Source organism: Deferribacter desulfuricans SSM1 (assembly GCF_000010985.1).
In the GTDB taxonomy this organism is placed as follows: domain Bacteria; phylum Chrysiogenota; class Deferribacteres; order Deferribacterales; family Deferribacteraceae; genus Deferribacter; species Deferribacter desulfuricans.
Map to the genome: position 1 here is coordinate 230686 of NC_013940.1, position 57671 is coordinate 288356.

At 22.6% G+C, this 57671-nt stretch carries 51 protein-coding genes (2 of these 51 only partly in view); 15 read left to right on the forward strand and 36 right to left on the reverse strand.

Annotation, left to right across the window (positions count from 1 at the left end; translation table 11 throughout):
• On the forward strand, window positions 1-508 hold the 3' portion of the coding sequence (locus tag DEFDS_RS12190; protein ID WP_013009040.1) for a hypothetical protein. It extends 452 nt beyond the left edge of the window; 508 of the gene's 960 nt are visible here — the last part of the coding sequence; its start codon lies beyond the left edge, outside the window; the stop codon is at window positions 506-508.
• Here DEFDS_RS12190 and DEFDS_RS12195 read toward each other — a convergent pair.
• Window positions 501-1676 carry an EAL domain-containing protein gene (locus DEFDS_RS12195; protein ID WP_013009041.1) on the reverse strand — a complete coding sequence of 392 codons (1176 nt, stop codon included), beginning with the start codon at window positions 1674-1676 and terminating at the stop codon, window positions 501-503. The two genes, DEFDS_RS12190 and DEFDS_RS12195, sit on opposite strands and share 8 nt — an antisense overlap.
• Window positions 1677-1997: 321 nt before the next feature.
• On the reverse strand, window positions 1998-2666 hold the full coding sequence (locus DEFDS_RS12200) for a replication initiation protein (protein WP_041224039.1): 669 nt from the start codon (window positions 2664-2666) through the stop codon (window positions 1998-2000).
• 1285 nt (window positions 2667-3951) lie between these two features.
• Here DEFDS_RS12200 and DEFDS_RS12205 point away from each other — a divergent pair.
• From DEFDS_RS12205 to DEFDS_RS12815, 3 genes are read left to right on the forward strand one after another with little or no spacing between them, the layout of a single operon-like run.
• On the forward strand, window positions 3952-5559 hold the full coding sequence (locus DEFDS_RS12205; protein ID WP_013009043.1) for a DnaA ATPase domain-containing protein: 1608 nt from the start codon (window positions 3952-3954) through the stop codon (window positions 5557-5559).
• Between the two features lie 19 nt (window positions 5560-5578).
• Complete coding sequence (locus tag DEFDS_RS12210; protein WP_013009044.1) at window positions 5579-6436, forward strand: ParA family protein; 858 nt, start codon at window positions 5579-5581, stop codon at window positions 6434-6436.
• 1 nt (window position 6437) lies between these two features.
• Window positions 6438-7424, forward strand: coding sequence for a ParB/RepB/Spo0J family partition protein (locus DEFDS_RS12815; protein ID WP_013009045.1), 987 nt, complete (start codon window positions 6438-6440; stop codon window positions 7422-7424).
• A gap of 656 nt (window positions 7425-8080) precedes the next feature.
• On the opposite strand, the gene DEFDS_RS12220 is transcribed toward DEFDS_RS12815, so the two are convergent.
• The 12 genes from DEFDS_RS12220 to DEFDS_RS12275 all read right to left on the reverse strand — a co-directional run bounded on the left by DEFDS_RS12220 (window position 8081) and on the right by DEFDS_RS12275 (window position 21382).
• On the reverse strand, window positions 8081-10687 hold the full coding sequence (locus tag DEFDS_RS12220; protein WP_013009046.1) for an adenosylcobalamin-dependent ribonucleoside-diphosphate reductase: 2607 nt from the start codon (window positions 10685-10687) through the stop codon (window positions 8081-8083).
• Between the two features lie 37 nt (window positions 10688-10724).
• The gene (locus DEFDS_RS12225) at window positions 10725-11171 is read right to left on the reverse strand and encodes a hypothetical protein (RefSeq protein ID WP_013009047.1); all 447 of its coding nucleotides are present in this window, start codon (window positions 11169-11171) and stop codon (window positions 10725-10727) included.
• Between the two features lie 94 nt (window positions 11172-11265).
• Entirely contained in the window at window positions 11266-13143 is a 1878-nt protein-coding gene (locus DEFDS_RS12230) for a DnaB-like helicase C-terminal domain-containing protein (RefSeq protein WP_013009048.1), read from the reverse strand.
• 102 nt (window positions 13144-13245) lie between these two features.
• Window positions 13246-13788 (reverse strand): hypothetical protein, encoded by a 543-nt coding sequence (locus DEFDS_RS12235; protein ID WP_013009049.1) that lies wholly within the window; start codon window positions 13786-13788, stop codon window positions 13246-13248.
• 17 nt (window positions 13789-13805) lie between these two features.
• Window positions 13806-14726, reverse strand: a complete 921-nt coding sequence (locus tag DEFDS_RS12240; RefSeq protein ID WP_013009050.1) for a hypothetical protein — start codon at window positions 14724-14726, stop codon at window positions 13806-13808.
• Window positions 14727-14797: 71 nt separating this feature from the next.
• A complete protein-coding gene (locus DEFDS_RS12245) occupies window positions 14798-15412 on the reverse strand; it encodes a hypothetical protein (protein WP_013009051.1) in 615 nt (204 codons plus the stop codon).
• Between the two features lie 44 nt (window positions 15413-15456).
• A complete protein-coding gene (locus DEFDS_RS12250; RefSeq protein ID WP_013009052.1) occupies window positions 15457-17181 on the reverse strand; it encodes a hypothetical protein in 1725 nt (574 codons plus the stop codon).
• 35 nt (window positions 17182-17216) lie between these two features.
• Window positions 17217-17546, reverse strand: a complete 330-nt coding sequence (locus DEFDS_RS12255; protein ID WP_013009053.1) for a hypothetical protein — start codon at window positions 17544-17546, stop codon at window positions 17217-17219.
• Window positions 17547-17632: 86 nt separating this feature from the next.
• Window positions 17633-18523: a hypothetical protein gene (locus DEFDS_RS12260; protein ID WP_013009054.1), complete on the reverse strand. Its 891-nt coding sequence runs from the start codon at window positions 18521-18523 to the stop codon at window positions 17633-17635.
• A gap of 49 nt (window positions 18524-18572) precedes the next feature.
• Window positions 18573-20471, reverse strand: coding sequence for a single-stranded-DNA-specific exonuclease RecJ (locus DEFDS_RS12265; RefSeq protein WP_013009055.1), 1899 nt, complete (start codon window positions 20469-20471; stop codon window positions 18573-18575).
• Window positions 20452-20847 carry a hypothetical protein gene (locus DEFDS_RS12270; RefSeq protein ID WP_153801549.1) on the reverse strand — a complete coding sequence of 132 codons (396 nt, stop codon included), beginning with the start codon at window positions 20845-20847 and terminating at the stop codon, window positions 20452-20454. Before DEFDS_RS12270 ends, DEFDS_RS12265 begins: the two co-directional genes overlap by 20 nt.
• A gap of 52 nt (window positions 20848-20899) precedes the next feature.
• Entirely contained in the window at window positions 20900-21382 is a 483-nt protein-coding gene (locus tag DEFDS_RS12275; RefSeq protein ID WP_013009057.1) for a hypothetical protein, read from the reverse strand.
• A gap of 345 nt (window positions 21383-21727) precedes the next feature.
• Here DEFDS_RS12275 and DEFDS_RS12280 point away from each other — a divergent pair, with 345 nt between their 5' ends.
• Entirely contained in the window at window positions 21728-22498 is a 771-nt protein-coding gene (locus tag DEFDS_RS12280; RefSeq protein ID WP_013009058.1) for a hypothetical protein, read from the forward strand.
• A gap of 68 nt (window positions 22499-22566) precedes the next feature.
• A complete protein-coding gene (locus tag DEFDS_RS12285) occupies window positions 22567-22848 on the forward strand; it encodes a hypothetical protein (protein WP_013009059.1) in 282 nt (93 codons plus the stop codon).
• Between the two features lie 11 nt (window positions 22849-22859).
• On the opposite strand, the gene DEFDS_RS12290 is transcribed toward DEFDS_RS12285, so the two are convergent.
• The 17 genes from DEFDS_RS12290 to DEFDS_RS12370 all read right to left on the reverse strand — a co-directional run bounded on the left by DEFDS_RS12290 (window position 22860) and on the right by DEFDS_RS12370 (window position 44577).
• Window positions 22860-23132 carry an HU family DNA-binding protein gene (locus DEFDS_RS12290; protein WP_013009060.1) on the reverse strand — a complete coding sequence of 91 codons (273 nt, stop codon included), beginning with the start codon at window positions 23130-23132 and terminating at the stop codon, window positions 22860-22862.
• A gap of 116 nt (window positions 23133-23248) precedes the next feature.
• The gene (locus DEFDS_RS12295; RefSeq protein ID WP_013009061.1) at window positions 23249-23998 is read right to left on the reverse strand and encodes a hypothetical protein; all 750 of its coding nucleotides are present in this window, start codon (window positions 23996-23998) and stop codon (window positions 23249-23251) included.
• A 32-nt stretch (window positions 23999-24030) separates the two neighbouring features.
• On the reverse strand, window positions 24031-25179 hold the full coding sequence (locus DEFDS_RS12300; protein ID WP_013009062.1) for a hypothetical protein: 1149 nt from the start codon (window positions 25177-25179) through the stop codon (window positions 24031-24033).
• A 21-nt stretch (window positions 25180-25200) separates the two neighbouring features.
• A complete protein-coding gene (locus DEFDS_RS12305) occupies window positions 25201-25902 on the reverse strand; it encodes a hypothetical protein (RefSeq protein WP_013009063.1) in 702 nt (233 codons plus the stop codon).
• A 31-nt stretch (window positions 25903-25933) separates the two neighbouring features.
• On the reverse strand, window positions 25934-26956 hold the full coding sequence (locus DEFDS_RS12310; RefSeq protein ID WP_013009064.1) for a ParM/StbA family protein: 1023 nt from the start codon (window positions 26954-26956) through the stop codon (window positions 25934-25936).
• A 30-nt stretch (window positions 26957-26986) separates the two neighbouring features.
• Complete coding sequence (locus DEFDS_RS12315) at window positions 26987-27355, reverse strand: hypothetical protein (protein WP_013009065.1); 369 nt, start codon at window positions 27353-27355, stop codon at window positions 26987-26989.
• 97 nt (window positions 27356-27452) lie between these two features.
• Window positions 27453-28739 carry a hypothetical protein gene (locus DEFDS_RS12320; protein WP_013009066.1) on the reverse strand — a complete coding sequence of 429 codons (1287 nt, stop codon included), beginning with the start codon at window positions 28737-28739 and terminating at the stop codon, window positions 27453-27455.
• 1445 nt (window positions 28740-30184) lie between these two features.
• On the reverse strand, window positions 30185-30658 hold the full coding sequence (locus DEFDS_RS12325; protein ID WP_013009067.1) for a hypothetical protein: 474 nt from the start codon (window positions 30656-30658) through the stop codon (window positions 30185-30187).
• A gap of 264 nt (window positions 30659-30922) precedes the next feature.
• Entirely contained in the window at window positions 30923-31642 is a 720-nt protein-coding gene (locus DEFDS_RS12330; protein ID WP_013009068.1) for a hypothetical protein, read from the reverse strand.
• 332 nt (window positions 31643-31974) lie between these two features.
• The gene (locus tag DEFDS_RS12335) at window positions 31975-33555 is read right to left on the reverse strand and encodes a hypothetical protein (protein ID WP_013009069.1); all 1581 of its coding nucleotides are present in this window, start codon (window positions 33553-33555) and stop codon (window positions 31975-31977) included.
• Window positions 33556-33580: 25 nt separating this feature from the next.
• Complete coding sequence (locus DEFDS_RS12340; protein ID WP_013009070.1) at window positions 33581-34021, reverse strand: hypothetical protein; 441 nt, start codon at window positions 34019-34021, stop codon at window positions 33581-33583.
• A gap of 72 nt (window positions 34022-34093) precedes the next feature.
• Window positions 34094-35776: a hypothetical protein gene (locus tag DEFDS_RS12345; protein WP_161595897.1), complete on the reverse strand. Its 1683-nt coding sequence runs from the start codon at window positions 35774-35776 to the stop codon at window positions 34094-34096.
• A gap of 87 nt (window positions 35777-35863) precedes the next feature.
• Window positions 35864-37477: a hypothetical protein gene (locus DEFDS_RS12350; protein WP_013009072.1), complete on the reverse strand. Its 1614-nt coding sequence runs from the start codon at window positions 37475-37477 to the stop codon at window positions 35864-35866.
• A 10-nt stretch (window positions 37478-37487) separates the two neighbouring features.
• Entirely contained in the window at window positions 37488-39065 is a 1578-nt protein-coding gene (locus DEFDS_RS12355; protein WP_013009073.1) for a hypothetical protein, read from the reverse strand.
• A 230-nt stretch (window positions 39066-39295) separates the two neighbouring features.
• Window positions 39296-40054 (reverse strand): hypothetical protein, encoded by a 759-nt coding sequence (locus DEFDS_RS12360; protein WP_013009074.1) that lies wholly within the window; start codon window positions 40052-40054, stop codon window positions 39296-39298.
• 182 nt (window positions 40055-40236) lie between these two features.
• Window positions 40237-42102 carry a hypothetical protein gene (locus DEFDS_RS12365; protein WP_013009075.1) on the reverse strand — a complete coding sequence of 622 codons (1866 nt, stop codon included), beginning with the start codon at window positions 42100-42102 and terminating at the stop codon, window positions 40237-40239.
• Between the two features lie 15 nt (window positions 42103-42117).
• Window positions 42118-44577, reverse strand: coding sequence for a hypothetical protein (locus tag DEFDS_RS12370; protein ID WP_013009076.1), 2460 nt, complete (start codon window positions 44575-44577; stop codon window positions 42118-42120).
• A gap of 252 nt (window positions 44578-44829) precedes the next feature.
• On the opposite strand from DEFDS_RS12370, the gene DEFDS_RS12375 reads away from it, so the two are divergent.
• The 8 genes from DEFDS_RS12375 to DEFDS_RS12410 are packed head-to-tail and all read left to right on the forward strand — an operon-like array spanning window position 44830 to window position 51357.
• The gene (locus DEFDS_RS12375; RefSeq protein ID WP_013009077.1) at window positions 44830-45207 is read left to right on the forward strand and encodes a hypothetical protein; all 378 of its coding nucleotides are present in this window, start codon (window positions 44830-44832) and stop codon (window positions 45205-45207) included.
• Between the two features lie 43 nt (window positions 45208-45250).
• On the forward strand, window positions 45251-46228 hold the full coding sequence (locus DEFDS_RS12380) for a hypothetical protein (RefSeq protein WP_013009078.1): 978 nt from the start codon (window positions 45251-45253) through the stop codon (window positions 46226-46228).
• Window positions 46209-46562 carry a hypothetical protein gene (locus tag DEFDS_RS12385; RefSeq protein WP_013009079.1) on the forward strand — a complete coding sequence of 118 codons (354 nt, stop codon included), beginning with the start codon at window positions 46209-46211 and terminating at the stop codon, window positions 46560-46562. The genes DEFDS_RS12380 and DEFDS_RS12385 overlap by 20 nt, the downstream gene beginning before the upstream one ends.
• Before the next feature lie 33 nt (window positions 46563-46595).
• Window positions 46596-47297 carry a hypothetical protein gene (locus DEFDS_RS12390; protein WP_041224041.1) on the forward strand — a complete coding sequence of 234 codons (702 nt, stop codon included), beginning with the start codon at window positions 46596-46598 and terminating at the stop codon, window positions 47295-47297.
• Window positions 47298-47321: 24 nt separating this feature from the next.
• Window positions 47322-48551 carry a radical SAM protein gene (locus DEFDS_RS12395; protein ID WP_013009081.1) on the forward strand — a complete coding sequence of 410 codons (1230 nt, stop codon included), beginning with the start codon at window positions 47322-47324 and terminating at the stop codon, window positions 48549-48551.
• Window positions 48548-49939, forward strand: coding sequence for a radical SAM protein (locus DEFDS_RS12400; protein WP_013009082.1), 1392 nt, complete (start codon window positions 48548-48550; stop codon window positions 49937-49939). Before DEFDS_RS12395 ends, DEFDS_RS12400 begins: the two co-directional genes overlap by 4 nt.
• Before the next feature lie 30 nt (window positions 49940-49969).
• The gene (locus DEFDS_RS12405; protein ID WP_013009083.1) at window positions 49970-50815 is read left to right on the forward strand and encodes a hypothetical protein; all 846 of its coding nucleotides are present in this window, start codon (window positions 49970-49972) and stop codon (window positions 50813-50815) included.
• Window positions 50816-50856: 41 nt separating this feature from the next.
• Window positions 50857-51357: a hypothetical protein gene (locus DEFDS_RS12410; protein WP_013009084.1), complete on the forward strand. Its 501-nt coding sequence runs from the start codon at window positions 50857-50859 to the stop codon at window positions 51355-51357.
• A 32-nt stretch (window positions 51358-51389) separates the two neighbouring features.
• Here the strand turns inward: DEFDS_RS12410 and DEFDS_RS12415 are convergent, their stop codons facing one another.
• The 3 genes from DEFDS_RS12415 to DEFDS_RS12425 all read right to left on the reverse strand — a co-directional run bounded on the left by DEFDS_RS12415 (window position 51390) and on the right by DEFDS_RS12425 (window position 54496).
• On the reverse strand, window positions 51390-52175 hold the full coding sequence (locus DEFDS_RS12415; protein ID WP_013009085.1) for a hypothetical protein: 786 nt from the start codon (window positions 52173-52175) through the stop codon (window positions 51390-51392).
• Between the two features lie 95 nt (window positions 52176-52270).
• Window positions 52271-53899 carry a type II secretion system protein gene (locus tag DEFDS_RS12420; protein ID WP_013009086.1) on the reverse strand — a complete coding sequence of 543 codons (1629 nt, stop codon included), beginning with the start codon at window positions 53897-53899 and terminating at the stop codon, window positions 52271-52273.
• Window positions 53900-54079: 180 nt separating this feature from the next.
• Entirely contained in the window at window positions 54080-54496 is a 417-nt protein-coding gene (locus DEFDS_RS12425) for a hypothetical protein (protein ID WP_013009087.1), read from the reverse strand.
• Between the two features lie 103 nt (window positions 54497-54599).
• On the opposite strand from DEFDS_RS12425, the gene DEFDS_RS13045 reads away from it, so the two are divergent.
• A complete protein-coding gene (locus DEFDS_RS13045; RefSeq protein ID WP_153801550.1) occupies window positions 54600-54929 on the forward strand; it encodes a hypothetical protein in 330 nt (109 codons plus the stop codon).
• On the opposite strand, the gene DEFDS_RS12430 is transcribed toward DEFDS_RS13045, so the two are convergent.
• On the reverse strand, window positions 54869-57376 hold the full coding sequence (locus DEFDS_RS12430) for a hypothetical protein (RefSeq protein ID WP_013009088.1): 2508 nt from the start codon (window positions 57374-57376) through the stop codon (window positions 54869-54871). The two genes, DEFDS_RS13045 and DEFDS_RS12430, sit on opposite strands and share 61 nt — an antisense overlap.
• Window positions 57377-57384: 8 nt before the next feature.
• On the reverse strand, window positions 57385-57671 hold the final stretch of the coding sequence (locus DEFDS_RS12435; protein ID WP_013009089.1) for a hypothetical protein. It continues 2872 nt past the right edge of the window; the window shows 287 of its 3159 coding nt (coding positions 2873-3159); its start codon lies beyond the right edge, outside the window; it ends in the stop codon at window positions 57385-57387.

Consider the following 57671-nt stretch of genomic DNA (forward strand, 5'->3'; position numbering starts at 1 on the left):
AGTAATAATAACAATTAAACATAAAAACGCTTTCTTTGAACTGCCTTTTATAGATAAACAAACCAAAGATTTTTTAAGTAAAATATATTCAGATATATTTCAAAAAGTTTTATTGAATAATCAATTAGTTGAACAACTAAAAAGTACATTAGATTTTATTAATGAATCTTATAATTTACAAGTTCTTTTACCTAATTTAAACAATATAAATTATTTTGATTTTAAAGATAATAAAATAATTTACTATATAAATGACCAAGAAGCATTTTTAATTTCAGATAATAAAATAACAATATCAGAAACTTTTGCAAAAATCAGACCTACTCTAACATATTTGGATTTTTTAAATGCCAGTCTAGCATTACAAAACAACAAACAAATTATTTATTTTTGTACGAATATACTTATATATGAAAAACTAAAATATATCTTTGAAAAAGAAACTATTTCCTTGGAACAAATATCACATAATTATTTCATATCAATTTTAGATAAAATTTTTATTTAATATATTTTTGAAATATTTTTTCTGGATAATGGTAATAATATCCTTGAAAATAAGTATCAATATTATAGTTTTTATTAATCAAAAGTAAATTATCCATCATTTCTTGATTTTCTATACCTTCAAAAATTAATTTGGCTTTAGTAGACTGTGCTAATTGACAAAAATGATTAAAAAGACTTTTTAAATATAAATTATTATGATCTAAAGTTAAAGATTGAACTAAATGCTTATCTATTTTAATTATATCAGGTTTAAGATCATTTATAATATTATAATTAAAAAAACCATTTCCAAAATCATCTAAAGCAATTAAGAAATCCAAATCTTTTCTTAGATTTGACACTTCTTTAATTATTTGATTATTAATTGTTTCGTATTCAACAAATTCTAAAACCAATTTTAAATTAGATTTTTTCCGTTCTATAAAATCTATAACATAAGCTAACAAATTAGAAATAATGTTTATATTTTTTGCTAAAAAATTTCTAGGAAATATATTAATATGCAAATACTTAAGACCAGGACATTGATTAATCAAGTTATCTAAATTCTCAAAAAGATAGCTCGCAACTAACTTAGTTACTTTTCTATCAAAATCAAATAGAATTGAGTTACCTATTTCACGTATATCTTTGAAAAATTGACCTTTGTAATTATTAGGAATATCTAAAGATGATAAAAATTCTATACCTATTACATCTAAGTTTTTTAACAACATATCTTCTGAAAAATTTAATTTATAAATATATTGTTTGTTTAAAATCATATCTTTTGTCATATACAACGAACGTATTAAATTATATTGTAATATACTTCTAATGTAATGCCAATTATTAGATGCTTGTACATTATTAAGTAAATTTAAATAATAGTCAGTATTATTTATAACTACTGGAGTTAAAAATATACTATAATTTTTTGTTTCTAATAAAACTTTATCAAATATTTCGTTAAAATGAACAAAATAATCATAATTGTTTTGATATTTTAAAACACATAAACTGTTATAGTTCGTAGCAGTATTCTTAATAGGATAAATTTCATAAACAAAATTTTTAAATAAATTATAATTTTCTATTAAATAGAAATAAGGAATATCAGAAATAAAATTAAAATATATATGATCTAAATCAGTAATAGGTTTATCCACAGTTGTATTTATAACCATATAACCTCTTTAAAAATTATATTTTTGTTATACACTAACCTATAATATTATATAACTAATCGTATCAAAAAATGATAATTTTTTTTATAATTTTTATAAAAATAATCTTTATTTATTGATTGATAATTTAATTGTTATTATTATAACTTTATTTAGTTTGTGATTAATAATTAACATTCTAAAAATAATAACATATAGGTTTATATAGAAATACAAAATCTCTCACTTAATTTATATTTATAATAATTTAACCTACAAAATATAACACTGTTTCACGTGAAACAAAATTTCTAACAACAGCAATAAATTATAATTTATCAATTATTTTTTAGATTTATATAAAATAATATATTCCACTTTTCTATATTTATTACGCTCATATTTATAATTAATTTTATGACTTAATAAATCAGTTTGATTAATTTCATTGATACTTTTTTCTATAATAAATCTACAGAAATTCCTGTTGTTTAAAAAAACCGAATTATCTAATGTTAAAAGCTTTCTTAAAGTAGATAATTTGTACTTTATAACTGCCCTATTCTTAAATATAACTTTTGTCAGTAAATAGAATCTAAAGCTATAAAAGCTTTTAAATGAATTAAGAACTAAAACAGGTATTTCGATATTATAATTATATTTAGTTACAATCTCATGGATCTTTTTGTTAACATAATAAAGAATATAATCCTTTCTTATAAAAATACCGTAAAAAATCTTTTTACTATTGTCTTTATAATCTAATCTAATGTGTTCTAATGGCCTTTGATAGTTTTTTAGATAACGTAAAGATTCCTTTTTAAATTTATATCTATTCAATAATGTGGTTTTAGGCAATTTATCACTATTATCAATACTATTGAAATAATTATCAATCAAACATAACAGTAATTTATAAGCATTAATCGACTTAACAAAAACTTCCCTATTATCACCAGATTTAAACCCTAGATTGTAAATAAATAAAGTTGAAACTTTCAATCTATCCATATCTAATTATTAATAAGACTTCATTAAATGTCAATAATTAATCAATTATTAATTATCTACTTATAAATATTAATTAATTACAATTATAATATTATTAATGAAATAACAACTAAGCTAAAAGATTGGCTTTAGTTATTTTTTAAAATAATTTTAAAACAAAAACCTAAAATTACACTCTTATTTTTTTATTTATTCACATATTTACGTGTGAATAAGAAAATTTGATTACTAAATAAGTCAAGTTATTTTTATTTATAAATATAATTAATAAGCTATAACATACCTAAGAATGCATAAGAAGTATCTATTCATAGATGAATAAACATATATATTCACGGATAATTTTCCACAAACAAGGAAAAATTATATTGCATAACTATTATATTATTTGCATATAGTAAATAAAACATTGCATATATTATGTACAAAACTACATAAAAGAATTTCATACTTATTGCATTTAATACTTTTTATTTCCATATGCAATAAACGCAAAAATATATGCAATATAAAAAATATATATGCAATAGATCTAAAAAGGAAATAATTACTTAATAAAAAAGAAAAACAAGCAAACTTATCCACATATACACAGCAATATAATATTATTGTGTTTAAAAAACAAAATACAATAAAACAAAAACAATTAAACAACATTCAAAACAGTGCAAAAATAATATTGCATTTGCTTTAAAAATATTATTAATGCAAATAAAAACATTGTATTTGACAATATATGTATAACATAGACACTATATATACAAACTTAATTACATAAAATTTTATAATAAATCTCTTAAGTAATTAAAATGCAAATAGATACAAAACAAAAAATATTTGCATATACTTATAGAAAAATCTAAATGCAAAAAAATAAATTGCATATAGATATAAATGCAAGATTATTTATTGCATATACAGTATAATCAATATCAACTGCAAACAAAAAATAATCTATGCAATAAAAATATATGAAGTTAACTATTGCATTTATTCGATAATATCTTTAAATGCAATAAATTATATTGCATTTGCTTATAATTTAACTACTCTGAATTTAATAAAAATTAACAAATACAATTTAAAAATTTAAATAATTATTTCACACCTTTTGCATATATACTGCATATTTTAGTTAATGCAATAAAATATATTGCATTATTATATTAATCAACCTTATGCAATTGCATACAAACTATATGCAAAATTATATATTGCATAAAAAACTTGTTTTTTAGAATTTTTATGCTATACTTTACTAAAATAACATATAACAGGTATAGCTATGAATGAAAATATAGAAAATACACCTGAAATACCTGAAATTATCAAAATAAAATGCGAAGGAATAGAAGCTTTATTTCAAAAATATATAACAAAACTCGCAGATCCTCTAAATGATGAAAGAAATAAAAATAATTTCAGTATTATGGATATTTCTGCTTTAGCTAACATTAAAATTGATTGCATATATAAACAAGAAAACAATGAAGAAATCTATAATCTTATACTACATATAAATCCAACAATATATAAAAAACTAAATAATGACACTGAAAAGAAAAAAAGAATTATCGATATAATAGAATTTATCTTAAATAGAATTAAACAAGCATTTAATATTGAAAAAATAAACTTTCAAATTGAACAACAAATTTCCTATGAACAAATATTAGAGCCTAAAAATACTTTAATCATAAATGGTATAAAGGGAACCCCTCAATATACATTTGATAATTTTATCGTAGATACTAGTAATGAATTAGCATATCACTATATTAAAAATATTGCCGAAAACAAACTACGAGATGGACTAACAGTTTTATTATATGGTCCTACTGGTTTAGGTAAATCTCATTTATTACATGCAATGATAAATGAAATGAAACAACATTATGAAGGAGTAGTAAATTTTTATACAGGAGAAATCTTTTTTAGCGAAGTAATGGATGCATTTCGTAAAAAAGAAACATACATATTTAGAGAACAACAAATTGAAGCTGATATGCTAATTATAGACGACTTACATTTTGCTTTAAAAAAAGCAAATGAAGGATTTATTAGTTTTTATAACAATATATTAAATGAACGAATTAACAGACAGAAATGGACACTACTTACAACTGATAGACACCCTGAAGATTATATTTTTGATATAGTTAATGATACTGTAAAAGAATACTATGAAACACTTATTCAAAATAATACTGATATTCAAACCTTAAACTTATATATTCCAGTAAGAGATGGAACTACAATAAAATACAAACTCCATGCAAGTTTTGTATCAAGACTTTTAAGTGGAATGGTATTAGAAATTGTAAAACCAACCTTTATGGCAAAAAAAAGATTTTTCTGGAGTAGATTATCAAGTAAATATTTAAATAAAGACTATAGATTAACAGAAGAAGAAAATAGACTAATAGATATTTTTATATCTGAAGTTTCTAGTGATTTTAGATATCTAAATGGTATAGTTAATAAAGTTGGTTTTCGTATTTTAAATGAAAAAATAAGTCTTAAAGAAGCTTTAATTCAATCAATAAAAGATTACTCTAACTTTGAAATTGATGATATTATAGTTAACAGACATGTTGAAGAAAAAAGTCTAAAATTAATTATAGAAAAATTATTAAATGGCTTACCTTATACTTATGAAAGATTATTTTCAACAAAGCGAATTAATCCAGAACTAAAGAAAATAAGAGATCTAATTTTTTATATACTAATGGAAAAATATTTTTATAAACAGAAACAGTTAGCTCAAGTTTTCAATACAGATATAACCACAATCTGGAGAGCCAGAAAAAATATTGAAAAAATAATAGAAAAACAACAAGACGAAGAAACTATCAAACTTTATAATAAATTAATAAATAATGTATATAATTAAATAAAAAGAGAGGATCAGGATGGAAAAATTTGTACTTTCAGTAGCGTCACATAAGGGTGGGGTAGGGAAGACAACTTTATGTTTTGAATTACCATTTTTATTATTAGAGAGAGGTTATAAAAATATACTAATAATAGATCTTGATCCTCAAGCTAATTTATCTGAAAAGTTTATTGATGACGAAGAAGTGAAAAGTAAACTATCAGTATCTGAATTTTTAAATTATGTAAATGAACATGAATTTACAAAAGATATGATGATAACAGCTTTACAATTATTGGATGAAATAATTATAAAATACCCTTTTAAAAAAGACATTATTAGTGTTATCGGTTCTAACTTAACTTTAAGCAAAGTAAAATTAAAAATGCAAAATAACACAAATATTATTTTCAGAATTAAAGAAATTACGTCTATATTTTTTAAGGATTATGATGCTGTAATTATTGATTTACCACCTAGTGTTGAATTTTTAACTATACTGGCTTTATCCATATCCACTCATTTTATTATTCCAACTACCTTAGATAGAGATTCTATCCAGGGTATTGATGACATATTATCCTTATATAATGAAATTCATAGATTTTATAATAAAAATCTTTCATTTGTAGGAATTATACCAACACTCGTAGATAATAGAACTTTAATAGATAAACATTTAAAAACAGCATTAAGAGAAGGCTATGCTAATAAAGTATTTCAATCCCAAATTAGTAGATCAACCAAAATAAGAGAATCGCTATCTTTTAAAAAATATATTGGTGAAATGTATTCTCAAAACGAAAAAATAATCCAGGAATTAAATCTTTTTACTGATGAATTATTAACTAAAATAAAAAATAGTAATAAAAATAGAGTAGGGCAGGTCAGTTAAAATGAGTAAGAAGAAAAAATATGAAGATTTGCTGAAAGATAAATCTTTATTTAAAAAAAATACAGCTTCTGGTTTGTTATCAAAAGATGCTAATTATAGAATTACCTTTGAAGATAAAAAATATTTTCAAGATGATATACCTATAGCTAAGATAAATATAAAACCACAAGTAAGACAAAAAATAGATACAGACTCTGAAAGCTATAGAGAGCTTGTAGAGAGTATTAGAAGAAGAGGGGTATTACAACCTATAATTGTAGTAAAAAGCGTTGAGAATGGAGAATACGAACTTGTAAGTGGAGAAAGAAGAGTAACCGCAGCTAAAGAATGTAGATATGAATTTATACCAGCTGTAATTTTTGAAGATTTAACGGAATCTGACATATTAGAAATTCAATTAATAGAAAATTTACAAAGAGAAGATTTAACCACATTTGAAAAAGCATTAGGATTAAAAACTTTAGCTGAAAAAATGTTTAAAGTGGACACTATTGATGAGCTAATTAAATTGTTATCAAATAAATTATTTTCCAAAAATAATAACTCTACTTCCACAGTGGAAGTGGACACAAATTATTCAATAAATTTACGTCAAATATATCGTTATGTGTTATTATTTGCTTTTCCTGAAGATTGTATTGAATTAGTTAAAAATAGTTCTAAATTTCCTGTAAGAGTTTTTGATATACTTTATAAATATAAAAATCATCCTGAAATAACTAATATTTTTAAATTAATAGCTGAAGGTAAATTAAACTCGACAAATTTAAATACATTTTTAAATAAATTAGATTCAAATATAAATAAAGAAGAACCAGCTAAAAAGAAAAGAATTAGAATTTATAACAAACTTAAAAAAATTGATACTAACTTTGATGAACTATTAAAAGATGATTTAATTGTTAAAGATAAAAATAAAGCTGAAGAAATTATTAAACAAATAGAATATAAATTAAATCGTTTAAAAGAGAAATTATTCTCAAAATAAAATTCTCTTAAATTATCTTAAAATATAGTTACTAAAATATGATTATTAAGTGGACACTTTAAAAAATCGTATAATTTTTTATTAATAAAAGAAATTTTAACTATCATATTGGTTACTTCCACAGTGGAAGTGGACACTTTTTCTAATTAAATTAAAATAAGTAAAAATATATTAATTTATATTATAAAGTTGTATTAAAAAATATTAAATATATCAATATATTATAAGTGTTTTTACTTAAAAATACAGTATATTATATGAAAAATAAGAAAATAAAAACAAAAATAAAAATATATGAATAATAATAAAATTAAAAAACAGATATTTAAAATTTGTATAGAGTAAAATAAAGTAAGGAGGTGCAGTATGAATAAAACAATTAATACAATAAGAATATTTTCCCAGTGAATGATTTTAATTTGTATAAAGAAGATTTTAAAAATAATCAGTAGAACTCTCTCAGAAGCTATAGTTTCGATTCTGAGCGATTTTTTATGCTACCCTATTTTTCCTATTAGACAAATTAAAAAAATGCGTTAGAAAGCAAATGAGGGCTTTATAATAAAAAGCCTACCTGACAAAGGTAGGCTATCATCAGGGGGTTAGAAAAAATCAATCATTAAAGAAACAATTTGCAAACTTTGTTTTTATATGATTTAGCTACATTTGCTATACCCACAATCTTTACAGGTATAGCAACCTCTGATCCCAGATTTTTCAATATTAGTACTACCACAATTATCGCATTCTTCTAAAATATCTGATTCATATTCATTAAACTTATAATTTTCATTATTTTCTGGACCGTTTGTTCCATTGCCATTTGTAAACTGAATAATTTTTTCTGGTTGATTAAATTTAATATCAACTATTGGTTTTGCATATTCATATACATGTTTAAAGAAATCCTTGTATCTTTTATGTAAACTTAATACATATCCAATTGCATCTGGTAATGATTTAATCATTTTAGATTGATCATCTTCTAATATGTAATTATAGGTTGGTGTCTGACCAGAAATTCCAGATAAAGAATCTATAATTGATTCTGGACTTAATCCTACTCGTAACCACTGAGATATTAACCTTCCTAAAGCTTCTGCTTGTGCTGATGTATTACTACCTGATTTACCTGTAGTAATTATACATTCAAAAGGATTACCTTTATTATCATAATTAATAGTAATTAATACTTTAGAAGGACCAATTTTAATTTCTCTTGTTAATCCAAATAGTATTTGTGGACGTTCTTTTTTTATTAAAACGTTTGGTATTTGAACTTCAGTATTTGTATTTTCTTGACTAATTTCCGAAGATGTATGTTTTTTTGGTTGTTCAATAACTGTTGTTTTATTCTTTTGGGATTTATAATATTCTAAATAAGCCTTCTCATCATAATTAAATTTCTTTGTAAATAAATCTATATCTATAGTGTTTAATACTTGTACACCTTTACTTTTATCACGATAAACAGTAATTCCTTTACAGTTTAGTTCCATGGCTTTTAAATAGATATTTGCAATATCCTCTTCTGTAGCAGTTTCAGGTAAATTAATAGTCTTACTTACAGCTGATTCAACATATTCTTGCCATTTGCTTTGAATTTTAAGATGCCAATCAGGTGAAATATCCATAGCTGTTTTAACATATTCTGGTATATTATTTTTATCAACAAAATGCTTTACAGAATCATTCCATACAATTCTTGTTCCAAACGAATCCTCTCTTATATAACCTAAAGAGAATAGGGGCTCTATACCTGAAGAACATCCAGCTATTAAAGAAATTGTTCCTGTTGGAGCTATACATGTAAGTGAAGCATTTCTTCTTTTTATATATTTATCTTTAATATATGTATATTCTTTTCTGCTTATTTTATTTTCTTTGTATAATTTTTTTACTTTTTCTAATAATTTATCTGCTAAAGGAAATACACCGTATTGTTCGCCATATTTTATGCTTGCTTCTTCTGTTTTTTCTTTTAATACAGAACCAACTGAATCTATCATTGTAAGTGCTTCATTACTATCATATGATATACCCATTTTAATAAGAGCATCAGCAAAACCCATTACACCTAAACCTATCTTCCTTGTTTCTTCTACAGCTTCAGTAATTTGAGGTAGAGGATAGTTATTAATATCAATTACATCATCCAAAAAATGAGTGCAATCTTCCACTACTTTAGCAAAAGCATCTATATCAAAATAAGCATTATTATGAGCATCAGATTTAACAAATTTAGCTAAGTTAATAGATCCTAAGTTGCAAGCTTCATTAGGAAAAAGTGGTTGTTCGCCACATGGATTAGTTGCTGTTATATTGCCTTTAATATATTTTAAATAATTGTATTTATTTATAGTATCAATATTCAATAATCCTGGGTCTCCACATATCCATGCTGATTTAACTATTTCATCAAATAATTGTTTAGCCCTAACTTTTTTAATAACTTTACCAGTATTAGGTTCTTTTAGTTCCCATTCTTCATCGTTCTTAATAGCTTCTAAAAATTTATTTGTAATACCTACAGAAATATTGAAATTAGTTAAGGTTTTATTGTCTCTTTTAATTTTAATAAATTCTTCAATATCAGGATGATCTACATTTAAGATACCCATGTTAGCACCACGTCTAACTCCACCTTGTTTTACATGCTCTGTTGCACTATTGTAAATTTGCATGAAAGACAATGCACCACTTGATTCACCTTTTGTACTTGAAACCAGAGCACCTTTTTGACGTAATTTTGAAAAGTTAAATCCAGTACCACCACCTGATTTATGTATTAAAGCAGTATTTTTTAGCGTTTCAAAAATACTTTCCATGCTGTCATCTATATCAAGTACAAAACACGCAGAATAACACATATTATTACTATCAGCATTTACTAATAACGGAGAATTAGGCATAAAAATACCCTGAGCCATTAAGTTGAAGTAAGTTACATATTTTTTTATAAAATTAATATCCGTTACATAATTATTTAAATTATGATATTTAACAAATTTTGCTGATGCTACTTTGAAAGCTACTGTGTGAAAAACGTCTAAAAAAGATTTATAATAATCTTTTTTATTTCTTTTTTGAAATATACCTTCAAATAAAGAATCTGTAGTACTGCCAAGATCTAATTTCTTATGTAATAACGAATAATACTCATTTACATGCTTATTAATATATTCCCAAAATGCAACTCTGTTTAGTAAATATTCATCTGGAGACAAAACATCTTTTTTTGAGTCAATAACATTGCTTCTCATATTATTACCCCCTGTAATTTTTTGGATTTTGTAAATACTATAGAGTTATTACCATTCCATCATTTTTTTGGAAATATTCATTTGATGGATGGCTGATTGTATATGACACGTCTTGTGTTTCATACTGCTGTATTGTAGTATCTATAATATTTAATATATTTTTTACTACTTCTGAGCACTCAACGTAATAACTTGATTTTGTTTCTAAATTCATAGTTATTTCTATTTCAATTAAACTACCAATAATAGATACATCTATATCGCAAAGACTTGTAAAATTATCGTCAATATAATTTTCTATGTTAGTATATAAAAGTTGCTTTAACTCTTTGTTTTTCACTAACTGCTTGTTTGTAATTTGAATCCTGCCAATAGCATATTGACATAGTGTATCATTATTTATTTCAACATCACTCAATGTTATATCATTAACCTCAAATGCTTCATATATTAATTCTTCATAGTAATAACCAGATTTATACATTTTATAAACCTCCTTAACTTAGTGATAGTAATTATGTTCTGTATAATATTTATAACAAATATATTTTTATTATTTATGTAAAAACATCTAACTATTAAAAAGAGTCAAATATATCAGTTATTTCAACTTCATCTATACCATCGCTATTAGCTTTATTATTATCTTGTTCTACTACCTTAATCTTAAACATATCATCATTATTATCATTATCATTATTACTAATTTCTAATTCTTCGTTACTATTTATATTTGACTCTTCTTCATTATTTTTAATCATATTAATATTCGTATTTTCGGTTATATTATTTAAATTTGAGTTATTATCTTGTATGTTTATTTCAGATTCTGGTAATAAATTTATTGTAGTATATAAATCATGAGGAACTTCTGTTTCAACTTTATTTTTCTTTGGTCTACCACGCCTTTTTTTAGTAACATTATTTTTTATTTGTTCTTCTTTTATTTTAATTTCTTCTTCCGAAAGATTTTGATCTAATTCTTGAGTTTCTTGAGTTTGTTTTAAGCTGTACTCTTCTACTGTTTTGTCTTCAATAGTAAGCTCTTCCTTAAATTCAATTGTTTTAGTGTAATAATCTATATAAGCAATACACTCCTTATTCTTCTTACCATGTCTAACTTTACCTGATTTATATCTCATTAAATTCTGTTCATAATCTTCAGGAGACTGTGATAACAATAAAACAAAATCACTACGCATAATTATAATTGAACTATCAGCTACTGAATCTAACTCAGTTTTACCTGTTTTCCATACACCTTTGTTAGTCTGGTGAGCTGTTATTACAGGTGTTCTGAAATATTTAGCCATCCTTTTCAAACCTCTAGCTATATCACCTACATTACTGTAAATATTAGAACCACCAGATAACTCTGCTAACGCACCTATATAATCGATGATAATAAACTCAATAGGGTGTTCTTCATGGATATTATTATATTCTTCGATAAATTCCATAATATCTTCAACTGTAAATTGAGATTTTCTCGCACCTTTATTAATAGCTTCATGAATTATTAAGTCATTTCCGTATTTTATCTGTATTTCTTTTAATTTTTTTAAATAACCTTGAGGGTTTTCTCTTATTTCATATTCTGTTTTTTGATTAATAATTTGGGTAATATATAACAAAATATCATTATATTCTTCTTCTAATGTAAAAAAAACTACTGTTTTACCACTAGCGAAAGCTTTAGCTGCAATATTTGATAGGGTAGTAGTTTTACCTGTACCAGTTGGAGCTACAATGGTTGTTAATGAACTCCTGGTTACTCCACCACCAAATAACCTATCAGCTACTTCAAAATTTGTAGGGATCCTTGTTTTACTATCAAATAGATCATTAGAAAAAACCAAATCCTTTTCATTAATTTTACTTAATTCGAAAGAATTAATATTAATTTTAAATACTTGTTTATGTAATAAACTTACTTCATTTAAAAGCTTTCGTATTTTTTCTTGATCTGGTACAGGTTTGACAATTTCATTATTAATTTGTTCTAAAGCTTTTTTTATTTGTTCCTGTTCTAAATATTCTTCTATAACTTTAATAAATTCATCAATATCTATTTCTTTATTGATAATTAATTTGTATTCTTCTTCTATTTGTTTAATATAAATATCAAAATAAGGAATAACACTTTCTAAAAATTCATTTATATCTGTTATATTATGTATTTGTCTAAAATAATTAAAATATTTACTTTTTAATAATATATCAGGATTAGATTTTAAATAATTTATAAGATCCATCATAGTTATTTTGAACTTTTCAATTTCTATTTTTTCAGAAACATTCTTATATAAAAGTGATAATGCATAAATAAAAAATTGATATGATGGATGCACTTTTAAATTTAGGAAAGGTAAACCATATTTTTTTAATATATTTTTACTGTTTTTATATATTATAATCGCAACTAATCTATTAAGATTCAAAGAAAGATAATTCATTAAATCCCCCTAAAATCTTATTTTCTGTAATTATTATACAAATATTCTTATTAAATGTCAACTAAAATTTATAGTTAAATAAAGTGTTTAAAATTTAGATGCTTAAAAAAAACTATTAAACCGTTCTAATTTGTTTAAATTTTTAAAATACTGGCTCCATATTTGCTCTAATAATTTAAAAAACAACAAACTAAAACCTTTAGGTGTATTCTGTTTTTTAATATTTATTTGATATTCTTTATATGCATACACCAAAAAATTAAACACATAATAATATTTTTCTTCATGCTTATTATCTTGTGTTAGGATTATAATGTCCTTTTCTACATTTTTTTTATAAAAAATATAAATAAAAAATAAGTAGAGTTCTTCAAAATATTCAGTATAAACTGAATTACCAATATATTTCTTCATTTCAGCCATTAACTGTATAAATTTTTTGATATCCTTTGCATACTCTATGAATTCTTTTTTATAATTATCATCAAGTACATTTTCTAATATTTGTTTAGTTAAATTATTATTAATATTTAACATATATTTCTTTTTATAAGCAAATTTTTTTAAACTATAAATAACTATTGGTACCACAATTAATACAATCATAAACAAAGTTACATAATACGATAGTCCGTTTATAGTCATAACTAACTCTTTTTGTTTTAATTGTTTTTATTCATATTTCTAATAGGTATTAGCACTTTAGATTTTCCTTGTATTTGTAACATTTCTGATTCGCCAAACATTTGAAATTCGTTAAAATAACCAATATGAGTAGCTAACATTTGCAATAATTGAAATGGATTAGTAACTTCAATACCAAATTTATCTTTTAAATAAGATGCATAAACATCATAAAAAACTTTAAAAAACTCTTCGAAATCTACAAATTTATCACTTCTGGAACCATCATTGATTTCTATTAGATAATCATCAAATTTACCTTTTAATTTATCCCAAATTGTAGACAAGTCATGAGATTTGATAAACTCATATAAAGCTATTTTCCTGAGACGTTCTGATTTCCACATTTCTATGAATTCTTCATGTGAAACTACGTGTTTTACATACTCTGGACAATAAGCTAATAAAAATATGATTCCATCAATTTTAGACTGCCTTCTGCTTTCAGCTGCATTGCCCTCCGGATAAGTCCAATCATAATTAAATCTTGTTCTTATATCTGCTAATTTACTAAATTCATAAATAATATCCTCGTCTGAAATACGTTCAGCATCTTCAGGAAATAAATTTTCTACGATATCATTTCCTTCTTTATCTTTCTTATATAGTTTTTTAATCCCAAATTTATGTAAAATAGTAATTGCTTTTTGCTTTGCTTTTATATAATCAGATTCACCTTCCTTTGAAATTTCAACTATTTTATCAAAGTCTAAATCATTTACATCTACCGATGATGGATCTGACTTTTTCTCACTGTCATCTGAATCAGTAGTAAGAAATAAAGGTAAAATAAAAAATATACCTGATACTATATATAATAAAGTTCCATTTAAATGGAAAAATTTCTGTCCTATTATATAAGCTATTCCACTAAATATTATAGATATTACTAGCTTCACATTTACCCCCTGTTTTTACTTTATATCTACTTTTATCCTTTGTATTCATCGTTATCTTTATATTCACTAACTTATAAACTTATATCCTGGTTATTTAAATTAATCCCATAATTATTAGTTAATTGATTTCGTGCATTCATATTCTGTATGTTTTCTAATTGTGTATAAATCTCTTCAAAGACTGGCAATAAAATATCAATAGACAATTTCCCCATATTTTCAAAAATGTTATAAACTTTTACATTTTGTATATTATATTGTGTTTGTAATATACTTGCTAAGTCATTTATACTAGTATTTATCTTTTGTAAAATTTTCGAAAACTTGTAACCACCTTTACCAGTAGTATTAACAGTTTGTTTTCTTAGACTTATTAAATAATTTAATAATTGTTCATCTGATAAGTGATATTTCCTTTTTAACACTATATATTCGTGAAAAAGATTAGTTTTGTAACGTATTAAACTCATTTTTAAATAATCATTAAACTGATCTATAGGTATAAACTTATTTATTAAGTTTCCATGGTTATGATTATTTTTATACTCCTCTTTAAGATTTGATAATATTTTTTCATGATGCTGAATAAAATAATTCATTTTATTAGTTAATTCAGAAATCTTTTCAATAAACTCTATGTTTTCCATCATATAATCGCCAAAAGTTCTCGTTAAATAATTTAACATAAGTATACCTCTTAAACTCTATTTTAAATTCTATTTATTAAAATTTATTCTGCCATGGTAAATACATTAAATAATTCTTTAAATCGGTTATCAAACAAACCCAATAACTCTAAAATACATAAAAAGAATTCATCTATTAAACAATCTTTATTTCTTTGTTTGTTTATATACCTATAATATTTCTGACATATAAAACGTACATGTTTAGTATATAAGGGTAGGGTACCATCTAATACATCAACATTTAGTTCAATAGATATATTTTCTGTTTTTATTATATTTGATGTAATAGAATGAATATGTTTAAATAGATTTAAAAAAGTATTACTACCATGATTTTTCCAATAATCATACCAATCTGCTTCCACTGATTTACTTATAAGCTCTATTAAATGTTGTTTTATGTCATCTTTATATTCCCAATTATTTAAATTCAGAAGTTTATGACTAAATATCAAAAGATTTAATCTCTTTGAATTTAGACTCTTTATAAGATTTAAAATATCATGGTTATTAGTAAAAATAGCTGAAAATAAATTATACTTTTCTGAATTTAAATACCTAGTAAATTCTTTAAATTTATTAGCATCAATTAGTGAGTCCAAAAGATTTGTATATAAGTTTGTATAATATTTATTAAGATAATTAAAAATATTAATATATTGTGCATTAATTATTATTTCATTTAAAATATAATAAAGTAAAAATATTAACTCAACACCATTTACAAATTTGAAAAAATCACTACCTATATATTGCTTTAATCCAATATTTTTTAATTGATATAATAAAGCTATTTTTAAATAATTACCTAAAGATTCTCCAGTTAGATAAACAAATATTTCCTGTTGTAAGTTATTAGACGGAATAGTTTTTATTAATTTAAAATAGTTTTCTAACGCACTACCTATAAATGAAATATAATTATTAATAAATACAAAATGATGGTGAATAAAAAGAATTAAATTAAATAAGTAATTAAATACAATATAAAGAAAAAAAGTTATGATAAAAAAATGACAAGCTGCTAAAATATCTTTTTTAATTGTAATTTCTTTACTAGCATTTTCATCAATAAGGTTATCCAAAGATACTATGTCTTCCAATTCAGAATCTAGTCTTTTAGAATATTCTCTCATTAAGTCTAATAAATTAGTAACTAAAATAAATAACTTGCTATTAGAGTTTTTTAAACCAAGAGCAGTTAACCAATCAATTAAATCTCTTAAATATATTATTAAATTATCTACTGGGATTTCGTCTCGTAATGTAAAAACCAAATCATCAAAAACCCTATCAAAATTTACTTCTTGTTCTTGCTTTTCTTTTAAATGATAAACAACATGTTTGTATATATGATTTACTATTAAATGATTAATAGTATAAAATGTATCATGAAACGTAAATAAAGATATATAAACACGCAAATAATCTTTAGCCTCTTTTGAGAAAACTGTGTCTATGTAGACAGGGAAATACATATTTACGCAGCTATCTATAAATTTAAACTTACTTTTTTCATTTTTGCTTATATTCAATTGCTCAGAATCTATAGATCTTAAAGCACTATCTAAATTAATGTAATTTTCATTTTGATTACTAATTATAGTATTATACAAAGACAAAAATTTTTGTATTAGAGAATCATCTGTTATGTATTCAGGAACATCATCTAATATTTTAGCAAAAGCTTTTTTATATTCTCTGCATACAATATCAGCCAGATTAATTGAATTATTACAGTTTAATTTTGAATCTGTATTTCTCAAATTTATGCTCCTTTTATTTTTTTATTTTAATGATATTAATGTTTACCATCTTTTTTAGAAAAATCATTTACAGTGTTTACTAACGTATTTACATAACTATCTAGTGCTTTATCTACTGAACCTTGTGGTATACTTTTATTTAAGGTCTCAATATCTTTTTCTATGTTTTTTTGTAAAATAATTTTATTTCGTTTAATATCCTCTTTGTGAGATTTAAAAAAGTTGATTACCGCCTTAGAAACAAATACTACTGCATTTCTAACAAATGTATAAGCTGTATTTAAATACTGTTCTTGTTTAGAAATGGGTAAGCTAAAAAAAAGAAATAATATTAAAATAACCATTAATAATCTTTTTACAAACATATTATTACTCCTGTTTGTATACTATATTTAATTAATAATATTAACTTATTATGTAATATAACAAAAAATAAATATTTTTTTAATTTTTATTTTAAAGCTAATTCGTTTCTATAATAAGAAATTATTTTTTTATATAAGAATTGCATATTTTCTACTACATTATAAGCATATTGAATACCTAATTTTGAATTATGATGATAACGCTTTATCATTTCAAAATTTCCTATTTTACGATTAGATTTTTTAATTTGATTTAGTATTTGTCCTGTAAAATCAAATGCATATTCAGGTATAAAAACCAATAAAGGATTAATCTTTGAAGGTTTAATCCAATATTTATAATTAATTTGTGTTATCCCTAAGTCAATATTATTAGTATAATTTAAAAAATAAGTTAATAGTTTAATTATACTGTTTTTATTTGATGCAATTATACCTAAAGGTGTTTTAAGTTGAATTAAAAAACTAATATTATGATTTTTCTGCTTTAAATTTAAAAATTTCTTTTCAATCAAAGAATAAAAGTTTACTATTTTATGTAGTATTTTTACTTTAGAATTATACGTCTTTAATATCAAGTTATAATGATATTGTTTTTTTATAGTATTATCATATAAAATAATTCTTATTTTACAGTTATTGTTGATCAACCTGTAATAATTAGTATTATCTTTAATACTACTAAAAATATAATAAAAAATACCTAAAAATTTATTAACATCTGTTATAACACTAACTTTTTTATTAAATTTGTTTATATTTATAGTATATGGCTGTAAATGAGACTCCTGATAAGCAATACCTAATAAAATAAAAGGATTAATATTATATTTATTACCTATTACATAAGCTATATTATAAAAATGTATAAGTTTATTTTTTTCTATAGTATTATTTTTAGCATAACTACTAGATACAATAGTAAAAAATACTAGAGAAATAGATAGTATTGTTCTTGTTAATACTTTTCTAAACATAATATTTAAACACAAATAATTGTTTTATTTAATAACTATTTCTAAAAAATTATTTAAAAACTATAAGCATATCTAAATTTTGTATTTCTTCCATTAAATTATTTAATTTATCTGATATATTTAAATCTTGAATTACATAATTTGGTTTTTCAAATATTTGGTCTATAATTATATAACCTTCTAAAGTTGCCGTTCCATTATTTCGTAAATCATATGCATATTTAAAAGTATCTAATTGAGGGTAATATGTAAAAGCTATTTCTTTATTTAAAATTTTATTGATGTCATCATAATAATTAAACAAATTAGCTTTGATTTTAAAGTTTTCAAAACGTACTGTATAATGATTGTTTGACTTACCAATTGACTGTATATCTACAACTTTTCCTTTAGCACCAAAGCTTGGTTTTGTAAAACCATTACCAAAAGGTTCTATTTCATGTAAACTTAAAATATTTTTTACATCTAAAAAATAATCTGGAGATAATAAAACATCAGTTTCATAGGTTTTTTTAGTACTTATTTCTACAGGAATTTTAGAAGTTATATTTGTAAAATCTGCAACAAATTCTTTGAGATTTTCATATTTTATTGTTAGACCAGCTGCTTGTTCATGACCGCCAAATTTTTCTAAATGAAAACTGCATCTTTTAATAGCCTCATATAAGTCAAAACCTTCAATACTACGACAAGATGCTGTACATGTTCCATCATTATCTTTTGATAGAATTATTGTAGGTACATTAAAATTGTTAGCTAACTTGCCAGCTACAATACCAATTACACCTTTATGCCAATTATTACCTACAGCTATAATACGCTTTTCTTTAGCTATTTTTTCTAAATCTATAACTCCATAAATTAACTCAAGAATTTCCTTCTCTTTGGATTTTCTTTCGTTATTTAAAGTTACAAAATAGTTAATTTTACTGTTTATATCTCTTTGATTATTAGTAACAAAAAGATCCACTATTTGGTTAGCTTTACTTAATCGTCCTACAGCATTTAATACAGGAGCTATTTTAAACGCTATTTCATCAGAGTTAATTTGCTTTATATTTAAAATATCTTTCATATAATACAATTGAGGGATTTCTTTTTGTAAAAAAGTATTATCATTTAATAATTTGAAACCCTGTCTAACCAATACTCTATTGTAATTTACTAAAGGAACTACATCTGCTATAGTAGCTATAGCTGCATAAACACTATATTTATCCATTTCATTTAAACTCAATAATTTTAATTGCTCATTTAAATAAAGGGAAAATAAATAAGCCAGGCCAGCCCCACAAAAAGGAGTTTGATAACGATTAAAGAAAATATCATCTTCACGTCTATGATTTATTACTTTTGCATATTTAAATATTTCACTATCACTAATTGTATGATGATCTATTACAATTGTATCTACATTATAATTCTGTTTAATATGTTTTATCTCATTTAAATTGGTAATACCACTGTCTATCGTGACAAGAACATCATATTTATAAATATTATATAATTTATCCAGCATGTTTTGATTTAAACCATACCCTTCAGCAAATCTATCTGGAATATGATAAAATACTTTAAATTTACTATTTAAATTTAATCGTTTTACGGCTTGTAAATACTTATATAAAATAGTAGTACCCATAGTACCATCTACATCATAATCTCCCCATAACAAAATCGTTTTGTTTTGTTTTATAGCTTGAATAATTATATTAGCGGAGTCTTGAATATCTGATATTTGGTTTAAATCTTGTATTATTTTATAAAAGTTATCATTAAAACTATTTTGTATTGTATCCACAGTAGTATAATCTCTTAATAACAAAATCAATAAATTTAAAAAATTGATATTTAATTTTTTACTTAATGCGTTTAATTTACTAATATCATTTTGCCTTAATTTATTTAAAATTAAAGTAAAATTAATATCATTCTTGAGTAAATCCATTTCCACCACCATTATCTTTATTATTTTTATGATTTATAGTATTTTTATTGTATTTAATATTTTTATTTAAATTTGATTTTATAATTAAATTATCAAAACTTAAACGATCCTTTAGCTTGTTTATAGCATTTTTATTTATTTGCCTAATTCGTACTTCTGTTACATTTAATAAATGAGCTAAACAAGCAATTAAATCTTTTTTTGTTTTTTTATTATAGTAGTACAATATATCATCTTCTGTTAATACTCCTTCAAATATCAATAAATTCATTAATACAAAAAACTCTTTAGCACTTAAAGTATCAATAGATAATTCAACAATTTTCTGTTTTAATCGTTTATTAATAATATCTTCTTCTAATTGGTTTGTAATCAATTCATCACTCCACAAGATTACACCTCATTATTATTTTTATTTTATATTGTTTCTATTTTAATGGTTTTAAAATATATACATGAGAGCTATCAACTGGTATTTCTATAGTAGAATCTCCTGATACCGAAGTCTTTTTATTAAAATAAGGTAAAAATATGTTCATTATATATGTTTTAGGATGTATATAACATATTATATCAGCACTCTGAATATTAGGCGTCCTCAATATAGTATTATTGATTTTAAATAGTAATTCATTGGTTTGATCATTATAATCTATATAATAGTAATTACCAGGTAATAACCTAATAATATTTTTATAAACTATCAATGATTCTTCCGAACTTATTTTTTTTACAATAAATAAATTATATAATAAAGGTTTCTTTGTAACATTATTTATATTACTATAAAAATTCAATATTTTGTACTTATAAAAATAACTAACTGCAGAAGCATGACTGTTTGAAATTAAAGCTATTATAAAAAGTATTCCTACTATTAATTTTAATTTATTAACCAAAATTCGTTTCATAGTTTATATCTCCTATTTTTTAATATGTCTTATCAAATATATAACATAATTTTTTAATTGTTTTAAAAATAAAATAGAAATCTTACTGTTAATAATTTAATTTTATAATTTAATTTTAACTAAACTAAAATAAAATTTACATCTTTTTCATTTTATTGTTATATTTACATATAGAAACTATTAGGAGGTTATTATATGATTATTAATAAAAAAAAATAAAATAATTTTATTACTCTAACTAAACAAAAAATAACTTGCATTTTTTTTAAAAATTAAATAAACAATCAGTTAAATTACATGTTAAAGTGATATAAAAAAGTAAAATAAAGAAAAAATGAGGTTAAGATGATGGAATTTCAACTTAACAATAGATTGGATGATATTTTTTCAAATCTAGATTTTGTCGACATGAATATCAAAGTTAAAAATAAAAACTACACTATACCAGTAAATACACATACAACAATTGAAAGCAACTTTACTACTACTATACTAGACTTTCTTTTGTTTAACATTCTAAAACCTGAAGAAATACAATCTTTTTTACAAAATTTAGATGAAATAAAATTCAATTTATATTTTTCAAAAAAAGATTTACCTAACGAATACACTTTTAAATTTGATTTGGCTCAGTATATTCATGAATTTTTACTAAGAAATAAAACAGCTAAATTGTTTTTAAATATTCTTAGTAATAATGGTCCAGTTAATATAGGTGATTTAGAATTGTCTATTCATACAGCTATTAATATAATAAAAAACGAAACTCTTATGAAAAAAATTCAAATAAACACTAACATTCCGATGATAAACAGTCTTAAGGATGAACTATCACAACACTTTCTATTTAAGATATTGCAACAAGACATAAAAGACTCTGATACTCTTTTTAAGTACTTAGGACAAACCGATACTAATAAACTTATTGAAAATTTAGGTAAATTTATTTTATATTGTGTAAACAACAGTAAAAATATAAATTCATTGATTAGTAAATTATATCAGTATAAAGAAGATTATATACAAAACTACACAATATTACATAACAATATAAAAACCTTAAAAAATAAATTAAATATATCATTCAACAATAATAATGATTTAAATTTAAAATAATTTTTTTATTTTGATATATTATAATTATCAAAATAATAATATTAAACAATAATAACAAGGAGTTTGTTATGAATTCAGCTGTATATGCCTGTGCTTATTATCCAGAAATTTATAAAAACAAACTATATATATTTTATAACGATAAATTTGGTTCCACAAAAACATTGTTAGCTAATATTAATCATGAAAATATGTATAGACTACCTATAGATATGAAAGAAAACATACAGAACACAAAAAGCTTTATTAATATATGTAGTACATGTAAATCTGCTTCTAACTGTATTCTACAAAAAATAGGAAAACTTAAAATAGAACAAATAGAATCAAAAATAAAAAAAGCTGGGTAAAACCCAGCTTTTTATTTAACAGCTTCTTTAAATTTCTTACCAGGGACAAATTTAGGTACAACAGTAGCTGGAATCTGAATCTTTTCTCCTGTTTTAGGATTATGTCCTGTCCTAGCAGATCTTTCAACCTTTTTGAAATATCCCAAAGCACCCAACGGAACTTTTTTGCCTTCTTTTACACCTTCAAGTACTATCTCTTCAAAAGCATTTAATAACTCTTTAACATCTTTCTTTCTCATGTTAGTTCTTTCCACTAAAAGAGCGATTATTTCTTCTTTTTTCATATTTTTTTCTACCTCCTTCTTATTTTACTTTATTATTTTATAATATATTATATTAAATGTCAATAATAAACTGGCTAATATATTATTTTTTCTAATATTTTTTTTCTAATATTTTCTTATATTAAGTTTAATTTTAAATCATTCTGCTGTAACTTATTAATAGTATAAACTACATCGGTTTTTATTAATCCGTTGCTTTTTAATAAATCAATAAAAGTATATAATATAGTTATTATTGGTAAATTCTTACTATTATATAATTTATTATTTTTGTAGATATCAATGTATTTATAGAAATAAGAAGCAAACTCTTTATTATTTTGTAAAATCATAAAATTATTATTCTGATATACAATATCAAAAAGTATTTTTACCTTTTTAATATGCTTTTCTATTAATTGAATTAATAATCTTATATTAATATTATAATTTCGCTCATGTAAATTATTATTAATATTTTCAAGCAGCTTTTTTAAATTATTATATTTCATTATATTGAATGTATTATTATTATAAAATATAACTGGAACTAAAACCACATAAGTTTGATATGGTTGTGGTTTCATAAATATTTTAAAATTATTAATCTGTTCAAATTTATAACCTTTAAACCAATCTAAATAATTAAAAATATTATTTTTTAAAAATTCTATTTTAATTTCACCTAGAAAAGTAAATTTATTAGAACTATATAACTTTAATAATAACATATATTTGTTATTTTGATACATATAAATGTCTTCAATTATAACATCTTTTGCTCTAATATGTTTAATATCAAAACTAAAAATATTATATTCACAATTATATTCATACTTATCTAATTTTATATTATTAAATAAAAAGTCTGTTGTTATCCTAAACATTTTTATAGTCTCATAACTTATTAATTTATATATTAATTATAACTTGATATTCCATAACTTATTGTTTTATTATTACCTATATATCTTTTTGGATTAAAAGATTTTATTTCCTTAATCATCTGTTCAGCCTTATGTAAATCTATATTATTATATAATTCATATAATAATGCTGTTATTGTATTACCTAAAGCTTCACGATATATTTTTCTTAACTGAGCATAGGAATAATTAATATTTTTTAAATCCAAATTTGTTGGTATTCTACCTCTTCTTAATACAGTTACTTTCATATATAAATTTTTAAAATCTTTATCTAAACCCAATACATGTAAATAAGGTAATAATTGTTCCATAATTTTCAAACGGTTAATAAATTGCTGTTGATAGTATTCCCTAGCTTGTTTAATATTAGATTTGTACATAGCAATTAATTTAACAGTATTTTGACTTAAATCTATCTGTCTGTTTATATTAACAAAATTAGTATTTATTAAACTATAAAAATCCATACTAGGTATATATATATCTCCAAATAAAACAACATATCTATCCAAAATATTTTGTAAATTATAATATCTATTACGTTTCCTAAAATAAGATGGATATATATTATTTAGTAATATCTGGCACTTATCAAATTGAAACGTATAAAGATACATAAAAAATAAATTTTCAAAACCTTCTTCTCCTATAGTTCTAAACAATTCATAATATACTTTCTTCAATTCTTTATTTGATAAATCCTTTACAGATGATTTTAGTGTTTTACTTTCATTATTGTATAACACAGTTAAACGTTCAACTAATCTGTTTAAATAATCTCCATACTTACTTAAAGCAGGATCTTTGCCTATTTCACTTATTATCATTTCTAAATATGTTTTTGCTATACCATAACGTCCATATTTATAACTTAATAAAACAACCTGCTTTAAATAAAACACACTATCAAAAGGATTGCTCGATAACTTATATAAATCAATCAATTTCTTTAATTCTGTATCAACCGTTTCTTGAGAAAATAATGTATCAAGATAATTTAAAACATAACTATAATAAACTGTATTAGATACATATTTATTTTTTTTAATATTTATTATGTTACTATCTGCAAATGATATATTTAAATTAATAAAAAATAAACATATTAAAAAGTAGATAAATATAAATCTATTTTTCATAAGCAATCCCTTTTAATCTTTTTAAAGTTTTTTAAATAAAGTATTGTTTTTCTTTAAAAATTCTAAATCATCGTCATCTGTATCAATAACTGTATTAATTTCTTTTAAATCTAAATCATTATTTTCCTTATCAATAATATTATCCATAATATTAGTATCGTCACTTTTATCTTTTAAACTGTGTTGGTCTGTCTGTTTTTGCGTATTTTCAGTCTTTTGACTTTGTTCTATGTTTGTAATATTCGAATTACTAGTTGGTTTTTGAGTATTTATAAACTCAACATCTACTTGGCTATCATCTATAGTAGTATCAAAAGTTTTAAATTCTTCATTTATTTCATTTTCCCTCTCATCTTCTTTATCTACATCTAATTCACCTTTATCTAAAAGGTTATTAACATTAATTTGATTACTTTCCTGGTTTAAATTCTTATTCACTGTTTCTTCTTCTGAAACCTCTTGTGTTAATATTGTAGGTTCTTTCTCTTTCTTTAAAAGTACAGTTTTTTGATAATTAGGATTCATATAACTTGCTACTATATCATAAAATACATCTGAATATTCTTTATGGAGTGTATTAATCAAATAAAGAAAAAATTCAGAACGTTTTTGTAATGAAAATGATGTTAGAATCTCTTTAACCTCTGGATGTACATTTGGTAAAATAACTCTATAAAACCAATTATTAATATTTTTTACATATTTACTATCAACCTTGCTCATTATTAAAACTCCTTATTTTTTATATTTATTCTTAAACGTAAGTATATCCTTTCGCATTTAAATATTCTGCATTATGTAAAACTTCCATATTATTCAACATACCCGATAAATCTAAATCTTTGATTAATTCTGCACCACCACCTATTATCACAAACTTTTCAATATCAGGAAGATAATTTACCCAACGTCCTTGTACAGCATTTAATATTACTATAGCTTTTGCTGTTCTCATACCTCTAAACTTCTCTTCTAATAAACTTTGTCTACACAATTCTTCATTAACCAAGGTGCCTCTTTCTTTTTGTATTTCATTTCTAACTTCATTAATCATTTCATAAATACCATGTTCCTCTGTTCCTACACTATCTAAAAGAATCTCATTATCCTTTATAATAAAATAATCTGTAGTATATTGCCCTATATCAATTATACCTAAAGTATTATATTTCTTTAACTGATTTCTTATTTCTTCAGTGAATAAAGCACCAGCTCCTTGAGCAAATAGTCCAAGTTCTTTGATGTATATTGTATAATCAGTACCATTCCTATTGTAAGTAAATACATGTCTATCACTTTCATCCTTTGCAAAGTAACTTTTAATACTTTCTACAACATCAACCATTTTTAAGTAGGTGAGGGGAAGTCCTAAACCTAACGAATTAATTGTGACTTTAGTAGAATCTGTACCAACTACATGTTTCATAACCACATCTAATGCTCCGGCAATTAATACTTTATAAGCATCGGATACAAAAAATCTCTTACCTCGCTGACAAATATTAACCTTGTTCTCTCTCATGACAGGATTACCATATAAATACTTAATATTACCATCAAATGTAATTACATCATATAAATAATCATTCGTAATAAAATTCATATAATCATTTTCCGAAGAAACCAGAGTAACATAACTTGGAAATTTATCGAAAAACCATGTTGTCCTTCCATTTTCCTTTTTTAAAGTTTTTCTTACGGCGATTTTTACATTACCATGCCCTACATCTATACCTACATGTAAGTTATGTAATTTTTCTACCTTAATATCTGACATATTACACTCCCTTACTTCTTTTATTGTTTATTAATTATTAATTTCGTCTGTGCTATTATTAGCTGCATCTACAGAATCATCATTTTTATTACTTTTCTTAAAGGTGTTTACAACATCACTTTTAATTGAACCCTTTATATTATCTAATTCTTCTTGTTTTACTTTTATTTCATTTTCAATTATTTCATAATCACTTTTGAATTTCACTACAAGATCTGCTAAACCTACTAATGATTCAGTATCTTCTTTATTAACAGGATAACTTAATATATCTTTTATTAAATTATCTTGTAAATCCCATTTTTCTTTTTTAAGTTTATTCAATTCTTTTTGTATAGATACTATATCACCAGCAGTTTTAGTTCCTTTAGAAATAATACCTTTTAATTTATTAAACATATATCTCAACCTCCATTTATAATAAAATTTATTAAATTTATTTTATTAATTAATATAACATATTAAATTAATTTTTTTAAAAAATGTTCCTATTTTTTTATTGATTTTTTCCTACTTCTGTATCTAATTTTTCAAAATTATCTATATTATTATCTGTTCCTGGTTCTAGCTCAAGTTCTTGACTATCTATTATAGTAGGATTATCTACCAACTTATAATTAATTGTATCAGTATAAACTTTAGCTTTCTTTTTATAATATATAAAATATTCTGAAAACTTTTCTAACATGTCAAATTTATTACCTTTTAGAAAACTATCCAATTTTTCAATAAATTTATTATATAAATCTGGATATGAAAATTTTATACCTACTAAAATACTCCATGATAATTTTATATTTGATTGATCTAAAAAAGCATACACTATTTGATTTAAAAATTTGTCTATATTAGTATCATTGTTATTATGTAAAGAATTATCAGAATCTATAAACAAATTTTCTACTTCATTTTTTAAATATTTAACAAAAGAATCTTTAATATAATATGAAGAAAAAGCTAATAAATTTATTTCTGCATCTGAAAAACCTAAGTTTTTAGCAATATAATATTCTTTTTGGTTTAATTTGTCTCGTTTAAATACATGTTTTGCTTCTTTGTTAGGTAATAAAAATTTATTTTTTAAATAATAATTATTTAGCTGCATATAGTAATAAGACAAAGGATATTCTAATCTAAACTGCCTCAAATTTACTGTTGTTGACGGAAATATAATATGAGTATGTACATGGTGTTCGTCCAAATGCAGAACAATATAAGTCATACTTTCTATGACCTGTTTTTTAAATATAAATTCATCTGTAAACGAAATAACACCTTTAAGCCATCTACTTATTTCCTTATCAATATAAGGTAATAAAGTATTTTTTGTTGACTCTGACAAATCTAAATCATCTATTGCACCATCCAATTTTGCTTGATTATAAGCATTATAAATTAAATATAATGTATCATAAGTATAAACTAATTCTCTCAAATACTTAGATTTTTTAGACTTATATTTAGCAAATCTTTTGTAATGTTGATAATAATCATTTGCAAAATCATCAATATTCAATACACCTTTTTTATCTGTATAAAAAACTTTATATTTGTAAAAGAAGTTTCTATACTTACCTAAATCATTAAACGATTTAAATATATAATTATCAGGTTCTTTTTTATATAAATCTAAACGTGTTGTATAAATTAAATCAGATAGGTTTCTCGAAGTGTCCTCTCTAAATACATGTTTTAAATGAGATTTAGCTGTCTTAATACTGTAACTGTTGTATTCCCAAAAGGTTCTATTTATTTCAACTGCGTCATTTACTATTTCTTCCATAATAACCCCCAAACATAGTTATTCTACGTTATATATTAAATAGTTTTCATCTATTATTTATATAACAAATTATTTTATTTTATTTAAAAAAAAATATCTTTTTTTTATTTTTAAAAAGTATAAATTTTAACTGAAAAACATAAAAAAAATTGAAAAAATATTAGTTATACTATGACTAAAGAAAATCAATTAGTCGTACTAATGTATATAACATTTAAAAATACTTATAAAAATTAATAAAATTTTTGCTATTTGACATAGACGAATAAATAATTGTTAAGCAGAATTGATTATATGCAAAATAAATCATATACAAAATCAATTATATACAAAATCGTTTATATGCAAAATTAATTATATACAAAATTACTGATATTATAATTATATGATATTTACTTTAAATGATATATAATAAAATTTTATATATCATTTTATTCTATATAACATTTTAATGATACATGATAAAACTACTATGCAAGATATTTATTATAACAAAATTAATGATTTAACTTAATAATAATAATATAATAGTAGTAGATATGATAAAAAATATAAAAGTCATTATATGATCTATTTGTAATAGTATTGTTATAAATCTAAAATAGTTTTTTATATAATTTTTAGTTTTTTGATAAGTTTTATTTTGTATTAATTTTACTCACATGTATGTATAAAATTTATTAATATCACCTATTAAGTTTTAATTTAATTTTTACTTAGATTTAAGTGATTCATAATTTAATTATAACTAGTTTCTAATTTATTTTTAATTAATTCCTAATTTATTTCAAATTATTTCCTAATTAGTTTTTAATTATTTCCTAAAAAATTTTTAATTAATTCATAAGCTAAACCTAATAATTTTTTGAATATTATTAAATTAATTATAAAATAAAATAAAAATCAATATTTTAAGTCAAATTATCTTTTAAATACTAAAATTATTTATAATTTACTTATAATTTTTTAATTTATTTATAATTTAATCTTAATATTTCTAATTAATTTTAAATTAGTTCTTAACTAGTTTCTAATTTATTTCTAATTTAATCCTAATTTATTTTTAATTTATTTCTAATCTATTCCTAATTAATTTTAAAAAAGTTTCTAATATAATCACAATTTGATTTTAAGTAATTTCTTAAGTATACATAATATAAACATAATAAAATCCTAAATAAATTTTAATAAATTACTAATCTATTTTTAATAGAATTATAATAAAATTTTTTATTCGAATGATCTTATTTAACTAAAAGATTTTATTTAAATAAAAAAAATATCAGGTAATACAATTATGATTTAAAAAATGATATTAGATTTGAATAATTTAGACTTTAATATCAGTAATATAAAAAATAGAATGAGAATACAATAAAATATAAAAATAATAGAAAAATAAAGCTTAAAACTGCTAATAATTGCGCTCTAAAAAAACTTATAAATTAAATAGCTAATTCATTAATATAAGTAAAATCATAATCATATTTAGAAATTAATTTATGTAATATATTAATTAAATTATCATTAAAATTCAAAAATTTAATAATACCTACATTATTATCTTCATATACTTTTGTAATAATATCATTAGATAAATTTAAAGATTCATAGTAATTCTTTATAGTTTCATTACAGGCTATTATATAATCTCTTATAGCATTTCTATTATAATTTTCATCTGATAAAAGTTTCACATAATATAAAAATTCAGTATTCATTTTGGTTATATACATTTGTAAACCAGTATTACAACCAAATTTATAAATTTTGTTATCTAATTCAATACAATCCTCACAAACATTATTTACATAGGCATAAAAAGAAGCATTCATTACTTTAATCATATGTAATAATTCTTTTTCAGAAACTACTCTTTTTTGTGTTGTTTTTTCTTGTATATTTATTACTTGATTCATAACAACACCTCTTATAATATTTATTTATGTTATATTATATATAACAAATTTCTGGATTTAATTTAGGTAAAAAATTTAGATAAAAAAATGAAAAAATAATAAATAATTATAAATTATAAACCATAAATTGTTTTTTTTCGGATTTAATATATTGACTAATTAAATTTTAATTTTTGAATTTTAGTATAGGGTTTAAATAAAGAAAAAAATCAAAATAACACACAAATCAGCTTGGGTATACTTATTTATATTAAATTATTTGCTTTATCTAATATATTTTTTTTCCATAAATTCCGAATCTGATAAATAATAATCTTCTTCCAATAAACTTCTTATAGATGACTCTGACATATTTGGAAATCTTTGTTTCATAAAATCTACTATAACTTCTATTCTATCTATGTCTGATAGCTCAGGAAAGTTTCTATCAACTTCTAATGATACTGTAGCTAATGTATCAATTATATATGATGGAACACTAACTGAACGAAATTCGTTTTTCATAATATTTCGTTTAGCCTTCTGGAGAATACTCATAATATAATAACTAAAAGCTTCTAATACATTAATTTCTGAAGTATATATAAAACGATCAAAATAACCTTCTACTAAAAGTAAATATATTTCTTGAATAAATTCTTGAACTAATACATTTGTATCTTTCCCTTTTATAAAAGAAACATTTTTGTATGCTATTTTCGTAAGCTTATCTCTAAATACTGGGTTATTAAATAAAACTTCAAAACAATAATTTTTAAAAGATTGAAATTGTTCTGGAAAATTTTCTTTAATGTACTGAATATATTTTAGAGCATCTAGTTCATTTTCTAATATAGGTACGTTCTTAAAATCATATTCTAAAACATTCAAAAGTTGGTGTAGATTAACTTTGGTCTTTTTTACATAAGTTATAAGTTCCTCTTTTAAAATAAACCCTTTGCGTAAAAAACAATCATTTAAATAAGACACAACAGAATTATTCATTGCACACCTCTCCATCATAATAAATATTGTGTACTTATATTATATGGTTGTTTAATAATATTAAACCAAAATAACTCTGACAAATGTATTATGTTTATTAAAGTTTTTATCTCACACCTCCTATTTATTTCAAAGTAAAATAATTATAACTTATTTTCTACAGTAATTACATATTAATTATATAATAATATAACCTATATGTCAATAATATTTGTTTACTGCTCTGCACAACATTTACACCTCCTACTAGTTAAAATATATTAAAAGCAAACAAATGTTTGCTCTATATTGTTTATATAATATATTATTTAAATAATATCAATATATTTTTATTAAGATTCTAATATTATTTCACTGCCTTTACGCTTAATCTTTTTAATAATTTGCTTTAGTTCTTCTAACTCATGTATTTTTATGAGATCTGCTGTTAGCGTATCTATGAAAAAAGTCTGTATATTTCTATCTATCATATATTTTAATAACTTAATATCATCTTCTGTTACTTCAGATGTTTTCTTTTTCAAAATAATTCCTGCATTATAATTAACATTTTCTAACATAACTATATATGTAACATAATAAATAGATTTAGATTTTAGTAACTCTTTTAATTTTTCCGTGTCTTGTTCTGTGTAATTATTACCTATATTACAATCTAAAATTTGAATTTCATAAATAAAACAATTATTTTCTTCTTTAATTTTTTTAATACATTTAAATGAAAAATCATATATTAAAGCATCTGATATTTTATGGTCAAAACTATCTTTTTCTAAAAATAATTCATACCCAATCTTCTTATCGTTAAATATAATTACTGGATAATTTGTAATATCTAAATTAGCAGTATCAATCTTTTGTATATTATGTTCTGTATTAAAAGAAACATTTATGCTGTTCTTATTATCCGATTTTTCTTGATTCATTTGCTCTACATGAACCGAATCTATTTTATTATTGCTACTAGTTATATTTTTAGTATCAGTAATTTTTGTATTAAGATGCTCTATATCGATATCATTAAATAATTCCTGAGAATTTTCAAATGCCTCTTTTTCTTCTTCGTTGTAATCTAAACTATCATCTAATACTGCAAAATCTTCAACCTGGTCGTCTTCTTCTAAATATTCGTCTTCTTCATCATCTATTTTAAATATACTAGCATCATCATCCTCGTCTTTTTCATCTAATAAAAACCCATCTGAAAACTCATCACTTTTACTCTCTAAACTATCCTTTTCTATTATACTATCATCCCCTTCTAAATCATTATCTTCTGTTAAATTACTATTTATCTTATGATTTTTTTGAGTACTAGTTTCCTCATTAATTTTTTGTATATTATTATCTAATAATTGTGAGTTAATATCACTTAAACGTTCAACTACATTTTCTAAATTATCCTTATTTATTAATGTTTCTTCTTCATCATCTATATCAAACTCAGGAAAAATATAATTATCATCTTCAGCATTATCAACCTCATCATCTACAATCATCATATCTTCTGTTTCTATTGTATCCCCTGTTGTAATTACATTTTCTTCATTATTATCATTTATTAATACAGTAAATTCATCATTATTTTCATCATTATCATCTTTATTTTTATCTTCATTATTACTTTTATTACTATTTTTCTTTTGATTTTTTTCTATATCAGTAAAAATATCTTTGTTAGTTTGGTTAGATTTTTGTGAAAGTATATGTTGAAATGCCTCTGTAATATCAATCATAGGTGTGGTTTGAGTAAAATCATTTAACGCAAATAACTTGTCTGAAGTTAATAAATTCTTCCGTTTTAAAAAATCTAAATTCACTAATTTCTCACCATCAATATGATTATTCTTATATAAATTATAAATGTTGTTGTACTGATAAAATAAATTTAAAAAAGAAGTATGTTTTAACATATATAACTCCTTTATAACTTCTTATTTATTTATTATTCAAATTATTACTTTCTATATTATAAGATGAAATATCTTTATTGTTTTCAATAGCTGAAATCTTTTGTATTTCAGTTATAAAATTAGGATCTTTTAATTTTTTCTTATATATTTTTAATCCTCTATAAAGCATAGATAATATATCATCTATCGCAAATAAAAAGTATACTTTATCTATAGTTCTTGCTAATAATTTAGACTTATTTAAGTCTATAACTAAACTCTTGTTTAATCGATCATATATAATAACAAAATAAAATAACTCATCGGATACATTATTAACCTTTAATTGATACACTATAGTATCTCTACTACCGTACATATATTTTATTATAAAATTACCTTTATAGATATCCTCTAATACCTTTGATAATATATCTAAATTATTAGATTTATTTAAATTTACTTGGTATGAATTATTACTTCCCATTTATATCACCTGCCTTTCTATAATATTATTATATAATATTCTATATAATCTCTATAATACTTAATAATTAAATTAATTTAATAATTTACACTTAGTATTAATTAAACCATATAATCCTTTATATTCTAAATCTCTTTCCAAATCAGTATAACTTATGGCATTCTGTTGAATAAGTTTAGTTACTTTTGTTAATGTAATTTCAGCAGATGGATTATTCATCCTTTCAGCTTCAACAGCTTTTCTTAATGCTAAATATGTAGATGCTAATTTCTTTACTGATTCATAAAAATTTGCATTCATATAATCTGGTAAATTATATACACCATATTCATAACCTGATTTTTCTATTAAATACAAAAGATATCCCGCAGCAACATATTTTATAAAATTTGATTCAGATTTTAATATTTCATTTATCTTATCTATGGTCAAATCACCTTCATTTGCTACTACACCTTTAGATGCTAAATAAACCATTATTGATTTAACTATAATAGGACGGTAACTACCATAATTTCTGTAACTATCAAGAATATATTGTAATACTTCATCTGCTGTAAAAGTTATTACTTTATCACTATTATCCGTAGAACTTTTCAACACATCATATAATTGCTTATAAGCAACATACATTGTGTTTAAATATTCATTTACAGTATATTGTTTATAATTGACTTCAGTAAGTGATTTTAATGTAGAACTAAAATCTATCGTATATGATGATAAACTATAACAAATCATGTTTATAATATAATTGCCTATACCCATTTGTGAAACATTATCAAAATTTTTAATTATATAGAGTATATGCCCCCCAATTATATTTATTATTAATGGATCTATATCATGGGATATTCCCCAATTTACAAAATCATTTGCTGAAACCTTTAAAATATTTTTATCCTGCGTAATAGTAGGAACTGAAGATCTCTTAGCTAACATTTCAATGGTACCATCATCCCTGATACGTACAGCATCTGCAAATACAATTTCACCTGTATTCTTATATTGTTTTAACATCTGAACAATATCCATTTCAGCTTGTTCAGATTTAAGCATACATTCTTGTCTTAACTTAAAATATTTTTCAAATCCAAGACTAATAGACCAGTTTAAATATCGAACTATCTTTTTCTCATTTTCAGGAATATGTTCATCAATACATGCTAAAAATAATTCACCACCCTGTTTTTGTACTTCAGTTGAAGCTTTAGTAACAGCTTTGGCCACTTTAGTTGGTTTTACTTCAGTTTTCCTTTCACCAAATGATGCAGAACCACCAACAGCACTTCTACCTGTTGAAAACGCATCTGATAAATCTTCTTTTATAGATTTACTGATTCTTGACGCTAACTCTTTTGTAACAAAACTAGCACCTAATTCTTTAGGTAATAAAGCCTTACACTGATGTGCTGATTCCAAATACGCTAATGAAAATATAATTGTATTAACTAATTTTATTTGTCCATACGTTTTTATTACTTGAGATAAATCATCCATAACATCATTTATTAAAGCACTAAAATTAAAATCTAATTGAATTTGGTTACAATCTGCCTTTATACCTATACTTGCACTAGATTTACTTAAATCCTGTTCAGCTGAAATACTGTTACTACCAGAACCACCAAAAAACTTATGAGTTTTAGTTTTCCCTTTATTGTAAGAACTTCCTTGAGAACCATTTGATTTAATAAAATCACTAAATCCAGCATAACTTGATATATTAAAACTAAATAATAAACATATAATCATTAATATTAATATTAACTTATTATTTCGCCTAGTCATTTTAACTACCTCTTTTTTAATATTTAAAAATTACTAAATTCTTTTATAATTCTATTGTTTAGTATCATTTATAATATCAGGTATTTTATATTCTTCTCTTTTATCTTGAACAAGTGTAATATAATAATTATCCATTAATTTTGCCGTTATTTTACGCTTTTCAATGGCAAAATTAGTACGCTCTAATAATACCAAACTACTTCTAGCCATACTTTTTGTTATTTGGGCCATCTTTTCAGAGCGAAAATATGTTTCTAAAAAATAATAATTATCATATAAGTAAAATAAATTTTCTACTAAATCATGAAAAAAATCAATTTGTGTAGGAGATGAAAGATTTATGTTAGTAACAAAAGATAATACATAACTTTCAAATAGTTCATTTTTTATATATTCTGACATCTCTGGATCATTTGTATATTTATCCAATAACTCTTTTAAATCTGTACCTTCTAAGTTTGATTTAATATATGCTTTAACATAAACTACATTTTGATAATTTATATCAGTAATATTAAATGTATCTTGTACACACTCAAAAAATTCATTTAAAGCATCATCTTTAGTTGTTGTTAAATTTATTGTACCATCAGTTGTTTTCTTTTTCATACACATAAACAAATTATCAGTTTTAACATTTATTACATAAGCTAACTCATCTAATACACTTAAACCTACATTATTTTCAAATTTAGTTAATATTTCTGATATTATTAAGGCTACTAACGGATCATGCGAGCTGGCTATATAAGTATTTAACCAATCAGTTCCAACTTCTGATATAATGTTTCTCTTTTCTTCATTAGTAGGCATATCGGCACCTTGTCCCTTCTTATGCACTTTTAAATTTTTATCAATACATATACCATCAAAAAAGCACATTTCACCAATTTCCGAATACTGATCATACATATTTTTCAATGCTTGTCCTAAATCTATATTTAATTGTTCATTTTTTAATTTACATTCAGCTTTTAATTTGGCTAAGTATTTATAATTAAATGTTAGCTTCCAATTTAAAATCTTATTTATAAAGTCTACAATAGACGAAATTTCTCTAGTCATACAATCTCTAAACAATTTACCAGTATGTGATTGAATAGTAGCATTTACTTCTGCTCCAATATTAGCAAGTTCTTTAGTTTTAACTGTTACACCACCACCTGCATAAGATGGATTACCTCCAGCTGCTTTTGTATCTACAGATATTGCATCAGATGATTTACCAATAACCAATTCTTTTACTCTTGACTGTAAATCAGCCAATATAGGTGCTTGAGATAAATCCATTCCAGTTTCCTGTACGCATCTTTGTAAAGCTACAGGATATGCAATAGCTGTTAAAATAGAATTTACTAAAATAATCTGCTTAGATTGCTTAGCATATTGTTTTACTTGATTTATAATATCCTGTAGATATGCTCCTACATCATAATTAAACTGAAGTTGTGTACAATCAGTTTTCATCCCTAATTTGGTAGTAGCATTTCCATCTAAATTTAGCTCAGCACTATTTGAACCATTACCACCAAATATACTATCATAACTACTACTGGAACCAAATTTTTGAATCTCTGATACACTTGAAGCAAAAAGATTAATAGAAAAAAATAATATACTTATTAATATAAATATAAGTTTATAAAATTTATGTTTCTTATACATAACCAAACCCCTAATGCTTTACTGCTAATATATCTTTAACCATACCTATATTATACTTAATTTCGATTGTAGATAATGCATCACCTGATAACTTATTTAACTTATTTCTTATTGAATTATATTTTACAAAACTGTTTTTCATATCAACACTAAGCATTTTATTTAATTCTTTAATTGCTGTATTGAATTTTTTTAATTCATTTTTCATTATATCTGTATTTACTTTATAAGATTTTCCATTAATGAATTCTGTTAAGTTATTTATATGTTCTGCTAATTTACTATTATATGTTAATATATAATCTTTACATACTTTATAAGTCCCATAAAAAAGAACATTTAATAAGTCTTTATATTTTATAAAATCCACTATAGAATTTAAATCTTTAGAAAAATAATCAGATGATTGTTTTTGTAACGTCATAGCATCGTCTAATATGGTTTCTAAATTAAGTTTACATTTAGTTACTATAGATTTAATAGTATTATCAGCCAACAATATTGTATCTAAATATACTGCTAATTTTTCAGTTAAAAAATCTATTTCACTCTGAAGTAACTCTTTATCTCCATATGTTTTTAATGAAGCTTCTTCATAAACTAATGAATCAACATAGTCTCCAAAATTGTCAATAACCTGATTATAAACCTCTTCTCTATCTTTAGTTGGTAAATAATCATCTGCAAGTTCAATTGTAATCTTATCATCTTCCATACGAAATACTTTACCCGAAGGTAGTCTCCATGTTGCCAATGTAATATCACCTTCTTCTTTAGCTTTTTTATATAACATAACTAAGTCCAGTTCTTTTTGTTCGGCACTTAATTTACATTCTTCTTGCAATTTAAATGTTTGTTTTAAATTAAATCCTGCTTTCCAATTCAACATTTTAATAATCATTTCAAGTGTAGCTTTTTGTTCTTTATGCACACATTTCATAAAATCTTCACCTAATAACTGCTTAAGTTTAGAATAATTACAGTAACCAGCTGATACAGACTTTTGAGGTTTTACACTTCCTTCTTTTTCCCTAACTCTCCATGGTTCTAAACAAGGTGGATGTTTACATGAACCACTCGGGTTCCACCAAGCTCCACCTTGTGATTTATTTTTAAAGTCAAGTAAATCTCCTATTTCATTACTTACACACTGTTTTGTATCAGCAATTGCTTTATTAATAATAGGTCCTAAAGTAATATCCTTTGGTAATTTTGTAGAACATTTTTGTGTTGCATAACTATAAGAAACTAAATCTAAAATAGCATTAACTATTAAAATATTTTTTAAGTTTTGATCGTTTAATAAGTCTTTTAATTCATTTATAATATCCTTAAAAAAACCATTAAAATCAAAATCCAATTTTATTTGATTGCAATCTGTTTTTATTCCTATTGAGGTACTGCCACCTGCATCCATAAAATCTTTAGATACACTATTAGCAGTTGCTTTCCCACCAATACCTAATGTTTTTTTCGATTGAGATTTTACTACAAAATCTTGAAATCCAGATGCATAACTTAATTGTGATAATATAAAAATACATAAAATTATGAAAGTAATAAATTTTATATTTTTATTATAACGCATAGTATATACCTATATTAGCTATATAAGTTCTACCTTTAATACACACCTCACATATACCTCTCTTATTATAGTAATATAACAAAATTTTTTTAATTATTAAAAAATAATTTCAATAAACAATTATTTTAATTAATATAAATAATAAAAAACCCTATGGAAGTATATTATACTCCCATAGGACGCAAAGTAATATTTATATAATTTATTATTTTATTAATATAATACTGTAATTAAAAACCTAGTAATTTAAGCCTATCAATTAAATCAGGATCTGTAATATTTTTATTAACAATTTCCCATTTTAATTGTGTAGTTTTTAATTTTGGTTCAGTAGATTTTTTCTGATTTTTATCAGACATACTGATAGCTGCAGCAGTAGTTTGGGTTGATGCTACTGAAGCTGCACTATAAGGAGCAACCTTTTTTGCTACTACTTCTGTAGGTCCAACAACAACAGGAGCACTAGCAGTTATTAGAGTAGGCGCTACAACACCACCAGCTAATGCTGCCATTCCTAAAACTACATCTTTAGCTGTTCTTCTTTTAATCGTATAATAAGATTTAAATGTTTGACACCTACTAACATTTGGTTTAATTTCGTACCAATATATATCCTTACCTTTTTGTTTCTCTATTTTATAAGCAAATTTGGTTCCATCTGATAAAGTGTAAATTTTGTTTTCATCCAACTTTAATAAAGTACCATCATTCTTTAAAACTCTAAAAGTAGATATATCTATTAGTTCGTTACCTGGTGTTTTGTAAGCAACTTTTAAGGTCATTGGTAATGCAAAATTATAAGGACGAATAACAACAAAACCTGATTTCTCATACTTACCTAACCAATAATTATCGCAAAGTTTCGTGTGCAATTCGTTTATAGTAACATCTTTGATAGTTGGTTTCTTGCTCCCACAACCAACAACAACTAAACCAATCATAAGTACAATAAAAAAACTGCTCATTTTTAAAAACTTATGTTTCTGCATATTACCTCCTTATTAATTTATTTTGTTTCTATTAATTAATTTCATCACCTACCAAACTATCTTTACTATCTTTGGTACTATTTTTATTTTTTCTTATTATATTTTATTTTAAATACTAAAAATTAACATATAATATATATTATATTAAATAATTAATAATTTCAAGTTTTCATTTTTTTATTTTATTCTTGTTTAGTTTCTAATAACTCTAAAAAATCTTTATAATTAGATTTGTTTTTAACCTTTAAAGTAATATTACCTACTATATTATTTACCTCTACAACTACAATATAATCACCTTTTACCCATAAAATTGCCGGAATAGACTCGTAAGATATATTCTTATCAGATTCAGTATAGTTAATAAATTTATCTGAATACTTTACTGGTTTACCATAAATAGGTTCTAAAACATTTTTTATATGTTTAATAGATTTAGTTAAATGAGTATAATCGGTTTTAAATGTAATTTCTAAATAACTTAACATATTAAAATTATTAAATCCAAATAAAATCTTTTTAGCATCTAAATAATCAGTATCATAAATAGATTTGTTATTAATTGTTCCAATATATACAACTTTATTTAATTCTGTTGTATTAATATTAGAAACATTAAATAAGTATAATGTACTTAATAATTCACTTAAATATGAAGCTAAATAAATTTTAATATCTTGAGTAATAGGTATATAAGTATTTTTATTTAATTGCTCTTTAATTTTCAAATATTGATTATAATACTCATAAGCTTTTTGTACATTCTTTTCTACACCAAGACCCTTATTATACATAACTGCCAAATTCCATAAAGCAAGAGGATGTTTTTTTAAATCCAAACTTTTGAAACAACTTACAGCATTATGATATTTCTTAAGTTTATAATAAATTACACACATATAATATCTTGCTTTAGTATTGCCAGTATTATTGTATATATCTTCAAATTTAGCAAAAGCTTGTAGATAATCTCCAGAATTCAAAACAGATAATGCTTCTTTAAAAAGAACATGTTCATCAGTAGTAGTTTTAGAATTATTCATATTATTTTTATTAACTAATTTATTTTTTGCTTTAATATAATCATTTTTTTCTATTTTATTAATTTTAGATTTATTTTTAATTTCATGTTTATCTTTTTCAGTTAAAGTCTTTTTTTGAGAATTTTCTTGGGAACTATTATTAAGTTCTTTTAACTTTTCTTGATAATATGTAGATATTATTTCTGTAGAAAATAGCTTTTTCAATGTGGTTAACCTATAATTCCTATCTTTATTGTAATATATTACACAGTCTTTTAAAATATCTTTATCTAAACTATCCAACTTGTATTTATAATTTTTTTGTAACAAATAATACGTGTATAAAAGTATGTTTGTATGGTTTTTGAAAGAAGTTTTCTTCCTTGAATTAGTCGTTTTATAATATGTTTTAATCACTTTTAAATATTTTTCATAGTAATCCTTATTTTGTGTAATATCACCTAATAATACAGCTACTTCTGGAAATATAGTAAATTTATCATTCGTTGATAATATTAAATATTCTTTTAATATATCTTTATCGATTTTGTTTAATGCAGCTAATGCAACTGAATACCTAAATAATATACTTTTAAATAAATCTTTATTTTGAAAATTTAACGAATTTAAATAATTTCTAATACTATTTACTGAATCAATATTACTATCAGTATTTAAAATATTTAAATTATCAAATAGTTTTTTTACTATTTCTATTACTTTTTCAGGTTGATAACTATTATCATATTTTTTTAACTGTATGAGATACCAACTTAAGTTTACATTTTTATTTTTTATTTTACTATTTTTGATATCTGAATTTTTTACATTATTGTTTTGTTTAACTACATTAATCTTATCTGAATTAATTTTATCTGATTTATCTGTAACCTTATTAGTCGTTGAATATATATTACTTTGTTCATGTAAATTTAAATCCAGCGAGTTTAAAGAATATACTTTAGGACTTATTATTACTATAAAAGCTATTAAGGCAAACCCTAAATAAAACCTATATTTAAACATATATGTACACCTCGCTTATGCAATCTTTTTCAAAGTCTCAATTGTTTTTATAATATCCTGTTTTTCTTTTTCTAATTGAGATTTTACAGTATCAAAAAACATATCTGCATTTAGTAAATTATCAAATATCTCAACCAAAGCAGAATTTATTTTTAAAGATACATTTAATAAAGAATCTTTTAATTCCATAAATAAGTCTGATATTTCATTTAATAACTTATCAATATCCTGCTCTAAATTAGTATATAATTCTTGAATAAATGTTATATCTTCAGAAAAACCATCAATAACATTTTCAATTTCAGTCTTTATTACGTTTAGATCTGTTTGGAAATCATCTTTATATTGGTTTATTTTTACAATAAGATCTTTATATACATTTAATGTATTAAATAATTCACCTACATTTAAATCCATAACAGAAGATTTTTCTGTAAGCTCTTTTAAATTTGTTTGAGCAAAAAGAGTATGTAATTTATTATAATGCTCCTTTGCCAGCATTAACAAGCTAGAATATGTATCCACTAAAGATAATTCCATAGTTGAATATTTATCCTTTTCCTTATTTAGAAAATATTTAGTATCTAAAGTATCCTTCTTAAAACCGTCAGACAATTTCTGTTGTATAGTTTGTAATTTCTTATTAAGTTTTTCCTGTAATTCATAATGATAATCTGTAAAATATTGCATCTTTTCAATAACCAATTGTTTTAATTCTTCAAAAGAAGTTTCTTTTATAGTTTTAATAATTTCTACTAAATCAATCTTAACCTTAATCTCTTGTTCAAATTCAGTAATATATTTTTCTAATTTATTGTATTTATCTACTAACTTAAACAAACTACCTGTATGCTCTTCATATTCAGATTCTAACTTTTCAATTTCGTTGTTTAATTGGGTATTTATCTGTTTCAAATCATTATTTTCTTGAATAAGTTTATTATATTGAGATTTTAAGTCTTCATACTCCTGTTGTAATGTCTTCAGATCTGATAAAACTTGTTGATGATTTTCTTTTAATTGTTCTGTATTTTGAATTTCTTCCGTTAAATTGTTATATTTTTCTTCAATAGCATTTCTTTCTTGTTCCATTTGGTTTAATTTAGATTTATAATCTTTTATTTGTTCATCATATCTTTCAATAATTAATTGTAATTCATTTATTTTATCATTTAATCTAGTAACTTCAGAACTATTAGTTTCTGCTTTCTCTTCTAATTGCTGAGTTAATTTATCTATTTCACTATTCAATTTTTCGATTTCTTGTCTATAAATACCTATTTGGTTTTCCAGGGATTCTTTTGTAGCATTATATTGTTCAGATAATACTTTCTTCTCCTTTTCAAGTGCGGATATTAATTCTGTTAATTCTCTAATATTATTGCTATATTCATCTAATTCCTTTTGTTTTTCATCTAATAATTCTTGATTAATAGCTACAACGTCATTGTTTTGTTTTTTATATAAATTTAATGTATAAACAAAAATACCAAATGTTAAAATAAATAAACCTGTTAAATAATATAAGAAATATTTCATATATTCTACAAATTGAACAGCATTAATATTAATAGTTTTATTTAAAATAGGTATAGTTATAACTAGAGTTAATTGATTCATTAAGTTATTAATATTTAAATTAGAAGAAAAAGTAATTAAAGATTTTTTTACTGTAGTTAATATAACTTTTACAAAAACATTTTTTTGAAAAGTATTATAGTTTTGTAAATTATTATAAAAAGCTATTAATGTTTCATTGATATTATTAGTTATACTAATAAATTTTTCTAGTAATTTTTTATTCTGAACCTTTAAGGTGCTATAAATAGAATTAAGAAACTGTATTTGCTGATTAATAAATTCTTTATTATTTTTTATAATAGTTTCTAATGGATAATTTGAATTAGCATATTTTATATAAGCTAAATTATATTGAATAATATTATTATATAATGTTTCTAGTTTGCTTAGCATTTCTTTTTTAGTAGAAATATCAGCTTTAGATCTTATTACCAATTCTCCTATCGAATTACTATCACCTAATAAAATATTATGTAATTCATTTAAATAATTTTGTTGTTGATTAGCTATTTTATTAAAAATATTATTATATAAGTTAATTGTTTTATTATATTGATTAAAATCATTATTTGATAATAATCCTTTGTTTTTTACATCTTTTAAATAACTTTCAAAAGTTTTATTCATACTACTGTAATTTAATAAAATATCTTTGGTATTTGTAATAATTTTATTAAAATTATTAAATTTTACAAGCATATCATTACTTTTTATATCGATTGAATAATAATGATTATGATAACCAAATATTGTGAAAGATAAAATAACAATATTAAGTAATAATGTTATACTGGACAAATATAATAACTTTTTAATATTTTTTTTAGGAGTTATTCCAGCTGAAACTTCCTTATCAGTTTTCTTCATTTTGTTTAATAACCCTTTCAATCTCATAATAACACCTCTTTTGGAATTTTTTATTATATTAATATAACATACTATTATTTCTTTTTTAAAAATTATAACATAATGTGTTGACAAAATCAAGAAAAATTTGTATAATAAATATAAAGATATAGATAAAACAATAAATATAAAAAATTATAAAAAAATTTAAAAATTTAATATTATTTGTTATATATTATTAATAGAAAAATACGTAATAATAAATATAATAAAAAATATAACAATAGGAAGGAGCTTTATATGAAAAACAAACACACATTAAATTTTAAAAATTTAGATTATTTTGTAAATTATATTAATAAGAAACATCCTGATTCAATGATACAAATAGCTATTTTGCCAATTCCAGTATTAGTAGATAATAATATGTCCGGATTAAAAGGTGTAGACACTATAAGTATAATTCATAAAATTTCTTGCTTTATTGATGATTTAAATGAAGTAATTACATTAGAATATCCATCAAAACAACAACATCAGATTACAGCTATTACTCCAGATGAAAAAGAAATAATGTTAAATAAAATTCTAGAAAAAGAAATGGATGAAATTATAACAATATTAGCTGGAAAAATAGATAAAGACATAGAAATAGAAAAATTTTGCGAAATTGAATAAAATTAAATAAATAAATTAAATAAGAAAAATTAAATAAAAAAATATGTTTATAAATTATTATTTTAACTACGAAAAAGATACTGTAATTCAAGGGACAACAATAAAAGATGAACTTTTTAAGAATAGAGGTTTATCTTTAGATAATATTCAATACCTTTCCATAAATAATACTATGATCAATTTACCTATAAAAGATGAAGATATTTTAAATAAACAAATTTCTGAAAATGACGTTCTTATTTGTATAACAACAAATATGAATTCTGAATATCTATACCAAAATTATTTAACTCATATTTTAGCTGGATTTTTTCATCAAGATTTAGAAGTAAGTACTAATTTTATTAACTACCTAAAAAAACAACAAATAATATTTATTGATATCGATGATATTAGTTTTTACATAAGTATTAATTTAATAAAGTTAGGATTTACTAATATAGATTTCTATTTACCTAATAAATATTCATTAAAAGATAATATAATACACAATGGATTTTTATCTTATCAATTAAATTCTGAACAAATTATAGATAAGCTACAAACCTTTCTACAGCAACAAAGTGTTCTTCCTTTAAATATAAATTTTAAAAATAAAGATTTAAGTTTGGATAACCTAACTAAACAAAATGATTATATAGTTATAAATACAACTTTTAATAAAAAATTTTATGCTTATTTAAAACGGCAAATACAACAATTAGCAAGTAATTTATTTATAGATTTTTACATATTAAAATATATCACTTCATACTTATATATAGGACAAATTTACAATTATATAGAACAAATTAACAATACTGTAAAAATAAACAATATTATCAGTTTAGACAGACAAGATGATGTGGATAGGATTGATGAAATAATACATGATTTTTCATTTAAAAAACCTGATTTACCTATAACATATATGTTATGTAATATTTACGCTCAATACATAGCAGAACAAATTTTATATAATAAAGTAGGTACTTTTAATAAATTACAAAGAGGTGAACCTTATGTACGTACTGATGTTTGAAAGTATAGATGATTTAGCTAATTATATAAAAACTTATGATATTATAATTAATCCAAAAATTGCTATTAAAAGGACCGTTGAAGTGGAAAATCAGATTGTTATATTAAATTACTATGTAACTATATTAGATGATAAACATAACGAAGTTCTAGGTACTTATATTAATTATCAAATTGATTTAAACGAAAATATTCTTTTAAATAATAGTTTTGATTCAAGTGAACAAGATAAATTTATAGTAGAATATATATTTAATTTATTAAAAGAAACTAAAACTACAAACAACCAGGACATACAATTTATATTTAATGCATCTTATGTTATGACAGAATAAATAGTTCTGACGAAATAGAGAGGTTTTGTGTTTATGCAAAATACACATGAAAAAATATATTCAATTAATAGTACTTTTCTTTTAAACTCGAATATTGATAGAGAAATACTAGAATGTGCAGTTTTATTTCATTATGTTTTATTTATTAAATTTAATAATTTAAATTCCAATGATTTCTTTTATAAAATAGAAGATAATTCTATAAATTTTTATGCTGTTGATAATATTAAACAAATATTAAATTCAAACTTATTAAATACATTACAAGAACAAATCATAAGCGAATTTTTAAAACTTAAAATAAAAAAATATTTTGATTTACTTTCACCAGATTACTTTAAAAAAATTTCTGAATTATATAAAAGTAATAATATAACTAAAGATATTTTAAAATTAATAGAACCTGATAATAATCATAATAAACAAAACAAGAATAAAGTTAAATTTTATGAAACATTAACTCAGCAAGAGTTGTTTGAAACAGCATTTAAACAAATAGAAACTATTGAACAGTACAAAAATCAATATCCTTTTATGCAAATAGATATTCCTAAATTAAGTGAATATAATAATTTAATACAAATATTAATTGAATTAAAATTTACACAAAATATCGATTTCTTTATTTTTCCAGTTATATTTTATAATAGGATATATGTTTTCTTTAAGAATACAGAAGAAATAAGCAAGTTTAAAAATACAAATTTTTATAAGAATTCGATGAACAAAAACTAATATTTACAATAAATAGGTTATAAAATGCGTATAGTATATGAAGTAACAAGAAGATGTAATTTACAATGTAAATATTGTTATGAAGGTTTTAAAGGTACAAAACCTTTAAATAAAGAACGGTTATTAGATCCTGATGATTTTGTTAAATTTGTTTACGAATTACTTATTAATAATGAACCAGTATTAATACAATTTCATGGTGGTGAGCCTTTATTAGAATATAAACATATAAAAGAAATAATTACTAGAATAAGACAATTATCTATTTATGAAAAATACAAATCTAAGATAGAATTTACTATTGTTACAAATGGTATTTTTTTAGATGAAGAAAAAATAAAATGGTTTAAAGAAAATGATTTAATTAAATATTGTATAAGTCATGATATTGTATCAAATATAACTCAAGAAATGAGACATAATATACTCGACAAAAACTGGTTATTTAATAAATTAGATATTTTATTAAAACACAAAACATTACCGGAAATAAGCTATGTAATAACCAAAAAACATATAGAATTAGGACCAAAAAATTTTATTCAAGAATTAGTTGTTTTATTTAAATACGTAAAAGAAAAACATAATTATATGTTTACAACTTTTAATTTAACCCCAGTAGATCCTATTCCATATTTGTATTTTTATAATATTGGAATTTATAACGATGAAGATATTTTATGGTTTCAAAATAATATGTTTATTAATTATGATGAATTTTTTGAATTCTATTTTAAAAGTCTCCAAATAATGCAGCAAAATTATATTGATTTAATAGATCCAAGGTATCAGAATAATATTCTGTTATTAGAAAGAAATTCTAATTTAGTACTACAAAATTATTATAATTGTAATACTAATTTTATTGACTCAGGTATTCCTTGTAAAATGGGTACTGAATTATTAGCTGTTACACCTAATGGAGATATATATCCTTGTACAAAAATAATAGATTTATTACATAATTTTAAAGAATTAAAAGATATATTTTTATTAGGTAATATAAAAAGTTTTAATTTTAAAAACTATAATCAACAATTAATTAAATTTAAAGAAAAAATTTTGAATAACCTTTATTACCACAATATACCATGTCATTTCTTTTGTGAAAAGAGTGAAACTTGTTCGTACTGTATTGTTCATAATTATATGTTATACAATTATTTTGATTCTTACATAGGAAATTTCAAATGCATATTTAATAATAAAATCCATCGAACCGTGAATACATTTAAAGAGAGGTATAACTTATGAGAATAAATTTATTAACAACAACTAAATGTAATTTTAAATGTAAATATTGTTTTGCTAGAGCTGATACTCATAATAAATACTTTGACCAAGCAGACAAATGGAATATTGATTTAAAAAAATTAACAAGATTTTTCCAGGATATTTTAGATTTCCAACATCATGTAATTAGATTACAATATTATGGTGGAGAACCTATATTAAGATTAGATAAAATGATTGAAATTGCTAAACATATTCATAATAAAATTAATAAAACATCTTATTCATATCACTCAAAACCAAATGTATTTTTTGGTGTTATTACAAATGGTACTTATTTAACTGCAGAGAATATAGAGTCATTAGTCTATTATGGTATTAAATTTAATATAAGTTTTGATTTTGTGGAAGAAATAAGTAAATACAACCGAGATGAATCAGTTTCAATCAAACATTTAAAAGAAATTGTTAAAAATTATAAAAAAGCAATACATAAACATTATCCTTTTTTAGATAAATATCCGGAGTTTTATCAAAAAAAATTAATGTCTTTAACAATTCAAACTGTAACAACAAAAAAACATATAAAACTTGGTGCTAGCACTTTATTAGATAGATATAGAGAACTTTTAAAAAAAATAGACAACGAAAATCCTGATCCTAAATATAAGGGGTTAATTCATTTTAATGTTAAAATATTAGATACAGAACCAATAATTAAAGACTATTATCAAGGCAAAATTTCATTTAAAGAATACAAAGAATTTTTAGATAATATATTAGTGACACCTGATGAATTTGAAAATTATTATAGAGATTGCTTAACTTATTTAAAAGAAAATGATATACCTCTTTATATTGAAAATAATTTTGTAAATTTTCTATTATGTCTGTTTGGAAAGAGTAGTATTGTAGATAATAATATACTTTGTTCTTTAGGACAAAATTATTTAAGTATTTTACCTAATGGAGATATTTGGTTATGTCCTACATTTGCTCAATACAGATCATTTAACACTGATAACGCTATAAGTAAAGTAGCGTATGTAGGTAATATTAACGATGGTTTACTATACTCTAAGCTGTTTTTATCTGGTGAACTACATGAGAGATTAAATTATATAAACCATAATACATCTACATGTCATATGTTTTGTGATGTAGGAGATGTTTGTCAAAGTTGTCCAGCTGATTATATATTAAAAAACAATACTATGAATTCACCTGTTGGTTCATATAGATGTTCAATATTTAGTAAAATATATAAAGTATGTAATGAATTTTATAATCAATTAGACGAAAAAACAAAAAAAGAATATCATGAACAAGCACTACTATATCTTTTTGGGTCTAATGAAGCTTATATGCCTGTTAGTAAATATTTAATAGATATTAGTACAAAGAAATAAAATAAAAAACAAAAAAAAAAGAGGTGTTTTATGGTTAATAATATAATAAAAAAAAGTTATTCTATAAAACATATAGAAGATAAACAATTATTTGCGGATATATTAAAATTTACTTATAATAAGTTTATCAGTTCTAGAAATCTAACTTATGATATATTTTACTATGAAATGAACAATGATAATATTATTCTTTATTTTAATATAGATAATTATAAGCATCATATTGAAACTGTAAAAAAAGATACCTTGAACGATGAATATTATCAATGGATTCTTAATCATGAAATACCGGAAATAATGAACGAATTTTTAAATTTTAGTTATAATCGATATAATGAAACATATGTAAAAAAAGAATTAGGTATATTAAGCAACAATACATATCAGTTTCTCCAAAAATATTTAGGTTTTTTAAATAAAAGTATAACCATATTTAGAAACTATCCTGTAATGAGTGATTTTATTAAAAAACTAGAAAATAAATATTATTCAGTTGACCATAGATATGAAATTAATTTTTCTATTAAGGATTATTATAAATATGCTGAACAAACATATAAATTTGTAGAAAAACAAATTAAAAAAGCTAAACATACTTTTGTAGTCGATACTTATTATTTAGGTGATAGTATTATTATTTATGAAAAATTATTACAACTACAACAAAAATTAATAAATAAAATTAATTTTACTATATTTACTTCAATTTTAAATGCTTTTAGAATTTATATATTTACAAATGAATCCGACAATAAAGCAATTAAATTACAGCAAGAACTAGAAGCAATAATTAACAATATAACTACTAAAAAAGAAAATAGAGAAAATATTAGCTTTAACAAGGTAAACATAACAAATAATAGTTTTATATTATAAAATATAATATTATAAAATATTTAATGGGAGGGTATTATATTATGAATTATAAAATAATAAATCATTCGATAAATACTAAACCTTCTAAAATTAATATAGTAGCAGAAGATAGAAAATCTTTTTTTGATTTATTAAACAAATATATGACTGATTATTTAGATTATTTAATACAAAACATAAATAATAAAAATAATAAATTTAAACCTATACAACTACCTATACAACAATATACTTTCTACATACAAAGAGAACCTGATAATGTTAAAAGCGTTGAAACTTATTATAATAATATACAAAATTGTACTATTACTTTAGTATTGAATTATCCAGAAATTCATCAAGTAGCTTTTACTCCAGAAATTGATATAATAAAAAATATTACTTTTAAATACCATAAGAAACAAATTAAAAATAAATGGCTAAATATAATTAAAAAATATATAAAAACAAATAATATTAAATTAAATACTTTATTATATAAAGAGATAAAAAACAATCTTTTAATAATTAATAACAGTTTTTTTATAATAAAAAATTTATAATATAAAAAAAGATAGTGGTAACAAACCACTATCTAATTATTTGAATTGTGATTATTGTGATTACTATGGTTACTATAAACATCACCACCACGAGTATAATATATTGCTTTTAAACCTGATTTATATACAGAACCATTAGTATTACATTTTACTGTGTAATACATATCAATAGCACCGTATCTTATGTTACTGTAAAGACTACTACCAGGAGCAACAGTATAACTATAAGATTTATATTGAGCTTTACCTCTATATGTACCAGAAGGATATCCACCAGAATAATATTTGTAACTTCTACCACAATAACTAAAGTCAATATCCCATCTGTTAGATGAATATTTACTAACTTTATTTACATCCGCTGAATATGGACTGTAATATATATAACCATTACCATCATAATAAGTTGTTTTATAAAAAGTTATATTTCTATTAAAAAGAGCTTTAGTAGTAGAAACACTACATTTACCACCACCGTAACTTGTTTGAATTTCAATTGAACTACCACCATAACCACGATATAAGTTTAAATATATTGGCATACTTACTGTTACTGAAGTTGGACATTTGTTAAAATCTGCTAATGTGTAGGATTTAGTAGTAGTAGTACCACTATTAACATTTTGAGATATAGTACTACCAGTATTAGATACACTATTTATTATTAATTTTGATTTTATATAACTATCAGTAGCACCTGTACTATCAGTACCACCTGCAATTGCATTACTTCCACTTAAACCTGCACCTATAATGCCTATGATTGCAGAAGCTTTTTTTAATTTGTCTTTATTAGGTGTTAATACTGATGTACTCATAATAGTCACCTCCTTATTATTATACTTCTATTAATTAATATAACTAATAAAATTAAATAATGATAATAAAAATTTTATTTTTTTTGATTAAATTTTTATAAACATCTAGTTTCTACTATAGCAGTATTATTTGTAGATAAGTTGTTTGTACTATTACCATTCCAATACCATGCACGGACATAAACTCTCCAATAACTTGATGATACACTTACAGCATATGCAGAAATTCCAGTAATTGGATATCCGTTTGTATTAATAGATGCAGGAGTAACAAAAATATATGGATTAGTTCCGTTAGGACAATTTGGTTTAGCTACTGTTTGACTATCTCTAACAACAGATTGTTGCATTATAAGTCCTTTCTTTAAATTTAAAACACTCCCATTAGCAGCTCGACCAAATGTAATATTTACAGAATTAGTTCTGTAACTATGTCCACCTTTTAAATATAAATCATAATCGTTTGCGGCATTTCTATGAATACCAAACATTAAATCGCTATCATTAGTTTGACTATACCTAAACCAATGAGTATTAGAACCATCAAATCTTGAAATCCTTGTTCTGTTATATGCTAAATTTAATTGTCCTCCATTAATTGACAATTCGTCATCACCAGTTAACTGAATCCTAACATCATAATCAGTAGTTCCATCATTTGCAAAATCAATATAAGGGGTTCCTGTACCTCCTAATTCAAGTGATGCACCTTGATCTGTAGATAATAAACCTTTACTATTTGGATCAGTTCCCCATTTAATATTTCCAGTTACATCTACTGTATAGTTTGGGTTTGTATTATTAATGCCAACTCTATTATTAGTAGTATCTACAGTTAAAATATTATTAGCAGTTCCACCTATATATAATTTATTTCTGTCAGTAAATAATTTAGTATCAGTATTAGTTACCGTTACCTGAAAATACTCATCATTTAATGTTGAATCACCATCTCTATTTACTTTTACATTACCTACTACATGTAAAGCTTCTTGAGCATTAGTTAAACCACCAGTATTGATACCAACTTTTTTATTTACAGAACTTACATATAAAACACCATTACCACCTGTTCCACCTGATTGAAAATCATTTAGTATATTAACACCATCGGGATCAATTTGATAACCGGTTGGATTTTTTGATGCATCCAAATCTTCCAAAGTAACACCATTAGCTAATAATAAGTTTCCATACATTGTTCTTTGTTCGTTAGTTGAAGCCGCATCCCTATGAAGTAAATTGTCTAAAGAAGCTTCTGTACCTGGTGGATTAATTGTAACTCTAACATAGGGATTACCACTTAATGTTACATATTGTGCACCCGGTACTTTAGATGCAATTTGTCTTGCTACATCAGGAGTTGGTACTCTTGTTTCTATTTGAAATAGTTTATTGGTCCCCGTATCTATTTTTGAACAACTATAAGAATAACCAAAAGGGTTATTACTTGGAAAATTTGTACCTAAATAATTATTATTCTGCAAATCAGATAAACTCGAAGGATAATCACCTGTACTATTTGTCTGATAATAATCCATATAATATTTTTTTGCTGCTGCTTGAATCATATTAATTTCCTGTGCTGTTTTATCAGCACCTACAGTATGCCTTTTCTGTATAAAGGATAATGATGCATAACTTAACATAATAGTGAATATAGTCATTGTAATCATTAATTCTATTAATGTAAAACCATGATTATTAAGATTTGCTTTTCGCATAGCTACTAACCTCTATTATTAAGTATTAAACAATACTTATTATTTTATTTCATTCTATTACTTTAATATATAATATAACAAAAATTTTATAAAATTATAAAATTATTATTTTATATATATACTACTATTTTACAAATCTATTTCATATATCTCTATCTAATACATTATTTTACTTATATATTATTTTACACATCTTCTCATAAATTGCTTTTTGAAAAGGTCTTGTTCTGTATTAGTAAATACTCCATCATTATAAAAATTATTATAATCCATTAATGTAGCTGATGATATTACACCCTGGGTATAATAATATAAACTCTCATTAAGTCCAGTTAAAAACAATAACTGTTGAAACTCATTATTATGTTTTTGTTGATAACTATATATACAAGTTCCAAGTAAAAGTCTGGTGTTTCGATTGTTTGGGTCTAAAAAATTTTTTCCAGTTCTGTTATGTATACATTGTAAAAGATAAATATGAAGATTAGCTGAAAGTTTACAAAATTTTAATGTATCTTCTTTACTATTACTTATTGTAGCAAAAGATGTTAAATTAAAAAGAAAACTAATAATAACAACATAAAGTAATTTTTTCATAATAAATATCTCCTTTATATTCAATTAATTTTAAGTATAACATAAGAAATACATATTTTCAAAATTTTTGAAATATAACTAATTTTTTGTTATATTATTCTACATGATTGATTCAAGATTTATTTTATATATTAATACAATTAATAAAGATTACAAACAAACAACTAATCTCACTTTATATATAGATAGTGTAGATGAATTAATATCACAAATTAAAGATTTTAAATCCCACGCTTATTATATGGCCGTAATTCAAAATAAAAATGAAATGATAATAGAAATAGAAGAGGGTAAATTAATATTTCCTAATAATCAAGAATTAGCTAACGCTTTGGACTTACATTTGTCATATCAAGTAACTCAACAAACATCTCAAAGTCCAGGTTCTACAGATTCTAATAACGAATCATCCAGCTCAGGTTCAAAATCATAAACATAATAAATATTATTTTTAAATGTTTTATATTTTAATAATGATTCAAACCCTATCATATAATTATTTCCAATATTTTCTAACTGTATAGGAGTAGTAGATATACAATACAATTTTTCACTTAAAGATTTTTTAGCACTTTCAGTATATTCTGCTAACATATCTTTATCGGAACTAAAATTATAAAAATCTGAATAAAAGATAATAAAATCTAACTTATTAATATTGAAATATTGTTTAATGATTTGCGCATTTATTTTATTCTTACTTAGATTTTGGTTTTTTATTTCTTCTATTTGTTTTTGTTCTTTTTTTATAGTCATAGATAACATAGCAGGATCATTTAATAATATACTTTGTTTTTTGTTTTTCTCTTCTGATCTTAAATTATAAAATAAATTTTTAAATTCAGTACCTCCACCACCTGATATTTTTTTAAATAAATTATTAATTTTAGTAGTTAATTTGTTTTTATTATCTTTCATGAAATCTATAAATTCAAATTCTGCTTTGGTTAAATCAGAATCTATATTTACAAAAGAAAGCATTAATTTACTCATAGGAAATTGTTTTTTAATTAAATTTATTAAATTAACAACGTTATCTAAAAACATATATATTTCTTCTTTGCTGATAGATGCAGATGTATCAAACACAATTAATGACCTAAACAATGGTACTAATTCTTGAGTTTTATTACCTATATGTTCATAAGGATATGCTTTAGTTGTGCTTTTAGATTTATAAGTAAAATCAAAAAAACCATTACTAATAGGTGTTGGTGGTTTTATTACATTTCTATAATCTTTTTGCATTGTTTCCATTTTTAATTTTAAAATTTTAGTAGCTATACTGTTAATTACTTTTTTATAAGCTTCATTTTTAGTTTTTATTTTAATTAAATTATTTTTAATTTTATATTCCTCTTCAGAAAAAATAGTACCATAACCAGCCTGTTTATTTGTTTCATTAAAATGTAAATTTCGTTTTATGTTTTCACTTACTTGTTGCTGCTGCTGTTGCTGTTCCTCTACTTTATTTTCTATATCTATATTTGCTTTCTCCATATTATTCTGCAAATCATTTAAAATATCATGTAATAGATCTGGATTATTTGCTATTTTATTCAACACGTCTTGTAATATAGAACTTAAAGAACCTATAATTTTACTTATATGATTTAAATCATTAGACATGGTCCCGTTATTTACATTTTGATTATTTTGATGGCTTTGCTGATTATTTTGCTGGTTGTTTTGTTGATTTTGATTTACATGGTTACTTTGTAGCTGACTATTATTACTATTATTGCTGTTATTTTGTTGTTGATTGACAGTCTGCTGATTTGAGTTGTTTGTCTGTTGCGAATTAAACTGTTGAAACTGTTGATTCAATATTGCATCTTTTACTTTTTGGTACATATCAGTCATTAAATATTCATATGAATATTTAAAAATATCATTATTATTAACTTTCGGATGTAAAAAATCATCTTTACTAACATTTTCATCTACTAAATCAATTTCTTTTAATGTGTCTAATGTAATACACGAACCTGGTAAATCTATTTGTAAATTATATTTATCTCGTAATTCAAATAATCTCTCATTCTCAATAGCATCTGCAATTACATTACTGTAGTGATTAAATAACTTATTTAAAATATCAAAAGTTTTAAATAAATATGTTTTTAATTCGTTTATATTCTTTATATAATCAATTTTTAAAGTAAGATTACGTAACTCTTTATATAAAATATCTGTAAAAAGTTTTAAATCTCTACCAAAAACATTTGAATAATAATGCATAAATTCATGGTATAAAATACCAAACTGTTCTTTTCTTGAAAGATTATCCGTAAAAAATAAAGAACTTAATTGTATTTCTACAAAGTTGTAATTTAAATCTGTACAGATATTTAAAAATTCAGTTACTTTTTTATTAAATTCTTTTAAATGTTTTTGTAATATAAATGTTTCTATTGATTTACAATTTTTTATTATTTTTTGTAAGTTATATAATTCCATATATAACTGATTTATTTTTTGTTTACCTTCATCATTTATACTTAAACAAGCATATGTATCTCTAATTAATGGATTATAAGTTATTGCTATTAAATTTAAATATTCAACTAAAAAAGGATCCTGATTTAATATAAATTGTTCTAAACTACCATAACTATTTTTCCCAAAATTAGATACCAAAACATTATTTGTATCATTTTTTATGTAATCTATAAATTTAGATGTTACCTGTTTATTGTAACTTCTATTTTCTTTTAATACTAATTCTCCGAATAAAGATTGTATTTTATTATAAAATAGCTCTCTTTTAACTACTACCTGTCTATCAAATGGATTTGAGATATTAGGAACATTACAGGTATAAATAAAATCATCTTTAGCTTTAGCTATTATATTATCTGATGGTAATATTATTCTCATAAATGTAATCACCTCATATTTAATATTGTCTGTTGTTCATTATATATATCTAATAATTCTTTATTAACTAAAATAAAATTATTAAAATATTTTTCTAAAATATCTAATTTTTCAATAATTTGATTCTTATTAATTATATTAGCAAGATTATAAATTATTTTTAAAAGCTTTTTTCCGTAATTATCAGAAGAATACCCATAATCAATATCTCTCATATAGTAATCCTGTAAAAAATTAGCAAAAAGAATAATTTCTAAAAAATCTTCATAAATGGATCTTAAATTTTCAAATAAAC

Excerpts from the sequence above, each read along its gene's own strand:
- DEFDS_RS12195 (WP_013009041.1), bottom strand. The coding sequence starts at position 1,676 with ATGGTTATAAATACAACTGTGGATAAACCTATTACTGATTTAGATCAT.
- DEFDS_RS12200 (WP_041224039.1), bottom strand. The coding sequence starts at position 2,666 with ATGGATAGATTGAAAGTTTCAACTTTATTTATTTACAATCTAGGGTTT.
- DEFDS_RS12205 (WP_013009043.1), top strand. The coding sequence starts at position 3,952 with ATGAATGAAAATATAGAAAATACACCTGAAATACCTGAAATTATCAAA.
- DEFDS_RS12210 (WP_013009044.1), top strand. The coding sequence starts at position 5,579 with ATGGAAAAATTTGTACTTTCAGTAGCGTCACATAAGGGTGGGGTAGGG.
- DEFDS_RS12815 (WP_013009045.1), top strand. The coding sequence starts at position 6,438 with ATGAGTAAGAAGAAAAAATATGAAGATTTGCTGAAAGATAAATCTTTA.
- DEFDS_RS12220 (WP_013009046.1), bottom strand. The coding sequence starts at position 10,687 with ATGAGAAGCAATGTTATTGACTCAAAAAAAGATGTTTTGTCTCCAGAT.
- DEFDS_RS12225 (WP_013009047.1), bottom strand. The coding sequence starts at position 11,171 with ATGTATAAATCTGGTTATTACTATGAAGAATTAATATATGAAGCATTT.
- DEFDS_RS12230 (WP_013009048.1), bottom strand. The coding sequence starts at position 13,143 with ATGAATTATCTTTCTTTGAATCTTAATAGATTAGTTGCGATTATAATA.
- DEFDS_RS12235 (WP_013009049.1), bottom strand. The coding sequence starts at position 13,788 with ATGACTATAAACGGACTATCGTATTATGTAACTTTGTTTATGATTGTA.
- DEFDS_RS12245 (WP_013009051.1), bottom strand. The coding sequence starts at position 15,412 with ATGTTAAATTATTTAACGAGAACTTTTGGCGATTATATGATGGAAAAC.
- DEFDS_RS12255 (WP_013009053.1), bottom strand. The coding sequence starts at position 17,546 with ATGTTTGTAAAAAGATTATTAATGGTTATTTTAATATTATTTCTTTTT.
- DEFDS_RS12260 (WP_013009054.1), bottom strand. The coding sequence starts at position 18,523 with ATGTTTAGAAAAGTATTAACAAGAACAATACTATCTATTTCTCTAGTA.
- DEFDS_RS12265 (WP_013009055.1), bottom strand. The coding sequence starts at position 20,471 with ATGGATTTACTCAAGAATGATATTAATTTTACTTTAATTTTAAATAAA.
- DEFDS_RS12275 (WP_013009057.1), bottom strand. The coding sequence starts at position 21,382 with ATGAAACGAATTTTGGTTAATAAATTAAAATTAATAGTAGGAATACTT.
- DEFDS_RS12280 (WP_013009058.1), top strand. The coding sequence starts at position 21,728 with ATGATGGAATTTCAACTTAACAATAGATTGGATGATATTTTTTCAAAT.
- DEFDS_RS12285 (WP_013009059.1), top strand. The coding sequence starts at position 22,567 with ATGAATTCAGCTGTATATGCCTGTGCTTATTATCCAGAAATTTATAAA.
- DEFDS_RS12290 (WP_013009060.1), bottom strand. The coding sequence starts at position 23,132 with ATGAAAAAAGAAGAAATAATCGCTCTTTTAGTGGAAAGAACTAACATG.
- DEFDS_RS12295 (WP_013009061.1), bottom strand. The coding sequence starts at position 23,998 with ATGTTTAGGATAACAACAGACTTTTTATTTAATAATATAAAATTAGAT.
- DEFDS_RS12300 (WP_013009062.1), bottom strand. The coding sequence starts at position 25,179 with ATGAAAAATAGATTTATATTTATCTACTTTTTAATATGTTTATTTTTT.
- DEFDS_RS12305 (WP_013009063.1), bottom strand. The coding sequence starts at position 25,902 with ATGAGCAAGGTTGATAGTAAATATGTAAAAAATATTAATAATTGGTTT.
- DEFDS_RS12310 (WP_013009064.1), bottom strand. The coding sequence starts at position 26,956 with ATGTCAGATATTAAGGTAGAAAAATTACATAACTTACATGTAGGTATA.
- DEFDS_RS12315 (WP_013009065.1), bottom strand. The coding sequence starts at position 27,355 with ATGTTTAATAAATTAAAAGGTATTATTTCTAAAGGAACTAAAACTGCT.
- DEFDS_RS12320 (WP_013009066.1), bottom strand. The coding sequence starts at position 28,739 with ATGGAAGAAATAGTAAATGACGCAGTTGAAATAAATAGAACCTTTTGG.
- DEFDS_RS12325 (WP_013009067.1), bottom strand. The coding sequence starts at position 30,658 with ATGAATCAAGTAATAAATATACAAGAAAAAACAACACAAAAAAGAGTA.
- DEFDS_RS12330 (WP_013009068.1), bottom strand. The coding sequence starts at position 31,642 with ATGAATAATTCTGTTGTGTCTTATTTAAATGATTGTTTTTTACGCAAA.
- DEFDS_RS12335 (WP_013009069.1), bottom strand. The coding sequence starts at position 33,555 with ATGTTAAAACATACTTCTTTTTTAAATTTATTTTATCAGTACAACAAC.
- DEFDS_RS12340 (WP_013009070.1), bottom strand. The coding sequence starts at position 34,021 with ATGGGAAGTAATAATTCATACCAAGTAAATTTAAATAAATCTAATAAT.
- DEFDS_RS12345 (WP_161595897.1), bottom strand. The coding sequence starts at position 35,776 with ATGATTATATGTTTATTATTTAGTTTTAATATATCAAGTTATGCTGGA.
- DEFDS_RS12350 (WP_013009072.1), bottom strand. The coding sequence starts at position 37,477 with ATGTATAAGAAACATAAATTTTATAAACTTATATTTATATTAATAAGT.
- DEFDS_RS12355 (WP_013009073.1), bottom strand. The coding sequence starts at position 39,065 with ATGCGTTATAATAAAAATATAAAATTTATTACTTTCATAATTTTATGT.
- DEFDS_RS12360 (WP_013009074.1), bottom strand. The coding sequence starts at position 40,054 with ATGCAGAAACATAAGTTTTTAAAAATGAGCAGTTTTTTTATTGTACTT.
- DEFDS_RS12365 (WP_013009075.1), bottom strand. The coding sequence starts at position 42,102 with ATGTTTAAATATAGGTTTTATTTAGGGTTTGCCTTAATAGCTTTTATA.
- DEFDS_RS12370 (WP_013009076.1), bottom strand. The coding sequence starts at position 44,577 with ATGAGATTGAAAGGGTTATTAAACAAAATGAAGAAAACTGATAAGGAA.
- DEFDS_RS12375 (WP_013009077.1), top strand. The coding sequence starts at position 44,830 with ATGAAAAACAAACACACATTAAATTTTAAAAATTTAGATTATTTTGTA.
- DEFDS_RS12380 (WP_013009078.1), top strand. The coding sequence starts at position 45,251 with ATGTTTATAAATTATTATTTTAACTACGAAAAAGATACTGTAATTCAA.
- DEFDS_RS12385 (WP_013009079.1), top strand. The coding sequence starts at position 46,209 with ATGTACGTACTGATGTTTGAAAGTATAGATGATTTAGCTAATTATATA.
- DEFDS_RS12390 (WP_041224041.1), top strand. The coding sequence starts at position 46,596 with ATGCAAAATACACATGAAAAAATATATTCAATTAATAGTACTTTTCTT.
- DEFDS_RS12395 (WP_013009081.1), top strand. The coding sequence starts at position 47,322 with ATGCGTATAGTATATGAAGTAACAAGAAGATGTAATTTACAATGTAAA.
- DEFDS_RS12400 (WP_013009082.1), top strand. The coding sequence starts at position 48,548 with ATGAGAATAAATTTATTAACAACAACTAAATGTAATTTTAAATGTAAA.
- DEFDS_RS12405 (WP_013009083.1), top strand. The coding sequence starts at position 49,970 with ATGGTTAATAATATAATAAAAAAAAGTTATTCTATAAAACATATAGAA.
- DEFDS_RS12410 (WP_013009084.1), top strand. The coding sequence starts at position 50,857 with ATGAATTATAAAATAATAAATCATTCGATAAATACTAAACCTTCTAAA.
- DEFDS_RS12415 (WP_013009085.1), bottom strand. The coding sequence starts at position 52,175 with ATGAGTACATCAGTATTAACACCTAATAAAGACAAATTAAAAAAAGCT.
- DEFDS_RS12420 (WP_013009086.1), bottom strand. The coding sequence starts at position 53,899 with ATGCGAAAAGCAAATCTTAATAATCATGGTTTTACATTAATAGAATTA.
- DEFDS_RS12425 (WP_013009087.1), bottom strand. The coding sequence starts at position 54,496 with ATGAAAAAATTACTTTATGTTGTTATTATTAGTTTTCTTTTTAATTTA.
- DEFDS_RS13045 (WP_153801550.1), top strand. The coding sequence starts at position 54,600 with ATGATTGATTCAAGATTTATTTTATATATTAATACAATTAATAAAGAT.
- DEFDS_RS12430 (WP_013009088.1), bottom strand. The coding sequence starts at position 57,376 with ATGAGAATAATATTACCATCAGATAATATAATAGCTAAAGCTAAAGAT.